The sequence below is a fragment of the Sinosporangium siamense genome (assembly GCF_016863435.1).
Lineage (GTDB): Bacteria > Actinomycetota > Actinomycetes > Streptosporangiales > Streptosporangiaceae > Sinosporangium > Sinosporangium siamense.
The window spans coordinates 1-56,290 of record NZ_BOOW01000019.1 but is presented as its reverse complement, the minus strand read 5'-3'; the positions used below and the strand labels follow the sequence as shown (position 1 = coordinate 56,290).

The 56,290-nt window shown below is 67.0% G+C and carries 55 protein-coding genes and 1 riboswitch (1 of these 56 cut by a window edge); of the genes, 28 read left to right on the top strand and 27 right to left on the bottom strand.

Going from position 1 to position 56,290, the window contains the following annotated elements:
- On the bottom strand, positions 1-1,351 hold the 5' portion of the coding sequence (locus Ssi02_RS15370; protein WP_204026070.1) for a phytoene desaturase family protein. Its footprint begins 278 nt before the window's first position; only the first 1,351 of its 1,629 coding nucleotides appear in the window; the start codon lies at positions 1,349-1,351; its stop codon lies off the left edge, out of view.
- Positions 1,352-2,074: 723 nt separating this feature from the next.
- Here Ssi02_RS15370 and pdxR point away from each other — a divergent pair.
- Positions 2,075-3,475, top strand: coding sequence for a MocR-like pyridoxine biosynthesis transcription factor PdxR (gene pdxR, locus Ssi02_RS15365; RefSeq protein WP_204026067.1), 1,401 nt, complete (start codon positions 2,075-2,077; stop codon positions 3,473-3,475).
- Positions 3,476-3,579: 104 nt separating this feature from the next.
- Here pdxR and Ssi02_RS15360 read toward each other — a convergent pair whose 3' ends face one another.
- The 5 genes from Ssi02_RS15360 to Ssi02_RS15340 are packed head-to-tail and all read right to left on the bottom strand — an operon-like array spanning position 3,580 to position 9,918.
- Positions 3,580-5,211 (bottom strand): flavin-containing monooxygenase, encoded by a 1,632-nt coding sequence (locus tag Ssi02_RS15360; RefSeq protein WP_239128931.1) that lies wholly within the window; start codon positions 5,209-5,211, stop codon positions 3,580-3,582.
- Positions 5,211-6,215 carry an alpha/beta hydrolase gene (locus tag Ssi02_RS15355; RefSeq protein ID WP_204026063.1) on the bottom strand — a complete coding sequence of 335 codons (1,005 nt, stop codon included), beginning with the start codon at positions 6,213-6,215 and terminating at the stop codon, positions 5,211-5,213. The genes Ssi02_RS15360 and Ssi02_RS15355 overlap by 1 nt, the downstream gene beginning before the upstream one ends.
- The gene (locus Ssi02_RS15350; RefSeq protein WP_204026061.1) at positions 6,212-7,396 is read right to left on the bottom strand and encodes an MFS transporter; all 1,185 of its coding nucleotides are present in this window, start codon (positions 7,394-7,396) and stop codon (positions 6,212-6,214) included. Before Ssi02_RS15350 ends, Ssi02_RS15355 begins: the two co-directional genes overlap by 4 nt.
- A gap of 13 nt (positions 7,397-7,409) precedes the next feature.
- A complete protein-coding gene (locus Ssi02_RS15345; RefSeq protein WP_204026059.1) occupies positions 7,410-9,047 on the bottom strand; it encodes an amidohydrolase in 1,638 nt (545 codons plus the stop codon).
- A gap of 37 nt (positions 9,048-9,084) precedes the next feature.
- Complete coding sequence (locus Ssi02_RS15340; RefSeq protein ID WP_204026057.1) at positions 9,085-9,918, bottom strand: SDR family NAD(P)-dependent oxidoreductase; 834 nt, start codon at positions 9,916-9,918, stop codon at positions 9,085-9,087.
- 899 nt (positions 9,919-10,817) lie between these two features.
- On the opposite strand from Ssi02_RS15340, the gene Ssi02_RS15335 reads away from it, so the two are divergent.
- On the top strand, positions 10,818-11,090 hold the full coding sequence (locus Ssi02_RS15335) for a helix-turn-helix domain-containing protein (RefSeq protein ID WP_204026055.1): 273 nt from the start codon (positions 10,818-10,820) through the stop codon (positions 11,088-11,090).
- A gap of 249 nt (positions 11,091-11,339) precedes the next feature.
- Here the strand turns inward: Ssi02_RS15335 and Ssi02_RS15330 are convergent, their stop codons facing one another.
- Positions 11,340-12,143 (bottom strand): ABC transporter permease, encoded by an 804-nt coding sequence (locus tag Ssi02_RS15330; RefSeq protein ID WP_204026053.1) that lies wholly within the window; start codon positions 12,141-12,143, stop codon positions 11,340-11,342.
- 27 nt (positions 12,144-12,170) lie between these two features.
- On the bottom strand, positions 12,171-13,133 hold the full coding sequence (locus Ssi02_RS15325; protein ID WP_204026051.1) for an ATP-binding cassette domain-containing protein: 963 nt from the start codon (positions 13,131-13,133) through the stop codon (positions 12,171-12,173).
- 114 nt (positions 13,134-13,247) lie between these two features.
- Between Ssi02_RS15325 and Ssi02_RS15320 the strand changes: the two genes are divergently transcribed.
- Entirely contained in the window at positions 13,248-13,793 is a 546-nt protein-coding gene (locus Ssi02_RS15320) for a MarR family winged helix-turn-helix transcriptional regulator (RefSeq protein WP_204026049.1), read from the top strand.
- A 152-nt stretch (positions 13,794-13,945) separates the two neighbouring features.
- Here the strand turns inward: Ssi02_RS15320 and Ssi02_RS15315 are convergent, their stop codons facing one another.
- From Ssi02_RS15315 to Ssi02_RS15290, 6 genes are all read right to left on the bottom strand, one after another.
- Complete coding sequence (locus Ssi02_RS15315) at positions 13,946-15,070, bottom strand: helix-turn-helix domain-containing protein (RefSeq protein WP_204026047.1); 1,125 nt, start codon at positions 15,068-15,070, stop codon at positions 13,946-13,948.
- A 741-nt stretch (positions 15,071-15,811) separates the two neighbouring features.
- Complete coding sequence (lat, locus tag Ssi02_RS15310; protein WP_204026045.1) at positions 15,812-17,119, bottom strand: L-lysine 6-transaminase; 1,308 nt, start codon at positions 17,117-17,119, stop codon at positions 15,812-15,814.
- A 123-nt stretch (positions 17,120-17,242) separates the two neighbouring features.
- A complete protein-coding gene (locus Ssi02_RS15305; protein ID WP_204026043.1) occupies positions 17,243-17,827 on the bottom strand; it encodes an HdeD family acid-resistance protein in 585 nt (194 codons plus the stop codon).
- Positions 17,828-17,915: 88 nt separating this feature from the next.
- Positions 17,916-18,293 carry a PPOX class F420-dependent oxidoreductase gene (locus tag Ssi02_RS15300; protein WP_204026041.1) on the bottom strand — a complete coding sequence of 126 codons (378 nt, stop codon included), beginning with the start codon at positions 18,291-18,293 and terminating at the stop codon, positions 17,916-17,918.
- Between the two features lie 10 nt (positions 18,294-18,303).
- On the bottom strand, positions 18,304-18,954 hold the full coding sequence (trhA, locus tag Ssi02_RS15295) for a PAQR family membrane homeostasis protein TrhA (RefSeq protein ID WP_204026038.1): 651 nt from the start codon (positions 18,952-18,954) through the stop codon (positions 18,304-18,306).
- A gap of 71 nt (positions 18,955-19,025) precedes the next feature.
- On the bottom strand, positions 19,026-20,564 hold the full coding sequence (locus tag Ssi02_RS15290; RefSeq protein WP_204026036.1) for a penicillin-binding transpeptidase domain-containing protein: 1,539 nt from the start codon (positions 20,562-20,564) through the stop codon (positions 19,026-19,028).
- Positions 20,565-20,633: 69 nt separating this feature from the next.
- Between Ssi02_RS15290 and Ssi02_RS15285 the strand changes: the two genes are divergently transcribed.
- Complete coding sequence (locus tag Ssi02_RS15285; RefSeq protein ID WP_239128930.1) at positions 20,634-21,488, top strand: spermidine synthase; 855 nt, start codon at positions 20,634-20,636, stop codon at positions 21,486-21,488.
- 588 nt (positions 21,489-22,076) lie between these two features.
- Here Ssi02_RS15285 and Ssi02_RS15280 read toward each other — a convergent pair.
- From Ssi02_RS15280 to ngcE, 6 genes are all read right to left on the bottom strand, one after another.
- Complete coding sequence (locus tag Ssi02_RS15280) at positions 22,077-22,829, bottom strand: SDR family NAD(P)-dependent oxidoreductase (protein ID WP_204026035.1); 753 nt, start codon at positions 22,827-22,829, stop codon at positions 22,077-22,079.
- 71 nt (positions 22,830-22,900) lie between these two features.
- On the bottom strand, positions 22,901-23,488 hold the full coding sequence (locus tag Ssi02_RS15275; protein ID WP_204026033.1) for a superoxide dismutase family protein: 588 nt from the start codon (positions 23,486-23,488) through the stop codon (positions 22,901-22,903).
- Positions 23,489-23,630: 142 nt separating this feature from the next.
- Entirely contained in the window at positions 23,631-23,924 is a 294-nt protein-coding gene (locus tag Ssi02_RS15270; protein ID WP_204026031.1) for a 4a-hydroxytetrahydrobiopterin dehydratase, read from the bottom strand.
- 84 nt (positions 23,925-24,008) lie between these two features.
- A complete protein-coding gene (locus tag Ssi02_RS15265) occupies positions 24,009-24,914 on the bottom strand; it encodes a carbohydrate ABC transporter permease (RefSeq protein WP_204026029.1) in 906 nt (301 codons plus the stop codon).
- A 3-nt stretch (positions 24,915-24,917) separates the two neighbouring features.
- A complete protein-coding gene (locus tag Ssi02_RS15260; RefSeq protein ID WP_204026028.1) occupies positions 24,918-25,835 on the bottom strand; it encodes a carbohydrate ABC transporter permease in 918 nt (305 codons plus the stop codon).
- Positions 25,836-25,839: 4 nt separating this feature from the next.
- Positions 25,840-27,294 carry an N-acetylglucosamine/diacetylchitobiose ABC transporter substrate-binding protein gene (ngcE, locus tag Ssi02_RS15255; RefSeq protein ID WP_204026027.1) on the bottom strand — a complete coding sequence of 485 codons (1,455 nt, stop codon included), beginning with the start codon at positions 27,292-27,294 and terminating at the stop codon, positions 25,840-25,842.
- Positions 27,295-27,750: 456 nt separating this feature from the next.
- Between ngcE and Ssi02_RS15250 the strand changes: the two genes are divergently transcribed.
- Positions 27,751-29,055: a DUF4032 domain-containing protein gene (locus tag Ssi02_RS15250; protein ID WP_239128929.1), complete on the top strand. Its 1,305-nt coding sequence runs from the start codon at positions 27,751-27,753 to the stop codon at positions 29,053-29,055.
- A 268-nt stretch (positions 29,056-29,323) separates the two neighbouring features.
- Positions 29,324-29,566: a hypothetical protein gene (locus Ssi02_RS15245; RefSeq protein WP_204026026.1), complete on the top strand. Its 243-nt coding sequence runs from the start codon at positions 29,324-29,326 to the stop codon at positions 29,564-29,566.
- An 85-nt stretch (positions 29,567-29,651) separates the two neighbouring features.
- Here the strand turns inward: Ssi02_RS15245 and Ssi02_RS15240 are convergent, their stop codons facing one another.
- From Ssi02_RS15240 to Ssi02_RS15220, 5 genes are all read right to left on the bottom strand, one after another.
- A complete protein-coding gene (locus Ssi02_RS15240) occupies positions 29,652-30,536 on the bottom strand; it encodes an alpha/beta fold hydrolase (RefSeq protein WP_204026025.1) in 885 nt (294 codons plus the stop codon).
- 221 nt (positions 30,537-30,757) lie between these two features.
- Complete coding sequence (locus Ssi02_RS38715; RefSeq protein ID WP_239128928.1) at positions 30,758-31,726, bottom strand: hypothetical protein; 969 nt, start codon at positions 31,724-31,726, stop codon at positions 30,758-30,760.
- 304 nt (positions 31,727-32,030) lie between these two features.
- Positions 32,031-32,161: riboswitch (cyclic di-AMP (ydaO/yuaA leader) on the bottom strand.
- Positions 32,162-32,481: 320 nt separating this feature from the next.
- Entirely contained in the window at positions 32,482-33,324 is an 843-nt protein-coding gene (locus tag Ssi02_RS15230; RefSeq protein ID WP_204026024.1) for a DUF4253 domain-containing protein, read from the bottom strand.
- Between the two features lie 253 nt (positions 33,325-33,577).
- Positions 33,578-34,345: a nuclease-related domain-containing protein gene (locus Ssi02_RS15225; protein WP_204026023.1), complete on the bottom strand. Its 768-nt coding sequence runs from the start codon at positions 34,343-34,345 to the stop codon at positions 33,578-33,580.
- A 281-nt stretch (positions 34,346-34,626) separates the two neighbouring features.
- Complete coding sequence (locus Ssi02_RS15220; RefSeq protein WP_204026022.1) at positions 34,627-35,490, bottom strand: DMT family transporter; 864 nt, start codon at positions 35,488-35,490, stop codon at positions 34,627-34,629.
- 195 nt (positions 35,491-35,685) lie between these two features.
- On the opposite strand from Ssi02_RS15220, the gene Ssi02_RS15215 reads away from it, so the two are divergent.
- The 21 genes from Ssi02_RS15215 to Ssi02_RS15115 all read left to right on the top strand — a co-directional run bounded on the left by Ssi02_RS15215 (position 35,686) and on the right by Ssi02_RS15115 (position 51,391).
- Positions 35,686-37,923 (top strand): copper-translocating P-type ATPase, encoded by a 2,238-nt coding sequence (locus Ssi02_RS15215; RefSeq protein WP_204026019.1) that lies wholly within the window; start codon positions 35,686-35,688, stop codon positions 37,921-37,923.
- A gap of 322 nt (positions 37,924-38,245) precedes the next feature.
- Positions 38,246-40,480 carry an accessory Sec system translocase SecA2 gene (gene secA2, locus Ssi02_RS15210; protein ID WP_204026017.1) on the top strand — a complete coding sequence of 745 codons (2,235 nt, stop codon included), beginning with the start codon at positions 38,246-38,248 and terminating at the stop codon, positions 40,478-40,480.
- Positions 40,481-40,825: 345 nt separating this feature from the next.
- Positions 40,826-41,299 carry a hypothetical protein gene (locus Ssi02_RS15205; RefSeq protein WP_204026015.1) on the top strand — a complete coding sequence of 158 codons (474 nt, stop codon included), beginning with the start codon at positions 40,826-40,828 and terminating at the stop codon, positions 41,297-41,299.
- 6 nt (positions 41,300-41,305) lie between these two features.
- Entirely contained in the window at positions 41,306-42,469 is a 1,164-nt protein-coding gene (locus tag Ssi02_RS15200; RefSeq protein WP_204026013.1) for an SRPBCC family protein, read from the top strand.
- Between the two features lie 173 nt (positions 42,470-42,642).
- On the top strand, positions 42,643-43,050 hold the full coding sequence (gene gvpJ / locus Ssi02_RS15195) for a gas vesicle protein GvpJ (RefSeq protein WP_204026011.1): 408 nt from the start codon (positions 42,643-42,645) through the stop codon (positions 43,048-43,050).
- Between the two features lies 1 nt (position 43,051).
- Positions 43,052-43,909 carry a GvpL/GvpF family gas vesicle protein gene (locus Ssi02_RS15190; RefSeq protein ID WP_204026009.1) on the top strand — a complete coding sequence of 286 codons (858 nt, stop codon included), beginning with the start codon at positions 43,052-43,054 and terminating at the stop codon, positions 43,907-43,909.
- The gene (locus tag Ssi02_RS15185) at positions 43,900-44,154 is read left to right on the top strand and encodes a gas vesicle protein GvpG (RefSeq protein WP_204026007.1); all 255 of its coding nucleotides are present in this window, start codon (positions 43,900-43,902) and stop codon (positions 44,152-44,154) included. Before Ssi02_RS15190 ends, Ssi02_RS15185 begins: the two co-directional genes overlap by 10 nt.
- Before the next feature lie 21 nt (positions 44,155-44,175).
- Positions 44,176-44,556, top strand: coding sequence for a gas vesicle protein GvpO (gene gvpO / locus Ssi02_RS15180; RefSeq protein ID WP_204026005.1), 381 nt, complete (start codon positions 44,176-44,178; stop codon positions 44,554-44,556).
- Positions 44,553-45,017, top strand: a complete 465-nt coding sequence (locus Ssi02_RS15175) for a gas vesicle protein (RefSeq protein ID WP_204026004.1) — start codon at positions 44,553-44,555, stop codon at positions 45,015-45,017. The genes gvpO (Ssi02_RS15180) and Ssi02_RS15175 overlap by 4 nt, the downstream gene beginning before the upstream one ends.
- Positions 45,007-45,807 (top strand): GvpL/GvpF family gas vesicle protein, encoded by an 801-nt coding sequence (locus Ssi02_RS15170; RefSeq protein WP_204026003.1) that lies wholly within the window; start codon positions 45,007-45,009, stop codon positions 45,805-45,807. The genes Ssi02_RS15175 and Ssi02_RS15170 overlap by 11 nt, the downstream gene beginning before the upstream one ends.
- Positions 45,794-46,030, top strand: a complete 237-nt coding sequence (locus tag Ssi02_RS15165) for a gas vesicle protein (protein WP_204026002.1) — start codon at positions 45,794-45,796, stop codon at positions 46,028-46,030. The genes Ssi02_RS15170 and Ssi02_RS15165 overlap by 14 nt, the downstream gene beginning before the upstream one ends.
- A 6-nt stretch (positions 46,031-46,036) precedes the next feature.
- Positions 46,037-46,351, top strand: a complete 315-nt coding sequence (locus tag Ssi02_RS15160) for a gas vesicle protein K (RefSeq protein ID WP_204026001.1) — start codon at positions 46,037-46,039, stop codon at positions 46,349-46,351.
- A 486-nt stretch (positions 46,352-46,837) separates the two neighbouring features.
- The gene (locus tag Ssi02_RS15155) at positions 46,838-47,608 is read left to right on the top strand and encodes an SRPBCC family protein (RefSeq protein WP_204026000.1); all 771 of its coding nucleotides are present in this window, start codon (positions 46,838-46,840) and stop codon (positions 47,606-47,608) included.
- Between the two features lie 176 nt (positions 47,609-47,784).
- Positions 47,785-48,192, top strand: a complete 408-nt coding sequence (gene gvpJ / locus Ssi02_RS15150) for a gas vesicle protein GvpJ (protein WP_204025999.1) — start codon at positions 47,785-47,787, stop codon at positions 48,190-48,192.
- Position 48,193: 1 nt separating this feature from the next.
- On the top strand, positions 48,194-49,018 hold the full coding sequence (locus tag Ssi02_RS15145; RefSeq protein WP_204025997.1) for a GvpL/GvpF family gas vesicle protein: 825 nt from the start codon (positions 48,194-48,196) through the stop codon (positions 49,016-49,018).
- The gene (locus Ssi02_RS15140; RefSeq protein ID WP_204025995.1) at positions 49,009-49,281 is read left to right on the top strand and encodes a gas vesicle protein GvpG; all 273 of its coding nucleotides are present in this window, start codon (positions 49,009-49,011) and stop codon (positions 49,279-49,281) included. Before Ssi02_RS15145 ends, Ssi02_RS15140 begins: the two co-directional genes overlap by 10 nt.
- 4 nt (positions 49,282-49,285) lie before the next feature.
- Complete coding sequence (gvpO, locus tag Ssi02_RS15135) at positions 49,286-49,693, top strand: gas vesicle protein GvpO (protein WP_239128927.1); 408 nt, start codon at positions 49,286-49,288, stop codon at positions 49,691-49,693.
- Positions 49,690-50,085, top strand: a complete 396-nt coding sequence (locus Ssi02_RS15130) for a gas vesicle protein (RefSeq protein ID WP_204025993.1) — start codon at positions 49,690-49,692, stop codon at positions 50,083-50,085. The genes gvpO (Ssi02_RS15135) and Ssi02_RS15130 overlap by 4 nt, the downstream gene beginning before the upstream one ends.
- Entirely contained in the window at positions 50,075-50,872 is a 798-nt protein-coding gene (locus Ssi02_RS15125) for a GvpL/GvpF family gas vesicle protein (RefSeq protein ID WP_204025991.1), read from the top strand. The genes Ssi02_RS15130 and Ssi02_RS15125 overlap by 11 nt, the downstream gene beginning before the upstream one ends.
- Positions 50,859-51,101 (top strand): gas vesicle protein, encoded by a 243-nt coding sequence (locus Ssi02_RS15120; RefSeq protein ID WP_204025990.1) that lies wholly within the window; start codon positions 50,859-50,861, stop codon positions 51,099-51,101. The genes Ssi02_RS15125 and Ssi02_RS15120 overlap by 14 nt, the downstream gene beginning before the upstream one ends.
- Positions 51,086-51,391 carry a gas vesicle protein K gene (locus Ssi02_RS15115; RefSeq protein ID WP_239128926.1) on the top strand — a complete coding sequence of 102 codons (306 nt, stop codon included), beginning with the start codon at positions 51,086-51,088 and terminating at the stop codon, positions 51,389-51,391. The genes Ssi02_RS15120 and Ssi02_RS15115 overlap by 16 nt, the downstream gene beginning before the upstream one ends.
- A gap of 144 nt (positions 51,392-51,535) precedes the next feature.
- Here Ssi02_RS15115 and Ssi02_RS15110 read toward each other — a convergent pair whose 3' ends face one another.
- Together Ssi02_RS15110 and Ssi02_RS15105 are read right to left on the bottom strand one after the other, a co-directional pair.
- Positions 51,536-51,916, bottom strand: coding sequence for a hypothetical protein (locus Ssi02_RS15110; protein WP_204025988.1), 381 nt, complete (start codon positions 51,914-51,916; stop codon positions 51,536-51,538).
- 468 nt (positions 51,917-52,384) lie between these two features.
- On the bottom strand, positions 52,385-54,769 hold the full coding sequence (locus Ssi02_RS15105) for a Tex family protein (RefSeq protein ID WP_204025985.1): 2,385 nt from the start codon (positions 54,767-54,769) through the stop codon (positions 52,385-52,387).
- A gap of 297 nt (positions 54,770-55,066) precedes the next feature.
- On the opposite strand from Ssi02_RS15105, the gene Ssi02_RS15100 reads away from it, so the two are divergent.
- The gene (locus Ssi02_RS15100; protein WP_204025983.1) at positions 55,067-56,194 is read left to right on the top strand and encodes a winged helix DNA-binding domain-containing protein; all 1,128 of its coding nucleotides are present in this window, start codon (positions 55,067-55,069) and stop codon (positions 56,192-56,194) included.
- The last annotated feature ends 96 nt before the right edge of the window (positions 56,195-56,290 follow it).

The following is a 56,290-nucleotide window of genomic DNA, read 5'->3' as shown; positions in this document are numbered from 1 at the left end:
CGGTGTCCAGCGGTGAGCCTGCGAAGGCTCCCAGCAGATTCGCTCCGCCAAGGTTGGGTGCGTAACTCCGCCAGAAGTCCAGCACGATCTGAAGCTGGCGATCCTTGTAGGAATCCCAGTTCGAGGCGTCACCCCCAAGCGCGTACGGCGTCTTCTGCCACATGTAGGCCGCGTGGTGCCCCGGTGGCGCTTGGGAGGGGTCGTGCACGGTCGGACAGCCACCGATGAGCATCACCTCATCAGAGACCACGCCTCGGTCGGCATTGTCGTAGAGGCGAAGGACGGCGGCTGGATCCTCAAGCCCCAGGAAGGTCAACCGGGCCTGATTGATGTCTGGATTCGTCTCGGCGGCTGTGTAATCAGGAGCATCCTTGAGCGAGACGTTGACTCCGAAGATCTGACCGACCTTCTGGTACTTGAAATCATTGGTCTTCGTCGTGAGCTCGGCCGTGGAGTCGTCACCGAGGAGCTGCAGGAAGGTCTGGTGGGGGTTCAGGCTGCTGGCCACAAAGCGGCGAGCCCGGATGACGCTTCCATCCTCCAATTCAACTCCCACTGCACGGCCGGCCTCGATGAGGATCCTTCGAGGCGTCGTCTGCTCCATGATGTGGCCCCCGTGGGCGTACACATCGTGCTTCAAGGCTCGGGCCAGGGAGTAGGAACCCCCCACAGCAATCTCACCCGGAAGCTGAGACGCCAGGAATGTCGGGATCACATTCCCCTGATCTTGTACGTTCACGTCAACTTCGCGGATGATGCAGTAGTAGAGCAGCATGGCCTTGACTGCATCGTTCTCGAAGGTGTCGTCGATAAACTGTCGCGGGGACAGCGCCGCGTACTTCAGGTAGCGTCGACCGACATCTGATTTTTTCAGGATCCGGTCACGCTCCTCGAAGGTGACGGCCGGCGACGACATCTCCGGGCCCACGATCTCACGCACAACATCGCGATGCTCGATCGCGATCGTTCGCCATGCCTCCGCATCCCGCTTGGAGAACTGAGCGATTGATTCCGCTGTCTTCTCCACTGACTCGTACCAAACGATGGCTCGACCATCGCGCTGAATGCTCGCGATCGACGGATCGGGCACGACGAACCGTACCCCCCAGTCCGCAAGTCCCAGGTCGTTGAACCACGCGGACGAGGAAACCCCCTTGAGCGAGACCGCATGAGTTCCGTGGAAGAACCCGGCGAGTGAGTTGTCCTCGGGCGTTTGCAGTCCACCACCCGCGTGCTGCCCTCTGTCGATCGAGAGGGTGCTCAAGCCGGCGCGGGCGAGATATGCCTGAGTAATCAGGCCGTTATGTCCGGCACCGATAATGATGCCGTCGTACTCCTGTTTGTACCCCACAGTGTTTCCTCTCCTCGATGATCAGCGAATGCTGTGTACTGAACGGCTTCCTAGGCGCGTCCCAAGAACGCGAAGCGACGGCGGTTTCAGGTGCTGGGGTCGGGGGGTCTCCGCGAGGGCAAACCGATCGGCCGGCTGACCGGTGATCAGAGCGCCGCGATCGTGGTCAGCGAAAGCAAGTGAGGCGGCGGCAGTGATATACATCGCCGGCGCGTCCGAAGTACCACGCGTCCGCTGGAGTCAAGCCGAGTCACCGATACCTACAAGGGGGTCGGCCTCCGTAAATGGCGAGTCAGACCCACAAGCGACCCTGACGCCCGCCCTAATCCACGACTGCAGCGGCGTCGCGGCGTCCGCCGCGGCCGTTCCCCACAGATCCGCGATGCGTGGCGTGATCCAGCTGTGCACCTGTGGCTGAGTCGCCGGCCCCATGCGCCAATCGGATGCAAGTGACCATCGTCGACGTCTGGACTGTCGGCGTGCAGTCCGGCGAGCAGCAAACCGAGGGAGTTGACCGATGCCGAATGGCCCGAACGCCTGGCTTACGTCGGCCCACTCCTTGACCATGGCAGTGCGTCCGTCGTTGCACAACATCGCTGTCGCCCCAGGCTGGGCAGGGTTCGATGTCCGGATGGTTGCCCGAATGAGAATCTGCGCCTGCTGCCGTGAAGCCATGTAAGGAACTCTAGAAAGCAGCACTGGTTCGCAGTAAGGTCCAGTTCCATGTTGGCAAACCAGTCCAGTTATGCCGCCGACCTCGCTCTCCCCGACTTACCTCGGCGCCCCGAGCGGACGCTCACTGGGCGCTTGGCTGGATCGCTCCAAGACGCCATCCGGAGTCGACGGCTTCGCCCTGGAGCGCCGGTGCCGTCCTCACGCGCGTTGGCGAACCAACTCGGCTGCTCTCGCTGGGTCGTGGTACAGGTCTATGAACAGCTCGTTGCCGAGGGCTTTCTCACCGCGACGCCCGGCGGCGCGACGCGGGTCTACGACCTTCCCGGCCAGAGCCGGCCCCAGGCCATCGAGCCTCCAGCCTCTACTCTTCGATACCGGATCGACCTTACGCCGGGCCAACCCGATCTCTCCGCATTCCCCGCCAGCGCATGGTTGCGCTCGACACAGCACGTGCTCGCCAGCATGGAGTGGGACTCACTGAACTATGTGGACCCCTCCGGTCATCCGCACTTCAAGTCCACGATGAGCGAGGTTCTGGGCCGCGGACGCGGAGTCGTGGCCCAAGCTCAGCAGATCCACGCGACGGCCGGCGCCTCCCATGCGATCGGCTTGATCTGCCGCGCGGCCGCCCGCCACGGGCATACCCACATCGCCGTCGAGGAGCCCGGTTGGCCACCGCTCCGCGCATTTTCCGAAGCTGCCGGCTTGAAGCTCGTCCCGATCCCGGTCGACCAGCATGGACTTCGTGTCGATTTGCTGGAACAGAGCCCTCACGTTCGCCTGGCCCTTGTCACGCCCGCACACCAGTTCCCCACCGGCGTGGTGATGTCTCCCGAACGCCGAAACGCCCTACTCCAATGGTCGGTCGCCGTGGACGGTCTGATCATTGAGGACAGTTACGACTCCGAGTTCAGGTATGACAAGCGACCGCTGGGCTGCCTTCAGAGCATGGCGCCAGACCGAGTCGCCTTCGTCGGCTCCACCACCAAGCTGCTGGCGCCCAGCCTGCGCTTGGGTTGGCTGGTTGCCCCGCCTCAGTGGAGCCCGCTTGTCGCAGCCGCGCGGGAAGGCCACGATCTCGGAGTATCAGCCCTCATTCAGCTCACCTTTGCCGATCTCGCCGGTAATGGACAACTCGAGCGCCACCTCAACCGGTCCCGGCGTCTCTACAGGGCAAAGCGCGCATGCATGCTCGATGCACTGTCCACCCACCTTCCCCACCTTCAGGTCGTGGGTATCGCCGCCGGCCTTCACCTGCTTGCACGGCTGCCGGCCGGAAGCGACGAGCGACGGATCACCGCGGTCGCAGCACGACATGGGGTCAAGGTCTTCGGCCTCGAACGGTACGACATGGGTGTCAGCCGTCAACGTGGTTTGGTCCTCGGATATGCGCGCGCAACGATGCCGGCCATCCAGGAAGGAATCAGAATTCTCAGCACCTGCATGTGATATTCAACTGGGCCGCGACCACTTGGGCGCGCTGCAGGCCGCGGCTGCCTGCGGCCTGCCCTCCTCGCCGACAGCGGCTACGACGGCGCCGGAACCGGCATCGCTTAGCTCCTGACCGACAGATCAGAAATCGATTCCGGTGCCCTCAGGCGGATGAACTCCTTGTAGCCCCGGCCGGCGACCTCATCGGACAGCCGACGGAACTCTCCCACTCCGCCTAGATACGGCATGAATACTCGATTTCCCGATCGTCCATATCGCACATACCACGAGTCATGCTGCGCGAACAGGGTCTGAGAGGCCACGGCGTCCACGTGCGCCACCCACTTGGCCTCCTCCTCCTCGCTCACCATGACCGCGGACGCCCCCTCGTCGCGCAGCGATTCAATCATGTCGACAATCCACTCGACATGTTGTTCGATCGAGACCATCATGTTGCTGAAGACGGATGGACTGCCAGGGCCGGTGATCATGAAGAAGTTCGGGAATCCGGAGACCGCTACGCCAAGAAACGTCTTCGGCCCGTCCTCCCACTTTTCTCTGAGCGAGATACGGTCGGCACCGACTATCTGCATTCGGTCCAATGAACCAGTGAACGCCTGGAATCCAGTCGCAAGGACCAGCACGTCGAGATCGATCGAACGACCGGCAAGCTCGACCGACCGAGCACCGAACCCCGAGATCGGCTCTTGACGAAGATCCACCACCTCTACATTAGGGCGATTGAAGGTCTGATAGTAGTTGGTGTCGACGCAGGGCCTCTTCGTTCCGAGAGCATGGTCCCAAGGCGTCAACCTGTCGGCGACAGCGGGATCGTCTACTATTGCGCGGATCTTGTCTCGAATGAACTTGGCGGCGATCTCATTCGCACGCTTGTCGACCAGTACATCGGCGTAGGCCCACACCAGGGCTGAGCCGCCGGATTCCCATCGACGCGTCAGCTCCTTCTGGACATCCTCGGGGCGCTGGTCGACCAGATTCAGCCCCGTCACGTTCGTGTCATAACCCGACGGGTGATGCTTAGCCGACTCGCGAATTCTGGCCGATTCCACACGGAACGCCGCTACTTCGGCAGGCAGCAAAGGCCGATTCCGGGCGGGCATAGAAAAGTTCGGAGTTCTTTGGAGGACCGTTAAGCGCGACGCCGAACGTGCCAGCTCAGGGATCACCTGAATTCCAGAGGACCCTGTACCGACCACAGCCACATTCATGCCGGATACATCCACGCCGTCTTCCGGCCAGTCGCTCGTCCGCACCACCTTGCCGTCAAAGTGCTGCATTCCTGGCCATTCGACCGGACGCGCGGCTGACAAACATCCCGTGGCGGCCACCAGATACTTACTTCGGATGACGCTTCCAGAGGATGTTCTCGTCACCCACTCGGCCTTGTCCGGTTGATAGACAGCGGAAACGACCTCGGTATCCAGGCGAATGTTGTCCCAGAGCCCGTACCTGTCGGCAACTGCACGGGCGTACGAGAGAAGCTCGGCTTGGGCTGGATAACGTTCGCTCCAGTTCCACTCCTCATTAAGCTCTTCGCACCACGAGTAGGTGTAGAACAGGCTTTCGATATCGCATCTAGCCCCCGGATACCGGTTCCAGTACCACGTCCCGCCGACATCAGACCCACGCTCCAGAGTGACGCTGGTGAACCCTTTCTGCCTAAGCATGTGCGTGGCGTACAGTCCGGCGAATCCCGCACCGATGACAACGACATCGTGCCGCTCATCCACCATCACGCGCTCGCCCCCTCTCCACTGATCCCGGAGCTGTCATAGACTCCCTCGCCGACATTTCGTTCATCGTCCGCGATATCTGGATCGACTCCCATGCCACGCCGCAGGGCCTCCACTTTGGTTCGATGCATCCGGCGAGACACCCAGGCGCTCGGCGCGATCAACGACGATCCGTGGAAGGTTCCTGGATAGACAACCAGCTCTGTCGACACACCGGATGCCAGGAGACGACGCGCGTACTCAAGGCCCTCATCGCGCAGAGGATCGATCTCACAGATAGCCACGTATGCTGGAGGTAGATTCCTCAGCGATCTCGCACGAGCCGGGACCGCATACCCCGAATCGTCCGGAGAATGACCGCCGAGATAATGGCGCCAACTCCAAGTCGCGTTGGTTCGAGTCCACCCGGGAGCGAACGCCAACGTTGTCATCGAACCGCTCTGCAGCCGGTCATCAAGCGGTGGAATCCCCAGATACTGGAAGCAGATCGCCGGCCCGCCCTCATCTCGTGCTCGGAGAGTGGCGGCGGCAGCGAGGCACGCCCCCGCGCTCTCCCCGCCGACGGCGATCCTGCTCGGATCGATCTTGAGATCTTCTCTGCGCTCCACCACCCAATCCAGGACGGTCCTGAGGTCGTCCAGTGCCGCGGGGAAGGGGTGTTCCGGCGCCAGCCTGTAGTCGACACTCACGACGACACACCCCACATCTTGGGCGATCTCCCGTGCCGCAGCGTCCTCAGAGTCGAGGCCGCCGAGTACGAACCCACCGCCGTGGAGATAGATCAGACATGGATGAGGTCCATCTCTCTTAGCCCCGTAGTAGAGACGTACCGGGACCTCACTATTTCGACCTGCCTTTGCAATGTCGTCTCGGACCATCATGGTGGCCGAGGGCTCTGCTTCCGTCACCAACCCTGCGAAGGTTTCCCTTGCCGTCCGGACATCGCTGAAATCGAACGTGGGCAGACCATCAGCCAGGGCGTCGAGCTCCGGATCGATCCTCATGCCGCCTCCTCTTGAGCGACGGGCAACGAGCTCTGGCGCGATCGCGACTCCAGCACCAGAGCGCACCCGATCGTGACTATCAAGCCGACTGCTGCTGCGAGAAGCATCGAATCCATGCCCCCCATACGGCTGATCCAGAACCCAGCGAGATACGGACCCGCGGTCGAACCGATGCCCAGCATGAGGTTCGTGGTATTCATCACGTTGTCGCCCCCCGGCAGAGCCGCCAGGCCGGCCAGCATGAATGGGAGTGTGAACGTCCAAGCAAACTTGAACAACACGGCAGCCAGACTGTATCGCCAGGTTTCGGGTGTTCCCACGAATGCCACGACTGATACGACCATGAATACCAACCCAAGGGTCATGTACAGGGTTCTGCGTCGCGTTTCACCGATGGCCGTTGCCAAGGCCGCAGAAGCAATGCCTGCCGCAGTTGCGACAGCTAGGATGGTGCTAGAATTTGTCGCAGAGATTCCTCCCTCCTCGGCAACGACCCCCACAAACGCCCACACACCTCCTAGGCAAACATAGAAGAGCGTGATCGCCGCCAGGCCGGCAACCACTCGGTGCCTCGGTGCCCGCCGGCCTGCAGTTTCCGATTGGCCTGTCTTTATCGGCGTCAGTCGATTGCGGCAGATCGCACGGGTGGTGAGCATGGCCAGAGCCGTGAGACCCGCCAAAGCCAGGTATAACCCGGTGAGACCGAGCTTTCCAAAGACGTACGGATAGACCGCAAGCATGGCTGCTGCCATCACCAACTGCGCGGTGACGAACACTCCAAGGGACTTTCCGCTGTCTGGAGCGCGACGGGAAAGTGCTAGCAGCACCACCGCGATCGAGCCGGCAGCCGCTCCGGTGACGACGCGGGCGACACAGAGGTGGCTGAAGGACGGGGCAAAGGCCGAGTAGACATTCCCGAGAATCATGACGAGACTTAGCGCCACGACGATGCGCCTGGGATCGACTTTGGTCAGCCAGAGGTAGGCCGGCACCGTCGCGAGGCTGAGCCCACCCATCTCGACCGAAGCGAGCAGGCCGAGCGATTCGGCGTTAATGCCGTACTTGTCGATTAGTTGACCGGTGATAGCCGGGAAGATTAAGAGGACTGAATAGATGATCGCTGCATAGGACCCGACTGTGGCGTATATACCCGACCCCAGCCGTTGAGATGACGTGTACATAAGAGCTCCTTGTTTAACGTTCGAAAACCAGGCGTCCGTTGAACCAGGTCTGCATAATTTCGACCTGAGGCAGTTTCTCCACATCGATCATGAAAGGATCGTCCGACATCACGATGAAATCGGCTGAGTAGTCGGTCCCGAGACGCCCGATCAGATCACCTAGGCCCATGGCATCCGCGCTGGCCGTCGTGTACGCCGCCACCGCTTCTGCGCGCGTAATCGCCTGTTCTGCCCACAATTCCCCATCTATGAGCTTCTTTGGATCGCGTCTAGTGATCAATCCGTAGACTGCGTTCCAGACGTTCGGCTCATCGCAGACCGGCCAATCCGACCCGCCGGTCAGCACCGCGCCGCTATCCAGAATGGTCCGGTTGGGAGCCATGAACATCGCCCGATTGTTAGGAAGGACTTCGTTGGTTGCCTCAGAAATGGCCGTGGGATACCAGAGCGGAGGTGAGGCGTCGGCTACAACACGCAACTCCGCGAGTCGCGGAATGTCTTCGTGATCGATCAGTTGCCCATGCGCCAGGTGATAGATCACATCGTGGTGCCCGGCACCACGAACCTTCTCGACTGCGTCGAGAAACATCCTGACCGTCGCGTCCCCCGTGCAGTGAACCTTGGCTGAGATTCCTCGACCGGCCGTAGAGAGGAGCCATGCCTCTAGTTCCGGCCCATCCATCGTCGTCTGGCCGCAGAAGCAGGAACCGTGCACCCTGTCCGGCAGGTAGGGCTCCAGGAATGCAGCCGTTCGTGAAGCTGGAACACCATCAAGGAACAGCTTGATGAAAGTAGGGCGGTGGTGTTCGCTCGCCGTTGCGTGACGTTCCCGGATAATCCCCTCACCGAGTGGCTCGTGGCCGAAAATGAAGTCATTGCAGAGCATGCTGGAGACGACCCATGCGTCCAGCTCACCCGCGTCATCGAGTTCCTTCAGAGCCTGCATCTGAGCGAGCGATGTCGCAGCATCCTGAAAGGCCGTGATCCCGAAGGAGTTGAGGGTTTGGATGGCATGCCTCGATGCCTGCTTGTTGGCATCGTTCGCCTGTGTCCGCAACCGCGTCATGGAACGTTCCACAAGCAGGCCCGCCGACTCTAGCAAAACGCCGTTAGGATCCCCTGTGTCATTTCGTCTGACTACCCCGCCGACAGGGTCCCTCGAATATTGATCGATCCCCGCCAACCGCATCGCACGGGAATTTGCCCAGCGATTATGCAGAGTGTCGTCGCGCAGGAGCACCGGCCTACCACGGCTTGCTTCATCAAGAAGGCGAAGCGAGGCGGTGGAGTCGAGTGAAGGCATGAGGTTGCTCTCCCAGCATCCACCCACGATCCAATCATCCGGCCCAGCGGTCGATGCACGGTCGGCAATCAGGGCAAGGATCTGGTTCAGGGATGAGCCGCGGGGCAAGGTGATCTCGAAGAGTTCGGAAAATCCAGCCAGCCCGTGATGATTGTGAATATCGATCAGACCGGGCATGGCGAAGGATCCGCCTAGGTCAAGTACATTGGATCTGTCAGCAGCTGCAGCCGCCTGCCGGCCGTGACCGACCACCCTTCCGTCTCGGATGGCAAGGGCCTCTACCTGCCCAATCCCGGGGACAAGAGTCTCGATCGTTCCGTTAAGGATGACCAGATCCGGCTTTTTCATAGCCCGCTCCGCGATCTATCGGGTGATCTTTGCGCGTTCAACTCATCCACGCCCCGCCCGTGACGTTGATCGCCTGCCCTGTGATGAAGTCGGCTTCTCTGCTGCAGAGGAATGAGACAACGGATGCAACATCAGCAGGTTGAGCCAACCGGCCGACCGGGATCATTGCCTTGAGCTGCGTGACTTGAACTTCTGGAGCCGGTGCGCCGAGTGCTTGGTGCCCTGCCAGAACATCCGCCATCATGTCGGTCTCCACCATGGTGGGGCAGACGGCGTTGACCGTCACACCACGCGCCGCAACTTCCATCGCAATGGCCTGCGTAAACCCGACAACGCCAAACTTGGCCGCACAATAGTGCGAGACATTGGCGGAGCCCATCTTGCCGGACTGACTGGAGATGTTGACAATCCGCCCGCTCTGTCCTTGCGGCAGTCCTCCCAGCATTCTCTGGGTACAGAGGAAGGTTCCCGTCAGGTTCACGCCAAGAATCCGCGTCCAGTCGGCGAGCTTTATCTGTTCGATCCGCTGGACAGCAATTACGCCGGCCGCATTGACCAAGACGTCCACTGTGCCGTGCTCCGCCGAAACTCGGTCAAAGAACGTGTTCACCGACTCGACGGAGGTTACGTCAAGGGCACGCACAGGCGGCGCCCCGCGCTCGCTTGAAGGATGCTTCTCATCGCCGTCACCCGCCGACAGGTCTCCGACGACCACATCGAATCCCTCGGCCATCAACCGCCGTGCAATCGACTGTCCGATCCCGCCCGCTCCTCCGGTCACGATCGCTACACCCTGATTGCCGCGACGTTGATCGTCCGATTGGATCACCGTCGTATCCGCCTGTTTGGCGCTCGCTTGTGCTGCACCCACGCTCGCTCCCTACCGATGTGGTAATGGATTCCTCACGCTAGGTCGGGCACCACTCGCTCAACCGGTCCGCTCTAAAGCCACTTGGCCAGTCCAGTTGCCTGCCGCGTCTTCCGGCGAACCCTGGCCATCGCGGAAACTCCGTTTTGATCTTCAGCTAATCGGCAGATCGCGCGAGCGCCGAGATGCCTCATCCCCGAATATTCCGACCTCGCCGCCGCCGTTGGTACGACTCATCGCGCGGGGCTCCCGTTCCCCGCACCTACGCCGTGAACCGGCTTCGCGCCAGGGGCCATGCGTCGCTTCGTCAGCCGGTTCCTCGGCCCGGAGTCCCGGACGCGGCGGAGTGGCCCCCGGGAAGCCTCCAGAGCCCGGTAAGGCCACTCCACAAGATCGCCCCCGCTCTCGCCGACCCGCCCCGTATGGCGGCTTCCGGTTCCCGGCCGGCGCGTCCACGCGCGACCCGCTTGTGCGCGGCCCCGTCCCGGCGCGCTCGACCGGCACCCATGCGGTCCGGCGATCCGCCCGAGGAAGTACGCCTTCCGCGATCCTGCATTCGCCGTGCCTTCCCGTACGGCGAAGCACACTCCCATCGCTCATCCCTTGACCCGCATGGGCCCAATCGGCTGATCGATCGGCGCCGAACCGCGGTCGGCGCGTCCACCGTCGCATGCCGGCAGCGCCAAAGGGCCCCGGGAGAGTGTGGTGATCACGTCGGAGTTCCGGTCGCCGAGTAGTGGCGATCTACCAGGGACTTCGTACATGTTCGCCACTCTGCGTCCGTTGATTGGCTGACTTTCCCCCAAAACTGGATATTGCGAGTTATGCTCGCTGTCAACCACAACGACCGATGGATGGGGGGCCACGGTAAAACTGACCCGTGTTCGTGCCACGGAGGCCGGATGAGAGTCGACGACCCCGCATTCGAAGGCGGACAAACCGACGTCCGTATCGCAAGCGGCCTAAGTAAACGCGAGACAGAGGTAATGGATCTGATCGCGATCGGGCACTCGAACGGCGAGATCGCCCAGCGCCTCTTCCTCAGCGAGAAGACTGTCAAGAATCACGTGAACCGCATCTACTCCAAGCTCGGCGTGGACTCCCGGGTGACCGCGATCGGCTTATGGTCGACGCTCTCGCCTCGAGAACAGCAGATCCAGAGCCACGGGGCCTGAAATCCGGCCCAAGGGCAACGGGCCGGCCCCCTGTCGCGGCGACTCGGAGCCGCGACGGCCGCCCGGACCCCGCTCTCGTCTGCGTGTGCGCGAGGCGTGCCGCGGGCGGTGCCGTACGGACCGCTCGGACGGCGTCGCCCGGTTGGACGGACGCGGGTCTCGTGCCGCGGCGCGAAGGCACGGGCCTCGCCGAGCGAGAGCGGTGCCTGATCAGGCGCGGCCTGACCTCGCGCGACCAGGAGCGCTGCCCTATAGCGGGCGCCTGAACCTCGCCGTGGCGGCGGTCGCGCCGGCGAGGGCGAGCACGGCGCAGGCGGCGACCGAGGTGAGCACGATCCCTCCGGCCGGGGCCCCCAGGGCGAGGTCGCGGGTGGCGTCGATCGCATAGGTCAGCGGGTTGGCGTGGGCAATCACCTGAAGCCACGTCGGCAGGTTCGCCACCGGCACGAACATGCTGGAGAAGAACATCAGGGGGAACAACGCCAGGAACCCCACCGCCTGCATGGTCTCGGCGTTGCCCAGCCAGGCGCCTAGGGCGAGGAAGACCCAGATCATCGCCCAGCTCACGAGCAACGCCAGCAGGAAGGCACCGAGCAGGCCCGGCACTCCCCCGGGCGCCCGGAAGCCGAACACCAGGGCGGAGAAGGCGAGCAGCAGGGCGAGCTGCACCGCGTTCTTGATCAGGTCGGAGAGGCTGCGGGCGAACAACACGGAGACCCGGCTGATCGGCATGGAGCGGAACCTCGCCAGGACACCGTTGCGCATCTCGGTGGTGAGGCCGACGCCCGCCTCGGAGGCCGCCGACAAGCCCGAGACCGCCATGAACGCGGGCATCAGGAAGTCGACATATCCCACACCGGCGGGGAAGTTCCGTGTGTCGGCCATGCTGCTGAACACCTGGGTGAACAGCACCACCATGACGAGCGGCTGCACCAGCGCGGCCACCATGAGCTTGGGATTTCGTGTCGTCGCCCGCAGTGAGCGTTCCGTCAGCACGAGCACCTGGGTGGCGAATCCGCTGCCGCGCCAGTTGCGGGGGGCGAGTGTGGTCATCGGATATTTCTCCTCGGGGTTTCCGCACTAGCGGTTTCGGGACCCGGCGTTTCGGGACAAGGTGTTTCGCGACGGGGTGTTTCGCGACAGGGCCAGATAAACGTCGTCCAGGGTGGGCTCGGTCAGCGTCAACTCACCGATGTCGAATTCCTCCAGTGCGCGCACCACGAGTGCCAACTGCCGAGAATCGGGCAATTGAGCACTTATCCCCCCATTCTTCTCGTCGTAGGCGGCGGCCAGCCCCGCTCGCTCCAGCGCCGCCACCGCCTCGGGCGCGTCGGCGAGCGTGATGTGCACCGAGCGCCGACCGACGCCCGCCTTCAACTCGGCGGGGGTGCCGGAGGCGACGACACGCCCGGCGGACAGCACGGCGATCGAGCCGGCCAGCCGATCGGCCTCCTCTAGATATTGCGTGGTGAGCAGGACGGTGGTGCCGTCGTGCACTAGCGCCTCGACGATCTCCCATACCCCGAGCCGGGCGACGGGGTCGAGCCCGGTGGTCGGCTCATCGAGGAAGAGCACGTCCGGCTGCCCGACCAGGCTCGTCGCGAGGTCGAGACGGCGGCGCATGCCGCCCGAGTAGGTGCGGGCGGGGCGGGTCGCCGCCTCCCCGAGCCCGAACAGGTCGATCAGCTCACCCGCCCTCACGTGAGCCGCGCGCCGCCCCGCCCCCAGCAACCGGGCGACGGTCACCAGGTTGTCGAGACCCGTCAGCTGGTCGTCGACGGAGGCGAACTGCCCGGTCAGGCCGATGCGACCACGTACCTTGTGCGCGTCGGCCACCACGTCGAGGCCGGCGACCCGGGCGGTGCCACCGCTCGGCGGCACCATGGTGGTCAAGACGTTGACGAGCGTGGTCTTGCCTGCCCCGTTGTGCCCGAGCAGCCCCGCGACGGTGCCCTCGGAGACGCGTACGGTGACGCCGTCAAGGGCGGTGACCTCGCCGTACACCTTGGTCACCGCCACAGCTTCGATCATCGGATCGGCCATACGCTCCACCTTCCAGAAGTCCATGCGTTTTGCACACGATATGGATGCAACTTGCACGCGTCAATGAGTTGTGTGCAATTTGCACGTCATGTGGGAGGGTGTCATCCTTCGGGGATGGAGCAGAGCCATCGGCAGGCGACCGGCGCACCGTCCGATCCCGCCGGCGACCGGGCCGGCCACGCGAGCCGGGAAGGCCAGGTCGACTCGAAGGGCCATGACGCCGCGCTGGCGCAGGCGGGGCCCGCGCTGTTCAGGATGATCCGCTACTGGGCCCGGCGCTGGCCCCAGCGGGCCGCCGGCGCGGAGACCGAGACCAAGCACGTGTCACGCGTCGTGGTCGTCGACATCGTGGGCACGACCCCGGGACGGCCCAATGTGCGCTCCATCGCCGACGCCCTCGGCGTCGACCCCTCCGTCGCCAGCCGCATGGTCGCGGACACCGTGGCCGCGGGGCTCATCGAGCGCCGCACCATGGAGCGCGACGCCCGTAACGCCGATCTGGCCCTGACCGAGAGCGGCCACGACCTCCTCGCTCACGCCCGTACCTGGCAGGGCGACGTCTTCGCCGCCCTCACCGCCGACTGGCCGGCGGAGGATCGCGAGACCTTCGCCGCCCTCCTGGTCCGCTTCGCCGACCGCGCCACCTCGGCCGGGCTCTGAGGCGGCGTCCGCCCCAACCACAGAGGCGGCTGGAGCGGACGCAGGCGAGGTCCGCAGACCGCGCTCACCCGCCGACCGGCGCCCCCCTGAGCCGAGTCTCCCGACCGTTTCGGCTTGTCATCAGGGACGCCGTCCGGCGCGTCAGAGGTTCCCTAGGGAGGGGTGATGCGCGCCTTCAGCCGATATCCATCCACCACAACGAACAGCGGGTCTCCAGCACGAGCGTTCATATGCCGCAAAACCGGCTGAAGCGACTCGAACATCGGCTGTCGATCGCCCCAAATGAGCATCACCATGTGATACTCCGGCCCCGTGAGCGGCCTGAGGGTGCGAGGCCGCATGCCGAGCTGGGTCGCATACTCCTCGGGCACCGTCACCGGGCTGCCGCTGAGGTGGTCGGGGGTGACGTGGCCGATGAAGCGCCACGGCGGCTCGGCGACCTTGCCGTGGAGAACGCCCCCGCGGTCGAGGCTCGACCAGATCTGGAGATGCCTGATCATCTCATCGCGGCGCTCAAGCTCCTCGTTGAGCCGCTCGATGTGCTTGAGCGCCGTCTTGAGGGCGGACTTCAGCACGGAGACGTCAACCGCGACTCCTTCGCCGTCGACCAGCGGGCGGCGCATGGGCAGCGGCGGCGGCCCGGCCTGCCGTGACCGGGAGGAGGACGACCGGGAGCCGCGCAGGGCGGACACGGCGTTGCGCCGGGAAGAGTGGATCTTGTTCCAGGTCTTCTGCCAGGAGGGAAGCTGATCGGCCGCCCCGCACGCCTTGACGATCTCCTCTACGACCGGCCACCGGGGCAGCGTATTGCGATTCAGAGCGTCGCTAAGGGTGCTTCTGACTAGTTTGCCCCCCGATCGTTCGACCAGCTGGCGGAGCGAGAGCCCGGACTGGTTGCGGAGTTGCCGCAGATGCTCGACGAAGGCCGCGGGGCTGACCGTTCGCGCCAGATCGGGCGCGGGCGGGCGGGGTACGGCGGCGCCCCGGCGAGGTGGCTCCACCTCTTTGATCTCGGCCAGCGATCTGCGCGTGTCCTCCCAGCGCTGCTGCCATTCGGCCCGGTCGCCACCACAGGCGAGCACATAGGCGTGGGTGACGGCCAGCGTCGGCAGCCGATGGCCCGCCGCGGCCTGGGAGAGCACCGACTTCGAGAAGAAGCCCTCTTTGGCGAGCTGGTCGTAAGTGGGGTTGCCCGCAGTCCTGCGGAGTTCCCGGAGGGCCTCGGCGAACTTCGCCAGCGGCCCGTTTCCGGTGATGGGGGATTCACGTCGTGGCACTCGTCGTCACCGGTGAGTTTGCTGGGGATCAACGAATCTCAGCGGCAGGGCCGCGAGGCGAGAACGCTCCAGCGCCCGACATGAGATAGGTCAAGCCCGTGATTGTCCATGCCTCGTCCTTAGTGGAGGGTCAACAAGGTCCTTTGGTCCGGCCCACGCCTGCCGTGGCCTCCCCCGGGTTGCCGCCTCAGGGATCACGATCAGACGCTCAAGACCAATCTTGGCCCTACCGGGGACGCTTCAGGAGGAAGTCTCCATGATCCCAACAATGGCGACGTTTCACCTGTACCAGGCACCTCACCACATGCAGGCGATTATTCTGCGCAAACCGTCCGGAACGTCCGAGTCGATCATCAAACCGGCCGCGCGTACCCCCGCGATCACTACAGGTCACAGCGCTCCCCCGGGGCATATGCCCGGCGTCCGGCCGTACCTTCGTACCGGACAACCGCCGGACACGCTTCGCTTGAGGGAAGCGCGGTCATGAGGCCGCCGTCCATGCGCAGTCTGGTGGTCCGGACGAATGCTGGAGAGTGTCCGAGAGGGCTTCCTGTTGCCGCGGGAAGCCCTCTCCCCAGCTAGTGGACGTTGTTTGTCCGAACTGAAGCGTGCTTGAGTGCGGCGCGGCCGGCCGCCGCCCCGCCCTCGCCGCCTCCCGCGGTCACACCGGGTCGGCTAGCCTCTACTGCTTTGGCCACTCCCCCGGTCGCAAGCGGGCACGATCACCCCGAATTACCACGGTCATACCGAGACCGAAAGTGTGCTGGGGCGCAGCGCCGGTATCGCACGGGCGAAGGCGGCGAGTCCCTGGGCCAGCTCTTCCTGAGTGACGCTGAGCGCGGGCCTGAGCCGTACCGACCGGGGGCCGCAGGGCAGCACGAGCACACCTTCGCGCTCGCGGAGCACCGTGAGCATCTCGTCCCGGGTCGCGGTGTCGGGCAGGTCGAAGGCGCACATCAGGCCGCGACCGCGGACGGAGGAGACGAGGTCTGGGGCGTCGGCCTCGAGCTCGGCCAGCCCGGCGAGCAGCACCTCGCCGAGGAGACCCGCCCGGGGGATCAGGGCATCACGCTCGATGATCTCCAGCATGCGCCGCGACCGGACCATGTCGACGAGCCCGCCGCCCCAGGTGGAGTTGATGCGTCCGCTCACCCGGAACACGTTGTCCTCGATCTCGTTGATCCTGCGGCCTGCCATGACCCCGCCGACCTGGGTCTTCTTGGCGAAGGCCACCAGGTCCGGCTGGAGGCCGAGCTGCTGGTAGGCCCAGGGGGTGCCGGTGATGCCGACGCCGGTCTGCACCTCGTCCACGATGAAGAGAGCGTCGTGTTCGTGGCATAGTCGCTGCATCGCCTGGAGGAACTCGGGGCGCATGTGGTTGTCGCCGCCTTCACCCTGGATGGGCTCGGCGATGAAGCAGGCGATGTCGTGCGGGTGGCGTTCGAAGGCGGCTCTCGCCTGTTCGAGGGCACGGTCCTCGGCGGTCTCGACGTCGCCGAGGTGGATGGCGGGCACGTCGATACGGGGCCAGTCGAACTTCGGGAATCCCGCGGTCTTAACCGGCTCGGTGTTGGTGAGCGACAGGGTGTAGCCGCTTCTCCCGTGGAAGGCCCTGGTCAGGTGGAGCACCTTGGTGCCTAGTTCGGGTGATCGGCCGTGGGCCTCGTTGTGGCGAACTTTCCAGTCGAAGGCGGCCTTCAGCGCGTTCTCCACGGCGAGCGCCCCGCCCTCGACAAAGAACAGGTGGGGAAGCTCGGGGTCGCCCAGCACCCGGGCGAACGTATCGGCGAAATCGGCTAGATGGCTGCTGTAAAGATCGGAGTTCGCGGGCTTGTTGGCGGCGACCCGGCCCAGGAGGGCGAGGAACTCGGGGTCGTCGTCGAAGGGGTTCACGCCCAGGGGGGCGGAGGCGAAGAAGGTGTAGAAGTCCAGATAGCGGCGACCGGTGGGCTCGTCGACGAGCCAGGAGCCCCGGCTGCGTTCGAGGTCGAGCACCAGCCGATAACCATCGACGAGCAGATGGCGGGCGAGACGGTCGTGCACGTCCATGTCCCCTCCACGTTGAGTCGGACACACACGTTAGATATCCCCCGAATTTCCGGTACTTATGTGGAAACTTTCCGTCATCGACACCCATTCTGTGAATCTTCTCCCGAACCCCTACGGTCCAGCTCACATGGGACCCTCGTAGGGATCGGGGGAACCTCGCGGAGGGGCGGCCGGAGGAGTGCGGAGCTTCTTCACCCGGGATGAGAGCACCACCAGGATGACGCCCCAGACGATGGCGAAGATGCCGATCAGCCAGACCAGCGCAAGCGCCCCCGTGGCCGGCCACACGAACATCAGAATTCCGAAGACGATCGAGACGATCCCGGCGAGGATCAGCAGCGGCACCTGCTGGATGGCCTCCCGCAGCCGGATGGCACTGATGATCTCCAGCACTCCGGTGACGATGGCCCACAGGGCGATCAGGAACAGCAGCACCACTGTGGTGATCCCCGGCCAGACGAGCACGGCGATGCCGACCAGGACGCCCACCACGCCCGACAGGGCGAGCCAGGCACGCGAGTCCCCCGAAACCCCACGGATCGCGCCCAATATCGCGAACACCCCGTTCACCAGCACGAACACGCCGAACAGGAACACCAGCGTCAGAATCGTGATGGCGGGCCAAATGAGCGCCAGTACCCCGAAGACGATCGCGGCTATGCCCCGGACCAGGATGGCCCACCACGAACTCGCAAAATGGCGACGCATGCCGTCACCTCCCCTGACCGGATTCGTTTCCGGGGAAAGGAAGGCGGCACACCAAGCGCAGGTCAAATATCAGCGAGAACCGCGAGGCTCAGTCGAGCAAGATCCGCAGTGCCACCGTGCCGTTGCGGCCGCGCCGCAGCCGGCTGCTGAGCACCAGGACACGCGCCGCCATGCCGTACTTTTTGACGATCAACCTGCGCACTCGCTCGGTCTCCGACGCGGGCAGCACCTCGGCGGTGCCGGGCACGCTCTCCCCGAGCACCTTGCCGCGCACATCGCAGGGCGCGATCAGCACCCTCGGGTTGTTGCGGATGCGCTTGACCTTGCCGGACCCTTGGATGGTCCAGGCGACCAGCGCGCCGTCGTCGAACGCGACCCACAGCGGGGTGGGCACGGCGCGGCCGTCACGACGGTAGGTCGTGACGGACACATATTGCTCGGCGCCGAGCACGTCGACGATCGCCATGGAAGGCAGACTACGCGGCGGAATACACCACAAGCGACACGGCGATGTATTGGATCACGTAGGCCGCGACGGTGAAGGAGTGGAACACCTCGTGGTAGCCGAACCAGAGCGGCGAGGGGTCCGGCCTGCGCAAACCGTAGATCACGCCGCCCGCGCTGTAGAGGATGCCGCCGATGATCACCAGTACGACGGCGGCGATGCCGGCTCCGTCGAGGAGCTGGGGGACGACGAAGATCGCGGTCCAGCCGAGGGCGATGTAAAGCGCGGTGTACAACCATCGGGGGGCGCCGATCCACACCACCCGGAAGAACACCCCTGCGATGGCTCCCGTCCAAATGACTATCAGCAGGGTGAGACGCGCCACACCGTCGAGCGCGAGCAGGGCGAAAGGCGTGTAGGTGCCCGCGATGATCAGGTAGATGTTGGCGTGGTCGACGCGGCGGAACGCCTCCGCGAGCCGGGGTGAGAGTGTGCCCCGGTGATAAGTGGCCGACACCCCGAAGAGCAGGCCGGAGGTCACCGCGTAGATCGCCGCCGCGATGCGCGATTGCAGCGTCGGCCCGAGGGCGACCAGGACAAAGCCGGCGACAAGCGCCGCAGGCAGGGTGCCGGCGTGCAACCATCCTCGTAGTCGGGGTTTGTAGAGCCCGAGCGTGGTCATCGAAACCTCCCAAACTTACGGTAGCGTAAGTTACGGAGGCGTAGGTTGTGACCCTCGTTACACAAGTCACCTCAGATACCCGAAAGGAACCTCGCGGCCAGCGGGGCTGCCGACTGCCCGCCCGATCCCCCGCCCAGGACGAGTACGGCGAAGGCCAGCTCATCCCGATATCCGATAAACCAGGCGTTGGGCATGCCCTGCCCCGTCTCCGCCGTGCCGGTCTTGCCCGCCGTGCCCGGGGGAAGGCCCGCCGAGGCCGCCGTCCCCTCGCTCACGACGGCCCGCATCATCGACCTGAGCGCCTCGACCGGCCCCTCGGGCAGCCGCACCGTAGGCTCGTCGCCCTGGGCCGGCGAGGGCGTGTCCAGCAGCAGGGTCGGCGCACGCCACGTGCCGTCGCCCACAGCGGCGGCGACGAGGGCCATGCACAGCGGCGTGGCCGTGACCGAGCCCTGCCCGATCGCGTCCTCCCCCAGCCAGTTGAGATCCGTGGGCGGCCGGATCTGCCCGCATTCGCCGCCGACCCCGCCGAGGGTCACGGAACGCCCGAAGCCCAGCCGCCCGGCGGCCTCCCGGAGCGACTCCATAGGCAGCTTGGTGATCTGCTCGACCATGGTGGTGTTGCACGAGTGCGCGAAGGCGGAGCGCAGGCTGATCGTCCCCCGATCGACCTCGCCGTCGTTGCGGAAGGACCGGTGCTGCGGGATGGTATAGCTCCCCGGGCAGGCGACCTGCGTGTCTGGGCTCAGGCCCGCCGACAGCAGGGCGAAGGTCGTCACGACCTTGAAGGTCGAGCCGGGGGCGAACTTCGAGGCGACCACGTTGCGCTGTTCGCCGAGCCGGTCGGCGATGGCGAGGACCTCACCCTTCTTGAGGTTGACCGCCACGATCGCCGCGGGTTTGTCCATCCCGTCCAGCGCCCGCGCCGCGGCGGCCTGGACCCGGCGGTCGAGCGTGGTCTTCACCTTGTCCGCGGCCGGCGCCTTGAACTCCGCGAGCCTCGTGGTCCGCCCGTCGGCGCCGACCGCGTCGATCACCCATCCCCGCTTGGTCTCGGCGTCCTGCATGTCCGCCAGCATGTGGGTGTAGAAGTCGGCCGCGCTGTCGGTGGGCAGCGGATCGCCCGTCCTGGTGACGACCTCGACGCCCGGGGCGTCGACCGGGGTGAGGGTGACCCTGCCGCCGTTCTTGAGCGCGGGGTGGAGGACCTCCGGCCCCCATCGCACCTTCCACGTCCTGTCCGCGACGACGAGCTGGAGCGTGGACGAGAACATCCACGAGCCGATGTCACGTAAGAGGCGTTCCCCCTCAAAGGGGAGCTCGGCGTTCTCCTCACCGAGGCGTTTGAGCGTGCCCGGCATTAGGGTCAGCTCCGTAACCGCCATTTTCGCGCCGAAGGCGGTGTGCCGGTCGAGAAAGTCTTTGGGGGGGTCAACCACTAAACGCTGCATTTTCGCGAAATCACTGGACTCCCAGGCCAGGAGGTAGGCTCTCGCGGTCTCCTCAGGGCTGCCGTGCACCTGTGTGAAGGTGCTGATCAGCGCCACCGCGCCCGCGCCGATCATGACGAGCACCGTCACGAGGAGCACGTAAAACCCTCGTCTGCGCATACGGTTTCCCCCAGAGGATGATTCCTCCTGGGGTATACCAGAACGAACCACTCGATTGGGGGGCCTAAGTTGGCCGCCAGGCGTGACACCCGCGAACCGATGCCCGGTCGTTACACCGTGACCTTCGGCGAGATCGAATTGCTGCAGGATCTCGACCGGCCGGGCGGTTGGGTGCTCAGCAAGGACGGCGTGCCGCAGTCATACGTCGACCTCGACGACCCCACCTACCTCGACTTCGAATACGTGCGGCTCATGGCGGTCGTGATCGACGCCCTGCCCCCCGGGGCACTCGACGTCGTGCACGTCGGTGGCGGAGCCTGCACCCTGCCGCGCTACCTCGCGGCGACCCGCCCCGGCTCCCGGCACATCGTCGTGGAGCCGGACGAGGGCCTGGTGCGACTCGTCCGCGAACAGCTGCGGCTGAAGTCGGTGCCCCGGCTCAAGGTGCGCGTGCTCGACGGCCGCAGCGCCGTCGGGGGCCTCCACGACGACTCCGCCGACCTGTTCGTCCTCGACGCGTTCAGCGGCGCGGTCATGCCGGTGGAACTCGCCACCGTCGAGTTCATGACCGGCGTGTCGCGGGTGGTGCGCGACGGCGGCACCCTCCTGATCAACGTGGCCGACGGCAAGGGCCTCCCCTTCACCCGGCGGGTCCTCGCGACCGTCCGCCGCGTCTTCCCCCACGCGGTGCTGCTGGCCGAGCCCGGCATCATGCGGGGCCGCCGCTTCGGCAACCTCATCGTCGCGGCCTCCACCCGCGAACTCCCCCTCGAAACCCTCACCCGCCAGGCCGCCGGCGGCCTTAACCAGGCCCGCTGCACCTACGGCGAAGCCCTGACCAACTTCATCGCCGGCGCCGCCCCCATCCACGAAGGCCAGCCCGTCCTGGCCCCCGTCCCCCCATCCACGATCTTCGGCAACTGACCTCCTGGGAAGACCCGCCCGGTACTCCGACGATGCGGGCGGGGATCACCGACCTGGCGCCCATCCTGCAGTGGACACCACTGAGGAGTGGACGGCCGGCGGCGCCACCACCGCCCCGGCCCACTAGGAGCAGGCGGAGGAAGGTGCAACCGAGGCGGCCCTCCAGCCGCGGGTGAGAAGCCGCAGGTCCGGCGGCTGAGGTAGGGCGCACGTCCAGCAGGTGATCGGCCTTCCCCCGATGGGGCCGACCTGCCGCCCCGGCACCTCCGCCCGCTCCAGGGCGATCCGCCCGCCGGGCCGGGGCGGGTCGCCCGTCATGCGGGGCGGTGGTGGCCTTTCCCGTAACCTTCCTGGGCACCGCGGTGCTCACAGAACGGCCCGTGGAGGCGCACCGCGAGCAAGGCCGCCGGCGCCGCCCCCATCCACGAAGGCCAGCCCGTCCTGGCCCCCGTCCCCCCATCCACGATCTTCGGCAACTGAAGAGCCCGGCCGCCGACGGCGCGCCGCAGATGACAATGTGGCGGTCCGGCTGCCGAAGCAGGCCGTCGCCTGCCCGCCGCCTATAGCGCGTACGGCGGAGCCTTGCGGTCAGGCGAGGCCGCCGCCGTCGACCACGAGGGCGCTGCCGGTGATGTAGCTCGCGTCCTCACTGGCGAGGAAGAGCACGGCGCGGGCGATCTCGTCGGGTGAGCCGGCGCGGCCCATGGGGCGGTCGGCGGCGTCGGCGGCGAAGGCGGTCCACTTCTCGGAGAGCTGCCGCGCCTCCTCCCGCAACATGGGTGTGTCGGTGTCGCCGGGGTTGACGGAGTTGACCCGGATGCCGGCCTTGGCATGGTCGATGGCCAGGGCGCGGGTCATGTTGACGACCGCCGCCTTGGAGGCGCAGTAGGACAGGGCGTTGCCCCCGCCCTTGAGGCCCCAGCCGGAGCCCGTGTTGACGATCGCCCCGCCGGAGGTCATGGCGGGAATGGCGTGGCGGCACATCAAGAACACCGACCGCACATTGACCGCCATCACCAGGTCCCACTCGGCCACGGTGATGCCGAGGGCGTCCGCCCGGCGGATGATCCCGGCGTTGTTAAACAACACATGCAAATGGCCGAAGGTGTCCGTCGCGGTCGCGACAATGCGGGCGCAGTCGTCGTCGTCTGACACATCGGCCGTCACGGGAACCGCCCGGCCGCCGGAGGCGACGATCTCCTCGGCGGCCGAGGCCGCCCCCGCGGCGTCGATGTCGGCCACCACGACGGCCGCGCCTTCCCGCGCGAAGAGGATCGCCGTCGCACGCCCGATGCCGGACGCGCCGCCGGTGACGATGGCCACCTTGTCCTTGAGCTTCACCCTTGAGTGCCCTTCAGTAACCTTCGCTTACCAGGCAGACGATAGGTCACCAGGACATCAACGGCAGGACCTCACTGCCTCTTCAGCGTGAGACAGGCGATTCTGGCTCCCGCCGTACCGGCCTCTGGGCCCTGGCTGGTCGTGGCGCGCTCGTGGATGATCAGCGAGCCGGGCAGCCGGTCGGGGGGGAACGACCAGTCCTGGCGGGCCGTGGCGGTGGCCGAGCCGGTGCCGTCGGTGGTGAAGTCGAGCCAGACCTCGTTGCGCGGGTTGGCGAGGTGCTCGGACGGCATGCCGGGCGTGTGCGAGTGGTCGTGCTGGAAGTGCGGCCCGGAGTCGTCGGGCTTCGCCCCGCAGGGCTTGGTGTGCAGGTGTGCGCCGTAGGTGCGCATCGGCTTGAACTTCTTGACGGTGAGTGTCGAGACGGTGGTGGAGTCGACAGACTCTACGGTCACCGTGGCGTTTGATCCCTTGGGCGCGAGTTTGGGGTCGTAGACGACGGCGTCGACGCCCTCGGTGTAGGGCACGAAGACGCCACCGCCGACGAGGCGGATGCTCGTCGGTGCCGGGGTGGGGTCATGGGCTCCTTGTGTGGAGGTCTGCGTTGCTCCGCAGGCGGCAGTCGACATGACCAGCAGCAGCATGGACAGGCGGCGCATTCGATCTCCTCCGTGGGCGTGCGTACGACACGATCACCCCTAGAGTAATCACATTGTCACCCACAGTCACGATCGGGGGCGTGGAAAGCCCCTGGACACGGGCCGGTGCTCCGCGCGTCACCGGCCCGGTCGCGAGTGGTGGTCAGGCGCCGTGGCCGGCGGCGATCCGGTCGATGACCCCGGCGAGGTCGAAGTCCTTGTCGGTGAGGCCGCCCGCGTCGTGGGTCGTGAGGGCGAGGTGGAGTTTGCGCCACCGGATGTCGATGTCCGGGTGGTGGTTGGCCTCCTCGGCGCGCACCGCGATGTCGTCCACGATGCGGATCGCGGCGGGGAAGTCGGGTGCGGTCACCGTGCGGCGGATCTCGTCGCCCTCGCGGCGCCACTCGGGCAGTGCGGTGAGGCGCTCGTTCACCGTGTCGTCGTCTAGCAGCTTCATCGCATTAGGACATCACGGAGCACAAGGGCGACGCCAACCGGGCTCGTGCCGTACGGCGGAAGCCCGGTCGGCGTGCGGCAGCCGCTACTTGACCGCGCCCGAGGTGAGCCCGGACTGGATCTGGCGCTGGAACGCCACGTAGACGATGATCATCGGGATGATCGCCATGCTCAGCGCCGCGAACAGGGACGGCCAGTCGGCCTCGTATCCCGCGATCACGGAGATGTCGGCGATGCCCTGGGTGATCACCCATTTCTCCTTGTTGTCGGCGAGCAGGACCAGAGGCAGGAGGTACTGGTTCCACTGGCCGAGTACGTTGAAGATCGTGATGCTGATCACGCCGGGCCTGGCCATCGGCAGCATGATCTGGAAGAACGTCCGCGTGTGCGACGCCCCGTCGATCATCGCCGCCTCCCCCACGGAGGTGGGAAGGTTCCTGAAGAAGGCCGTCATGAAGAGCACGGTGAACGGCATGGAATAGGCGACATAGACCAGGACGAGTCCCGTGTGGGTGTTGAGCAGCCCAAGGTTGCGCACCACGAAGAACAGCGGCACAAGCGCGAGGAAGACCGGGAAGGCCAGACCCGAGACGAAGATGACGTACACGAGCCGGCTGCCGGGGAAGGTATATCTCGCCAGGACATAGGCGGCCATCGAGCCGAACAGCATCGTAAGGAACGTGCCTGCGCTGACCACGATGACGGTGTTGAGGAGATATTTACCGACCTGAGCGGTCTCCCAGGCTCTCCCCCAGCTCTCCGCACGCCACTCCTGAGGCATCGACCAGGAGTTTCCGAAGATCTCCGTATTGGTCTTGAAGGAGGAGAGGAAGGTCCACAGCAGCGGACCGACCGTGATGATGCCCCAGAGCGCCAGCGCCGCGTGCGCGAGCCCCGTCAGGGGGTTGGGCTTGGCGCGGCGCCGCGGAGCCGCATGTGCGGCGCGCGTGGGCGTCTTGGCGCTTTTCGCGTTCTCAGTTTTGATCGCCATGGGTCAGAACTCGATCTTCTCTCGGCGCGACACACGCAGGGCCAGAACCGCGAAGGTGATCGTCATGAAGAACAGCGCGACACCCATCGCCGAGGCGTAACCGAACTCGGAGTAGTTGAAGGCCGTCTTCCAGATTTCGAGCGGCAGCACCGCGGTCGAGTTGTCCGGTCCGCCGCGGTCGATGGAGAGGACCTGGACGAGGGCGAATCCATCGAAGGCGGCGATGCTGAGGTAGATCCAACCCACCTGCAGCGTGTCCCACAGGAGCGGCAGCGTGATGTTGAAGAACAGCCGGAACCTTCCCGCGCCGTCAAGCGCGGCGGCCTCGAACACGTCCTTCGGGATCGCCGCCATGCCCGCGGAGAAGAGCACGACGTAGAACCCGACGGCCTGCCAGACCATGACCCCGATGATCGACCAGAAGGCGATGGAGGGCTCGGTCAGCCATCCGACCGGTTCGAAGCCGAGGGCGATCAGCGCACCGTTGATGATGCCGCCCTCGTCGGGGCGGTAGGCCGACTGGAAGAGCACGCCAACGATGGCGACGGCCAGCACCTGGGGGAAGAAGAACACCACACGGTAGAACTTCGACCCCCAGACGCCTTGCATCTGGCCCCCCTTGCTTCCCCCGCCCAGGTTGAGGAGGAAGGAGAAGAAGAGCGCGATGGAGAGCACGAGAAGCGGCAGCGCGATCAGGAGTAACCCGTGGTTGCGAACGGCCTGCCAGAACACCTCATCATCGAGTAACCGAACGTAGTTGCCGAAGCCCGCAAAACTCGGGATCTCCGAGACTCCCCGCCAGTCGGTTAACGAGATGTAGAACGCCTGAATGTATGGGCTGATCACAAAACCCACGTAGAGGATCACCGGGACGGCGAGGAAACCGGTGATGAATCCGTACTCGCGCAGTCGCCTCGTCATGGGATCAGACGCTCCGCGACTGCTTAGCGATCTTGCTGTCCTTCTTGGTCTCGTCGGCCTTCTTCTGCATGTTCTCGCAGAACTGCTCCGGCGTGATCCGTCCGGCCATGACGGAGTTGGTCTGGGTCTGGGAGGCATCCCACAGCTTGCGGTACCACCCCTCGAAGCGTGCGGAGGTGATGATGTTCTTGCCCGCGGCCTCCTGCACCTTGGCGGCGCTCCGGATGCCCGGAGGCAACTCGACCCCTTCGGAGGACCCCATCACGACGGTGAGGCTCTTGGTCCTCTCGGTGAAGCCCTTGGCGCCTTCGAGGGACAACATCTGCCGGAGATATTCAAGCCCGCCGGCCTTGTTCTTGCTCTTCTCCGAGACGAAGAAGTTCTCACCGGTGCCCACGAAAAGGGCCTCGGCGGGCATCTTGTCGGCCGCGGTGACGCTCGGGATCGGCATGACGGCGTATTCGAACTTGCCCTCGGGGATCTCCTTGGCCATCTCGTTCTCGAGCCAGGACCCGGTCGGGTAGAACGCGACCTTGTCCTGCAGATGCTTGATCTGGGTCTGCGTGTGGTTGAGGCCGAAGTAGGCCTTGTCGCCATATTTTGTCTGCAGGTCCGCCCACGCCTTCACCGCCTGGAGCACGGCGGGGTTCTGCCAGGCCCCGTCGACCAGGTTGTCGATGTCGATGAGGACCTGGTTGCCACCGATCTTGGCGGCGGTGTAGAGGAGGTTCCAGGTCTGGTAGTAAGGCCCGACCTGGCCGGGGTAGGCGAAGGGCGTGATGCCCGCGCCCTTGAGCTGCTCGCAGAGCGCGAGGAACGCGTCCCAGGTGGTCGGCACCTGGTAGCCCTTCTCGGCGAAGAGCTTCCCGTTGTACCAGAGGCCGCGCTGGGACACCGTGTAATTGAGGATGTGGGGCGTGTTGTTGATCAGCCCCTCCTCGATGGTGCCGGTGACCAGCGTGTCCCTGATCTTCTTGCTCGGGTCGTGCACGGAGGGCGCGTCGAAGAGGACGGTCAGGTCAGCCAGGTGACCCGCCTGCTGCAAGGCTGAGGTGTCGAGGGGCTCGGGTCCGGAGCTGTTGACCACGTCGGGCACGTCGCCGCTGACGAAGCGGGGGCGGAGCTGGCCGCCGATGCGCTGCGTCGGCACGTGCTTGATCGCGGCCTGGGGGAACGCCTTCTTGTAGAGCGGCTGGTGGACCTCGGTCGCATAGGCGTCGCCGTAACCGCCGCTGAAGATGACGACCTCAAGCGGGGTCGAGGCGCCGGCGCCGAAGGGGTTGGCCGCCGAGGTGGCGGCGGCGCTCGGTGCCGCGGAGGGGGGCGCGGAGGTGCCACCGGTCGTGGCGCAAGCGGCCAGCAGGCCGGCCCCGGGGCCGGCCATGAACGCGGTGAGGCCGATGCGGCGGAGCGCTTGCCGCCGGTTGATTTCGTTGGGCGTTCCGGCGGAGTGAGACATGCAGCAGCCCTCCTGAGAACAGGATCAAATAGGAAAGTTTCCTAAACGTTGGCCTGAAAGTACGGATCCCAACTAAGCCCCGTCAAGAGGAACAGTGCGGTCTAGACCGAGCTGTGACCGACCTGGCACTCCCTCCCTCATACAAGCGGAAAGCCCCAGAGTCGGGGACCGAAAGTCGATAATCACCCGCAATCGGACATGCTTTTGTCCTCTCATGAGACTTTTGTCCGCTAAAAAGGCGGCACGTGCTGGTCTAGACCGTTAAAGCTGATGCAGGGATAGACAGGAGTGATGTACGGCATCGCTCCCTTACCCACCCCCGGAGCGCCCCCTCGCGCGCCCCAGCCACGCCAGGCGCGCCCACACCGATACCGTCGTTGACTCCCATGCCACCATTTACGTCGACAGTCACCCCATAGGCCCCAAACCCTGACGAAGCCCAAAGATGGAGTGAAGGTGAGCCATTCTCAGCCGGCCGGCGGAACCGGCGGCGGCGTCCCCCGCCCCCCGGCTCTCACCCCCGGAGCCGCACCGAACGCGGCCTCCCTGCAGATGACCGGCGCCCCCAGCGATCCCGACCTCATCCGCCTCCCCTGGGACATCCCCCTCGAGCAGTGGCCCGACCACCACCTCGTCGCGCTGCCTCGCGGCATCTCCCGGCACGTGGTGAGGTTCGCCCGGCTGAGCGGCAAGGTGTACGCGATCAAGGAGATCAGCGAACGCTACGCCAAGCGGGAATACCGCCTGCTCTGGGACCTGGCCCGGCTGGACGCCCCGTCGGTGGAGCCCGTCGCCGTCATCACCGGCCGCACCGACGCCGCCGGCGAACCCCTCGACTCGGCGTTGATCACCAGGCATCTGCAGTTCTCCCTGCCCTACCGGGCGGTGATGTCGGGCACACTGCGCCCCGACACGCTCACCCGCCTGGTCGACGCCCTGGTCGTCCTCCTGGTCAGGCTGCACCTGAACGGGTTCTACTGGGGTGACTGCTCACTGTCGAACACGTTGTTCCGCCGCGACGCGGGCGCCTTCGCCGCCTATCTCGTCGACGCCGAGACGGGTGAACTCCACCCGATGATCAGCGAGGGGCAGCGGGCCCACGACATCGACGTGGCGCACACGAACATCTTCGGCGAACTCCTCGACCTTGAAGCGGGCGGGCTCCTCGACCCCTCGATCGACCCGATGGAGATCGCCGAGCAGATCTGCGACCGCTACCAGCGGCTGTGGGCGGAGATCACCCAGGACGAGATCATCGAGGAGGTCGACTGGCACCGTGTCGAGCAGCGGGTCCGCCGGCTCAACTCCCTCGGGTTCGACGTGGCCGAGATGATGGTGCGGCGCAAGGTGGGCACCGGCCGGCTCGTCGTGCGCCCGAAGGTGGTCGACGCCGGGCACCACCAGCGCAGACTGCTGCGCCTCACCGGCCTCGACGTCGAGGAGAATCAGGCGAGAAGGCTCCTCAACGACCTTGACTCGTTCAGGGTGGCGAATAACCTGCGGCACGAGGACGAGGCCATCGTCGCGCACCGATGGCTGGCCGAGGTGTTTCACCCCGCGGTGGACAGCGTGCCGGGAGAATTGCGGCGGAAGCTCACTCCGGCCCAGCTTTTCCACGAGCTGCTGGACCACCGCTGGTTTCTGTCGGAGTCGGCGGGGCGCGATGTCGGGCTGGAGCCTTCGGTCAAGTCGTATGTCGCGAACGTGCTGGTCTATAAGCCCGACGAGCAGGCACTCCTCCCCGACAACGAATACGAGTGATCCTCACGTCTAGCCATCTCCACCCCCTAAACCGGACACACTGCCATCAATAGACATAAATATTGAAATTCCTACATACTCCCGCGGAGGGTACCGAGGCGATTCGGCGGTCCGGACCCATGCGGGTGTGGTTCTTTCCACCGAGTAATCGATCCTTTCTTCTCCTGATAACTCCCCCGGAAAGCTGACAGGGCGTCTTTCATCAACGGCACCTACGCTGTCGGGTCGGAAGTGTGAGACGGTCCGTGTCCATGGCGAGGGAGTTTCGGTGCTGAATCACGAACCCGGACTGTCGGCCATGCCCGGAAGACCCCAGAGGGAGCCCACCATGCACGCCGCCATGAAGGACCTGCCCCGACGCACGGAGCAGGCGGGCCCCCGGCATGTCCCCGCTCCCCGCTGCGCCTTCACCTACGCGCCCGAAAGTGCGGACTGGCCCCAGATCAGCGGTGACCCGACCGACATGGCCCTGCTCATCCGGCTGCGGAACGCGCTGCGCTCCCTGAGGTGACCACCCCCGGCCAACCGGAGGGGGATGTACGGCCCGCGCACGGGCGGGGCGCGGGCCGTACATCGTTAACGAGTTCCGGCAAGCCTCAGGCGACCGTCTCGCGCTCGGCCGCGGCGGTCAGCTCGGCGATCGCGCCGGCGATCGCGGGCCAGAGCGCCCGGGGCAGGTCGTGGGCCATCCCTGGAAAGGTCATCAGCCTCGCCCCGGCGATCGCCTCCGCCGTGGCACGCCCCCCGGCGATCTGGATGAGCGGGTCGTCCTCACCATGGATCACCAACGCGGGCACGTCGAGACCGCGCAGGCCCGCCGTACGGTCATCCGAGCAGAGCACCGCCATGAGCTGCCTGGCCCCGCCCTCCGGGTCGTAGCAGCGGTCGTAGGCCAGACCGGTCACCCGCGCGATCCGCTCCCGATCCATCGGATAGCCCTGCGAACCGATCAGCGACCAGGTGCCGAGCGCCCGCTCGATCGCGGCCTCCCGGTTCGGCGAGGGCGGTGACATCAGTGCCCCCATGGCCGCAGGCGTGGGCCAGCCGACCTTCGGATCGGGGGTGGACATGATGGAGGTCAGACTGCGCACCCGCCGGGGAGCGCGGATGGCGAGGGTCTGGGCGATCATGCCCCCCATCGACACGCCCGCGAGGTGCGCACTCGGCAGACCGAGGACGTCCAGCAGGCCCAGGGTGTCGTCCGCCATGTCGTCCAGCAGGTAGGCCGCCTGGCCGTGGCCGGTCACCGCCGAGAGGATGTCCGGTGCGCCCGCGTCGCCGAGGTGGGTCGACTCCCCCGCGTCCCGGTTGTCGAACCGCACCACATAATGCCCGAGATCCACCAGGGCCTCGCAGAAGTCCTCATCCCAGTGGATCATCTGCGAGCCGAGCCCCATGATCAGCAGCAGCGGGCGCCCGTGGGACGGCCCGAACGTCTCATAAACGATCTCAATGCCGTTGACAGGCGCACGCTTGCTCATAGCCCTCCCCTGTCCCATCCCTTCGCCCGGACAGAATCTCATTCGGTTATACGGCAAAGCAAGACCAACCCGCACCAGACACGCAGAAGTGGCACCCCCAAAATCCACTGCCCAGCGGGCACACGGCGGCGGCTTGGGGGCTATAACGAACCGCAGCGGGTCCGCTGCGATTCGCAGCGGACCCGCTGTGTGGTCCCGGTGGGCGTGGAGCCCTCGGCGTGTCAGTTCTCGCTGCCGCCTCGGCGGCCCAGGAGAACCCTCAGGCGCTCGCGCGTGAGGAACAGGGCCACGGCCAGGGCCGTGAAGGCCGCGAGGACGGCGAGGCTCAGGATGCCGTTCGAATGGTCGGCCGGGGTCTTCACAGCCGCCGCCACCGCGTTGCTCAGGTTCACACTGTCCTGGGCGGGGGCCGGGGCGGCCCCTTCGGCGGCAGGAGTCACGGGGGTGGACTCGGCGGCGACCGCCTGCTCCTCGGCCTTCTCGGCCCTCCCGGCCCTCTCGGCCTTCTCGGCCTTCTTGGCGGCGGACTTCTCGACCTCGGCGCTCAGCGGCACGGTGTCGACCTTCGGCGGGGTCGCCGGGTTGCGGTCGAAGCGCTTGTACCAGCCGGTGGAGAAGGCCACGGGGTGGTTCTTCTTGCCGTAGCCCTTGCCCCACTTGGTCACGACGTAGTCGACGTTGATGTGGCCGAGGCCGCCGTTGCCGTTCACCATCAGGGTGCTGGTGTTGAACCGGCCGCCGGTCAGGTCGGCGAAGGTCTTGGCGTCGATGTCGAGCATGACCCCGTTGTTGGAGGGGATGCCGGGACCGCGGTCACCGATGAAGAAGGGGGCCTTCTTGCCCTTGTAGACAACGTAGCCCTCGGTGCCGAGGGGCCAGCTCGGGCTGGCGAACATGCCCTTCTGCATGGGCTTGCCGCTGGCGGGGAGGCCGGTGTCGCCGAAGCGGCCCGAGGCGTCGTCCCAGAAGTAGGAGGCCTTGGTCGAGCCCTGAAGGAGTACCTGGTCGGAGTCGGCGTGGGAGGCGGTGGCGCTGCCCGTGAGCACCGCGCCCGTGAGGGCGATGCCGAGGAAGGAGGACAGCAGGACACGGTTTTTGCGCAGACTGAACACCACGATGGGGGCACTTTCATGAGGGAACAGGACGAGCCAGGACGTCGAGGGGGACGACGCGTGGCCGGGCGCGTTCACGGGGCCGCGTTCACGGGAGCTGCGAACCAAGGACCACCGGGCAAAAGGCACCAAGACAGTGCGAAACACGCCTACGGGGGGCTTGATAACGATTTGGGGGATGTAGATGTAGCGGGGAGCCGCCTCATGCGCCACACCGGCCGGAGTGACCGACTCGGAACTCAGGTGGATCTACCTGGTCAGGCGCAGCCCACCTTGGAGCAATGGGGCTCACGGGGTCCCATCGGGCATGTGGCTCGCGATGGGACTGGGAGGCTTACGAGCCTGACCCTGCCGGTGAGGGTGGAAGTTGACGCATGGGGGTGTCTCCTCTCATCACGCCTACCGGGTTAGCTGACGGGTTCGGGCTGGAGGTTTAGCCCTACCGCTGACGCGGATTCACCCCAAAGGATCTTGGGTCCCCGGCTCCCTTTCGGGACTCGGCGCCGGTCGGCCGCCTTCTCTTGAAGGTCGAGCTCACCGACCGCTTACGTTGGTTATGGACTCTACAGAGAAAACCGGACAAAGCAAACGGAACGCCATGAAAGGGGCAGAAGATCTACCTTCTGCGGGCCGAAGGCAAAAACCTCGGGTAGATCAGGGTCTGGAGGACTTGGCATCACCGCAAAACCCGGAAAAACGCGCCGCCTACCGGACTCCCCCAAGATCGATCGCACGATTCTCAAAGCCCATACCTCTGTGACCAGAGTTACTGGAGATGTTGCCGATACGGCAGTGGTTTGGGCAGAAAAAAAAGAGATTCACGATCATCTCCGCTAATCCCACCAGAATGACCAGACCGTACGGCCGCGGATCACCTCGGCGTAGTCCTCCAGCGTGCCGGGCCCCTGGTAGACGTTGTCCGGACAGAAAGTCCAGTGCTCGGCCGCCACATGCAGAGCATGGCGTGTGGTGACCGGAGGGGCGGCCACGCTCAAGTCCATGGTGTTGAAGCCCAGCCGTACGATGCGGGCGCCGAAGCGCTCCTCCCAACTGCGCACCACGGCGGCCAGCGGAGCCGTCCACTTGTTGTGGTTGAGCGCCCCCTGCCAGCCCATGACGGCCAGGCTGTCGGCGCCGCGCGAGGCGGCCACGAGGCCGAGCGGGGTGCCGCCTCCGTCAAGGGCGCGGGCGCAGGCGTCGGCCAGGGCGTCGGGGTCGTACATGACACGGCCGGGGGCCGCTAACCCGGGGCACAATCCCTCGAAGGGCGAGAGGTCCCCCAGATCGTAATCAGGGCCCGTGCGGAGCGGGTCCAGCATGTCGGACCAGACTTCATACATGAACGCCGAAGCGCTGTAGTTGTCGATCTCAGCGGCGGACTCGGGGGCCACCTGCCCCGCCCACCACGGCTGCGCGGAGTCGTCAAGCAGCAGCGGCCAGAGCCCCGAACGGGGATGGTCGGCTCTCAGACGGCTCCACAGCTCGCCCGTGACCGGCTCGTCGCTGAGCCAGAACGCGGGCCGCGCCGGCACCCGTTCGAGATAGTCGGGATCGGGCCAGACGAGGGAGCCCTGTGGAAGCTCGACCGATAACGTCCGTCCCGGCTGCTCATCGGCGAACAGGTGGCACAGATCACCCGCGGGGTCGGGGCGCTCACCCTCTTCATGATCATCCATTTGGTCGTTCCGGTGCCGGTCAACAGGATCTTGGTGCTCCGGAGATGGTAGTGCCGGGGAATGTGGCCGGGCATGGCCCACCCCCGGCAGGAGAAGGCGAGACCCGGCGACCACTCGTATACCTTGGCTCACGACAGTGCACTTGTGCCACCCCACTGCCGGGATTTGAGCATCGCGAAAGGAGTGGCACCGCACCGGGCGCCTCGCTTCGAACCGGGGTGAGGTCACGGGGCCGGCGTCGTCCGGGCCGGGATCAGCTGAGCTTCTGGAGCTCCCGTGCCGCCGTGCGCGCGAGCAGCTCGACCTGCTCTTCGGTGAGCACCTCGTCTTCGCGGGAGAGGATGTAGCGCGCGAGCAGCCGCGGCTTGAGCAGGGTGAGCCCTTCGGCGCTCACCATGCCGCCGCGCGGCAGCACACCGCCGTGCACGGCGAGCAGCGGCTCGATGGTCACCGGCATCCCCGCCTCGCGCACCAGCACCTCGGAGAACGCCTCGGCCGCGTCGACCAGGCCCTTGGCCTCCTTCGAGCCGTACTTTTCGCCGAGGAACAGCCGCCCGTTGTAGGTCGCGATGTCGATGTCGGGACCCCATGCCTCGTTGTCGACGATCCACACGCCGGCGGGACCGATGACCAGGTGGTCGATCGAGGTCTTGCCGCGGATGGCGCGGCCGTTCAGCACGCGGTAGCCGTGCTTGGTGAGACCGCGGCGCAGGCGCCGCGCACTGATGACCTCGCCCCTGCGCGCGCCGCGCCACACGGCGGTCGCACGGTGGGCGTGCCACACCAGGAACAGGTCGACCGCAGCCGTACCCGCCGCGACGAGAAGCGCGACGATCACCGGCGCCGGGATGGAGAACCTCAGCGCCAGCAGAAATCCGGCGACGGCCCCGAAGCCCGCCTTGACGGCCCTGGACCGCTGGCGCGCCTGGCTGGCCTCGACCCAGAACTTCTCGTACATCTGCGGAGGCGACTGACCGGTGAATTTGTCGTCGCGGGGCACATAGATTGATCCGCCGGGCACAGCGAACCCCCGAGAATAAGGGTCGAATAGGTCACGGATCTGCCACGATGAAGATCCACCGGCAATGAAATACCCACAGGCACCCGCCTCGCATCACCCTCGCGGCAAAGGTGATGGAATTAACACACCTAAGCCAGGTTCTGGGACGCCGCCACGGGTTCCGCCCGCCTCCGCCTGGGCTCCCGCCGTACCGCGGCCGTGCCAGGCAGGGGCGCTTTTCCTGGAAACCGTGTGACACCTGTCGAGCCGCCGGGGCCCGTCGCTCGTGTCGTGGAGTGTGTTTAGCTCACGGAGGCTTTGACCGGTTCGGTCACGGCCACCTTGTGTGAGCGGTCGGGGGTGAGGCGGCCGAGGGTGACCGTGCCGCCGATGAGCAGAGCGGCGGCGAGCATGGCGGGGACCACGTTGCCGACGCCTGACGGGAGGGGCTCGCCGAGGAGGATCGCGCCGGCGAGCACGGAGGTGATCGGGTCGACGACCTGCACACCCGCGTAGGCGATGCCGAAGTAGCCCACGGCGTACGAATGCTGGAGCAGCACCACCGCGACCATCAACATGATCGGGATGACCAGGCTGAACCAGTGGATGAAGTGGCCGAAGTCCCCCTCGAAACCACCGCCGACGACCCGCACGAAGGTCGAGACCGTCGCGGTGACCGCGCCCGCGCCGATGGCGAGGAGCAGGGCCTTGGTGGGGCCTTGCGCCTTGCGGGCGACGAGGTTGCTCAGCACGGCGATGACCAGGATCGTGGCGAGGAACGCGAGCGCGGACCGGTCGGACAGCACAGGCTTGGCGTCGTGCTCGGGCACGAGCAGCATGATGCCGATCAGGCCGACCGTCACGGCGACCGAGCCGAGGATCTCCGCGCGGTGGGGCTTCCTGCCGTGGAGCATCGCCGCCAGCGGCACCGCGAACACCAGGGTCGCGACGCTCACGGGCTGAACCGCGACCAGGGGGGCGAAGCTCAGCGCGACGGCGTGGAGGCAGGCGCCGGTGAAACCGATGATGCCGCCGATCCACCATCTCGGGCGTCTCATAAGCTTGAGCGAGGCTCCGAGCTCAACCGCTTCGTATTGCTGCAATGCCGCGCCGAGCGCATATCCGAGAGCGCCGACGAGGGCGATGGACACCCCCACCCATGTCATGGGCGAGCACCGGATCTGCGCAGGGGGCTATAAGGACAGGTGTCAAGGGTCACCCCCACAGCTTAAGGACTTTGGGTGACCTCGATCGCCATCTCAGGATTGAGCTCAGGGCCCCGGGAATAGTGCTGGTAGGAGTCGTTGTTTGCGAAGATACCCCCTGGGGGTATATCACTGGCAGCGGATTGAGGAGGCAGAATGCGACCCCAGCAGCCGGACGCCCACGAATCCGGCGCCCACCGGGACACCCACCACGCCGGAGAGACAGACGTGACGAACGCCACACCCGGTGGTCGCCATCACCGCGGTGGAGAGGGCGGCCATGGAGCACACGGCGAAGGTCACGGTGACCACGCCGCCCATGCCGCACCCGCCGCCGCCGTGTCCACGGGACGGGAAGGCAGGCACGCCAAGCACGCCGCGCACGATGCCGCCGCGCACGGCACACACGAGCAGGGCGGGCACGGGGGTCACGGCGGACATGGCGCGCACGGAGGGCACGGTGACCACGCCGCGCAGTTCCGGGACCGTCTGTGGATCAGCCTGATCCTGACAGTGCCGATCATCATCTACAGCCACATGATCCAGGAGTGGTTCGGCTTCACCCCGCCGCACTTCCCCGGCTCTGCGTGGCTGGCCCCGGTGCTCGGCACCATCGTGTTCTTCTACGGCGGGCAGCCCTTCCTCACCGGCGGATTCCAGGAGGCGAAGGACCGCCGCCCCGGCATGATGCTGCTGATCAGCCTCGCGATCGCCGTCGCCTTCGCGGCGAGCCTCGCGACCGCGTTCGGCTACTTCCAGCTCGACTTCTGGTGGGAGCTGGCGCTGCTGATCGACATCATGCTGCTCGGCCACTGGCTGGAGATGCGAGCGCTGGGACAGGCGTCGAGCGCACTCGACGCGCTGGCGGCGCTGCTCCCCGACGAGGCCGACCGGGTGACCCCCGACGGCACCGAGAGCGTGCCGGTGTCGGACCTGCGCGAGGGCGACGTGGTGCTCGTGCGTTCGGGCGGCAGGGTGCCGGCGGACGGGCTGATCATCGACGGTGAGGCGGCGTTCGACGAGTCGATGCTGACCGGTGAGTCGCGTCCCGTCACCAAGGGCGTGGGCGACCGGGCCGTGGCGGGCACCGTGGCCACCGACTCCGCGGTGCGGGTGCGCATCGAGGCCGTCGGCGAGGGCACGACACTCGCGGGCATCCGCAGGCTCGTCGAGCAGGCTCAGGCGTCGAGGTCGCGCGCCCAGGCGCTGGCCGACCGGGCGGCGGCGCTCCTCTTCTATGTGGCGGCGGGAGCCGGTGTGCTCACCTTCGTGGTCTGGGCGCTCCTCGGCGAGCTGGGCGAGGCGGTCGAGCGCACCGTCACGGTCCTCGTCATCGCCTGCCCCCACGCCCTCGGGCTGGCCATTCCCCTGGTGATCGCGATCTCGACGGCGATGAGCGCCCGCAGCGGCATCCTCGTCAAGGACCGCCTGGCCCTTGAGCGCATGCGCACGGTCGACGCGGTGCTGTTCGACAAGACCGGCACCCTGACCAAGGGCGAGCCCGAGGTGACCGGCGTCCACGCGGTCGACGGCGACGAGACCTCGCTGCTCAAGCTGGCGGGGGCGGTCGAGGCCGACAGCGAGCACCCGCTCGCGCGGGCGATCGTGGCGGCGGCCAAGGAGACGGGAGCGCTCCCGATCGCCTCGGGCTTCCGCTCGATGACCGGCCGCGGCGTCCAGGCCGAGGTGGACGGCCGCACGGTGGCCATCGGCGGCCCCGCCCTCCTGCGCGAGCTGGGTCTGGCCGAGCTACCCGCGCAGGAGTGGCGGGCGCGCGGCGCCGCCGTGCTCCACGTGGTGGCCGACGGCCGGGTCGTGGGAGCGCTCGCACTGGAGGACGCGATCAGGCCCGAGTCGCGGGAGGCGATCCGCGAGCTGCACGCGCTCGGCAAACGGGTCGTAATGATCACCGGTGACGCCCGTCAGGTGGCCGAGGCGGTGGCGGCCGAGCTCGGCGTGGACGAGACCTTCGCCGAGGTGCTCCCCGAGGACAAGGACGCCAAGGTGGCCGAGCTCAAGCAGCGCGGTCTCACGGTGGCCATGGTCGGCGACGGTGTCAACGACGCCCCCGCGCTGGCCAGGGCCGACGTCGGCATCGCGATCGGCGCCGGCACCGACGTGGCCATCGAGTCGGCGGGTGTGGTGCTCGCGAGCGACGACCCCCGCGGGGTGCTCGGCATCCTCCGCCTGTCGAAGGCGAGCTATCGCAAGATGCTGCAGAACCTCGCCTGGGCCACGGGTTACAACCTGGCCGCCATCCCGCTGGCCGCGGGTGTCCTCGCCGGATGGGGCATCACGCTCGCCCCGGCGGTCGGTGCGGTGCTGATGAGCCTGTCCACGATCGTGGTCGCGCTCAACGCGCAGCTTCTGCGCGGGGTGAGGCTCCACGGCTGACCGGGCGGGAAGGCGGAAAAAAGGGGGATCCGTGCGGATGTCACGGATCCCCCTTCGCCGTGCAGGCGGCCCTGGACCTGGGCCGGCAGGCCTGCCCCCGGCGAAGACCGGTCTTCCCACGCCAAGGCAAGAGCCCCGGCCGGTACGGCGCAAGCCGTACAGAACCGGCCCGCACATCGTGGCCGGGCGGGAAATAAGAACTGAGCGATCATGTACGGCCGGGCCGAGACCTGGGATCCTGGTCCGAGCGCGGCGGCGCCGCCGTCCACCCACGCAACCTGACCAAGGGAACGGCTCGAACAGGCGAGTCGTTGGAGGAACTATGGCCTCGATATCTGATCTGTTCAGGCGATTTCTGGATCGGCCGGGTTCAGTAAATCTCACCCCCTTCCTGAAGGTGGTCGCCGAGGCGGGCAAGCGTGAGGAACGAGTCAAGGCACTCGACGCACTGCCCCCGCCGCCCGCCGACGACCTGGCCGAGTTCTGTGCGATCGCCCGCGAGGCCGCCGACCGCACGCTCGGACTCAGGCCCTACGACGTGCAGCTCACCGGCGCGCTGGCCTTGCTCGCCGGCAACGTCGCGGAGATGGCGACCGGCGAGGGCAAGACCCTCTCTGGCGCGATCGCCGCTGCGGGTTACGCGTTGCAGGGCAGGCGCGTGCACGTGATCTCGGTGAACGACTACCTCGCCCGGCGCGACGCCGAGTGGATGGGTCCGTTCTACGAGTCGCTCGGCGTGAGTGTGGGATGGATCGACCAGAACTCCACGCGTGAGGAGCGCAAGGCGGCTTATGCGAAGGATGTGACATACGGCTCGGTCAGCGAGATCGGGTTCGACGTCCTGCGCGACCGGCTCTGCACCGACGTGGACGCTCTCGTGATGACCGAGCCCGAGGTGGCGCTGGTCGACGAGGCCGACTCGGTGCTGGTGGACGAGGCCAAGGTGCCGCTCGTGATGGCGGGCGCGGCCGACCGCGGCAACGCCGTCCCCGAGACGGCGGCGCTGGTGCGGCGTCTCGTGCGGGGCTACCACTACGAGATCGACGATCAGGCGCGCAACGTCTATCTCACCCCCAAGGGCATCGACGCCGTCGAGCAGGCCCTCGACGTGACCGACCTCTACGAGGACCCGGCGCAGATCACCGACATCAACCTCGCCCTGCACGCGCACGCCCTGCTGACCAAGGACGTCGACTACATCGTGCGCGAGGGCAAGGTCCACCTGATCAACCCCTCGCGGGGGCGGGTCGCGCTGCTCCAGCGGTGGCCGGACGGGCTGCAGGCCGCCGTGGAGGCCAAGGAGGCCCTGCCCCCGAGCGAGACGGGCGAGATCCTCGACTCGATCACCGTGCAGGGCATGCTGACGCGTTATCCGCAGGTGTGCGGCATGACGGGCACGGCGGTGGCGGTGGGTGAGCAACTCCGCGAGTTCTACAACCTGCACGTCGCGGTCATCCCGCCCAACCGGCCGTGTGTGCGGGTCGACGCCGACGACCGGCTTTACGCCACCCTCGCCGACAAGCGCCGCGCCCTGGTGGAGGAGATCTCCACCCATCACGCCACGGGCCGTCCCATTCTGATCGGCACGCTCGACGTAGCCGAGTCCGAGGACCTGGCCGGCCTGCTTCGCGCCGAGGGGCTTGAGTGTGTCGTGCTCAACGCCAAGAACGACGCCGAGGAGGCGACCATCGTGGCCCGCGCCGGCGAGCCCGGCGCGATCACGGTGTCCACGCAGATGGCGGGGCGAGGCACCGACATCCGCCTAGGCGACGGCGTCGCCGAACTCGGCGGCCTTTACGTCATCGGCTCGGGCCGCCACACCAGCAGCCGCCTCGACGACCAGTTGCGCGGCCGCGCCGGCCGCCAGGGCGACCCGGGCGGCTCGGTGTTCTTCGTGGCCCTCGACGACGACCTCATCACGCAATACGCGCCTGAGGAGCGGCCGCCCGCCCCCGACGCCGACGGTGTCGTGCGGCACCGCCGCGCGGCCTATCTCGTCGGCCACGCCCAGCGTGTCGCCGAGGGCGTCAACCTGGAGATCCACCGCAACACCTGGCGCTACACCCGCCTGCTCGAACGGCAGCGCGACCTTGTCCTTGCGCGCAGGGACAAGGTGCTGCGGGAGAACTCCGCGGGCGAGGGGCTCGCCGAGGCCGATCCGGCACGCTGGGCGGAGCTGCGCGAGACGGCGCCGGAGGAGGTGCTGCACGAGGCCGCCCGCATGATCGTGCTCTATCACCTGGACCGCGGGTGGGCCGACCACCTGGCGTTCCTCAACGACCTGCGTGAGGGCATCCACCTGCGCGCGCTCGGCCGGATGAGCCCCATCGACGAGTTCCACCGCGAGGCGGTGCCGGCCTACGCCACGTTCATGGCGGAGGTGGAGAGCAACTCGCTGAAGACCTTCGCCGAGGCCGAGATCAACGCCGAGGGGTTCACGATGCCGGCGGAGATGAAGCGGCCGAGCAGCACGTGGACCTATCTCGTGCAGGACAACCCGTTCGGCTCGGAGTGGGACCGCGTCTTCAAGCGGATCTCGTCCAAGCTGCGCGCTTGACGAAGCCGTTCCCGCCCCCGGCGTCCGCGTGACGGCGCCGGGGGCTTTCGCCGTACGGCCCGGTACGGCGAAGCGAACTCGGCTTGTACGGCGAAGCGCCCCTGCTCTGCCGCGCTCCCCCAGCCCGTCACCAACTAAAACCCATGAAACCTTAAGCATGTCCAGTTTCTCCTGATACGTGTTTCCTCATCCCTTTCTCGGGTAGAGGGGGCGTGTTCGAGAAATGCTGGAGGGTTGCCGCCAGCGGGGGCAACCGAAGGAAGATTCCGGGCACCCGCCACCCTCACCAAAGGCCGCTGGACGACGAAGCGACGGCGACGGCCCGGAAGGTGAGGAGCGCTGAGAATGAGCGGCAAAGCGCGAATGGCACTGGCCGTCGCCGCGGGCTACTACCTCGGCCGACGCCACAAGCTCAAGCTGGCGGCCGGGCTCGCGGTGGCTGGAGCGCTCGGCGGGCTCAGCCGTAAGGGCGGTCTGCTGAAACAAGGCGCCAAGATCCTTGGTTCGTCCCCGGAGCTCGAAAAGATCACCGGCCAACTGCGGTCCGATCTCACCGAGGTCGGCAAGGCGGCCGCCGTGGCCGCGACGGGCAGGCAACTCGATTCGCTGACGTCCAAGCTGCACGACCGGGCCGAGGCGCTTCGACGCCCCGGCGAAGCCGTCGGCAAGGTCCGGAAGGCGGCCGTCCGCGCCGAGGCCGAGGAGGAACCTGTGGGTGAGGAATACGACGAATACACCGAGGAGGACTACGAGGAGGAGCCGCGCCGGGAGAGATCGGGTGCCGGACGCTCGCAGTCCGCGACCAGGTCGGGGAGGTGAGCTCGGATGACCGAGACGCTCAAGAAAGTTATACGGAAGCCGGCCGCGAACCTCCTCAAGCGCGAGATCCAAAGTGTGTCCCAGGCTTTCGTCGAACGCAGCCTGACCTCGCTCAGCGGCAAGATCGAAGATGTGACCGAACGCCTGTCGGACTACGTCGCGGGCGACAGCGAGGGCGGCCTGATCAGCGCGGTCACCGGCTCAAACAAGGCCAATAAGGCGGACAAGACCGACAAGACGGGCAAGGCTCGCGGCAAAGGCATCGGCGGCCTGTTTGGGAAGGTGAAGGATGTAGTGACCGGCCTGGGCCGCAAGGGCGGACGAGGCAAGGGAGAGAAGATCAAGGTCACCAACATCGTCGAGTCGATGGACGTCGGCGCGCCGATCGGCATCGTCTACAACACGTGGACCGAGTTCGAGGACTTCCCGAGCTTCATGAAGAAGGTCGAGAGCGTCGAACAGGAATCCGACGAGAAGCTCAAGTGGCGGGCCCAAGTGTTCTGGTCGCACCGGAACTGGGTGTCGACGATCAAGGAGCAGATCCCCGACGAGCGGATCATCTGGCGCTCCGACGGGCCCAAGGGCCATGTGGACGGCTCGGTGTCCTTCCATGAACTCGCTCCGGATCTCACCAGGATCATCCTGGTGCTGGAATATCACCCGAAGGGCTTCATGGAGCACGTCGGCAACCTCTGGCGTGCGCCCGGCCGACGGGCGCGTCTGGAGTTCAAGCACTTCGGACGGCACGTCATGTCCCACACCATGCTTCGTCCGGACGACGCCCCCGAAGGGTGGCGCGGCGAGATCCACGACGGTCAGGTGACGAAGGAACCCGGCGAAGAGGAAGAGGAGAAGGGCCCGCGCGCCGAGGGCGAGGAGCCCGAGGAAGAAGAAGCGGAGGAGAGAGCCGAGCGGGCTGAAGAGGAACCCGAAGAAGAGGAAGAGACCGGCAAGGGCCGCAGGGGCAGGCGGGAAAAGGCTCCGCGGGCCGAGGAACACGCCGAGGAAGAAGCCGAGGAGGGGGAACCCGAGGAGGAGGAAGCGGAGGAGAGATCCGAGCGGGCCGGAAGGGCACGTCCGCGCCGACGGGAGAAGGAAACCGTGCCCGGTCCCCGCGAGCGTGCGTCACGGCCGGTTCGCCGCCGGACCGCAGGGACGCCCCGAGGATAAACCGCCCGACTCCCCCCTCGTGGCCACTATGGGGGACCGACAGGCCCTCCCCGCACGGCGGCGGAGACAAGCCGGCAAGGCTTCGCCCACCCGTGTAGACAAGGGTGCCGCCGCCCGCGACCTGAGCGTGTGAGCGCCGATCGCTTGCACGCGTCGATGAGGGGCGAAACGACATGACCATACAACCCACGTCGACCGGGGCGGCCGCGCGTCCGTCGTCGAGCAGCCTGGCCGATGTGATCGACTCGATTCTCGACAAGGGCCTCGTGATCGACGCCTTCGTGCGCGTCTCGCTCGTCGGCATCGAGATCCTGACCATCGACGCGCGGATCGTCGTAGCCAGTGTGGACACCTACCTCCGCTTCGCCGAGGCGGTGAACCGCCTGGACCTGACACAGACGGGCAAGCAGCAAGGGCTCCCCGAGCTCATGCAGAACATGACCAAGGACACGGCCTCCGGCAAGGCCAAGGGGGTCGTGCAGGGCGTGCTGGAGGCCGCCGGGGACAAACTGCGCGACGTCGGGTCCGGCTACTCGGAGCGTTCCGAGGAACCCGCACGGCGGCGCAGGGAGAGGGAGTGAGATGGCGAGATCCGCCTCGGGCACCTCAGGCAAGGAGAAGGCCGACACGACCGCGGTTCCACAGCAGCGCGGCCGGGGCACCTATATATACGGCCTCGTTCAGGAGGACGTTGAAGTGTCCCCGGACGCACGTGGCGTCGGCGACCCACCCGCGCGGGTGAACCTCATCAGCCACGGTGAGATCGCGGCGCTGGTGAGCGACGTCAGGCTCGACCGGCCCCTCGGCACACCCGACAGCCTGCTCGCCCACGAGCAACTCCTGGACGACACCGCCGCCGAGGTGCCGGTGATTCCCGTCAGGTTCGGCGCGGTGATGAGCACACGCGAGCAGGTCGTGGAGGAGCTCCTCAAGCCCCACCACGACGCGTTCCGGGACGCCCTCGCGGCGTTGGAGGGGCGTGCGGAGTTCATCGTCAAGGGCCGCTACATCGAGGAGGCAGTTCTCCAGGAGATCTTGGAGGAGAATCCGGACGCGGCGCGCCTGCAAGACGAGATCAGGGACCGGCCGGAGGAGCTCACCCGTGACGTGCGCATCCAGCTCGGGGAACTGGTGGGCCGGGAGGTCGAGGAGAGGCGGGAGGAGGACACCGCCGATCTGAGCGATGAGCTGGAGCCGATATGCGCAGACATGGCCGTCCGTGAGCCGACTCACGAGTGGGACGCCGTCTACCTCGCGTTGCTGGTGGACAACGACCGCGAGGACGAAGTGGCCCGCGTGGTCGACGATTTCGCCAGGCGAAGCGAGGGGCGAATCAGGATGCGCCTGCGCGGACCGCTGGCACCGTACGACTTCGTCGTCGCCCCGCGTCCGGGCGAACAGAGCGACCAGTATGAGCAGGGCGAAGGGGAATGGGACTGATCAGCCTTATCTTCAGCTGGCCCGTCGCCCCGGTGAAGGGCGTGATCAAGCTGGGCGAGCTCATTCAGGAGCAGATCGAGCGTGAGACCGCCGATCCGGCGGCGATCCGGCGCCGCCTGGAGGAGATCGAACGAGACGCGGAGGCCGGCCGGATCTCCGAGGAGGAGGCCCGGGAGGCCACCGAGCGGCTGCTTCAGCGGTTGATCCCGCAGCCGGAACCCACCGATACGCCGATGGAAGAGTAGGGGCCGGGGGGTGACGACACCGTGTCCGACAGACGCGACACTCATGAGGAGGCCGTCGAAAGGCGCAGAGCGAGGGAGGGCCGGGAAGCCGTCCGCGACGAGCGGGAGGCACGTCCGCGGCGGCCCACGCACTCCCTGACGGCAGCAGCGGCGGGCGGAGCCGGGCTCCGCCACATCATCGAACTGACCAACCGGGAGGCCGAAGGCGTCACCCTCGTCAAACCGGCGGAGCACGGGTGGGTGGTGGATGTGGAGGTCGTGGAGGACCGCCGTATTCCCTCTTCCGGTGATGTGCTCGCGATATACGAGGCCGAGTTGGACGAGGAAGGCGAACTCGTCTCTTACCGCAGGTTGCGCCGCTATCGGCGCGGCAGCGGCGATAGCGATGGGTATGGACGATGAGCGACCCCACATACTCGGGGGTTCCGGCCCGGAGGGCCTCCTCCAGTTCTCTCTCCCGTCCGCAGTCGGCCAACCTCGGCGACATCCTGGAGCGGGTCCTCGACCGGGGCATCGTCATCGCGGGCGACATCCGGGTGAACCTCCTGGACATCGAGCTGCTGACCATCAAACTGCGGCTCATCATCGCCTCGGTCGACACGGCGCGGGAGATGGGCATCGACTGGTGGGAGCACGACCCGTGGTTGTCCGGGGACAGGCGCCGCCTCGTCGAGGAGAACCGGAGCCTCAAGAGACGTCTCGCCGTACTCGAAGATCGGCACCCCACTCTCGAAGGGCGTGCGGAACCCGGGGAGCGGATCGAAGTCGACAGATGGAGTGAAGAGGACAGGCATACCGGACGACCGCGGCGGGACGCGGACTTCCACGCCCGGGAGGCCGACGAGGACGACTATGACGAATGAGACGGGCACATATCTGTACGCGGTGGCGGCCGATCTCGGTATCCCCGTCCCCACGGGTTTGACCGGTGTGAACGGCGGAGCCGTGCGCGGTATCGCGCAAGGGGGACTGATCGCGTATGTGAGCACGGTCCCCATGGACAAGTTCGGTGAGGGACCGCTGCGGACGTCGCTGGAGAACCTGGACTGGCTCGGCCGGACGGCGCGGGCCCACCACCATGTGGTCGACGCGGTGGCCGAGACCGGCCCCGCGGCCCCGGTGCGGCTCGTCACCGTCTACAGCGGCGACGAGCAGGTCAAAGACCTCCTGGACCGCCGGGGCGAGGAGTTCCTGGACGTCCTGACCCGGGTCGCCGGGCGGCGTGAGTGGGGCGTCAAGGCTTACGCGGAGGCGCGGAAACCGGTGGAGGAACCGGCCGGCGCCCGGCACGGGGGCGAAAGTCCTGGCACCGCCTACCTGAAACGGCGCCAGGCGAGTCTGCAGGGCCAAGAGCAGGACAGGCGCCGGGCGGCAGCCGTCGCCGAGGAGATCCACGACGCTCTGACGGCCTTCGCCGTAGCCGGCCGCAGGCACCGCACGCAGGACCCGCAACTGTCGGGGCGACGGGAGACGATGCTGCTCAACGGGGCCTACCTCGTCGACGAGGAGCGCGGCGAGGAGTTCGCCCGGGTGGTCGACGGGCTGCGCGGGCCCGGCGTGGAGCTGGAGCTGACCGGCCCCTGGGTGCCCTACTCCTTCACGATGCTGGAGGATCCGGCAGGCGGCGAGGGGACCGCCGATGAGCGTCTCTGAGCCGCGCGGCGCCGCGCTCGCCGCTCAAGGGCACCTCCCCTCGGAGCGGATAGCGCTCGTCGACCTCCTCGACCGGCTCCTCGCCGGCGGCGTGGTCCTCAGCGGCGACCTGGTGCTGTCCATCGCCGACATCGACCTCGTGCAGATCTCGGTGCGTGCGTTGATCATGTCCGTGCGGGAGAAGGAGACCGCGGACGACGGCGAGCCTCTCGTCGGGAGCTGAGCTGCCATGAGCGACCCCCAACCGGTACGGAGAAACCAGACGAACCGCCTGCGCTTCGAAGCCGACCGGGAAGCCGTCGAACGCGACCTGTCGCGGTTGGTCCTCACCCTGGTCGAGCTCATCCGCCAGCTCGTCGAGCGGCAGTCGCTGCGGCGTATGGAGCAGGGGGATCTGAGCGACGAGCAGGTGGAGACCCTCGGCCTGACCTTGATGCGGTTGGACGAGGCGATGAAAGAACTCTGCGAGCGATTCGAGCTGTCACCCTCCGACCTGAACATCGACCTCGGCCCTCTTGGACCGCTCCTTCCCCGCGACCAGTGACGTCATGCATGACCTGCGCAGGCGTAGGCCGCACTCTTTCATCCCGCACCGTGATCACTCTTTCATCCCGCACCGTGATCAAAAATGCCCCCATGTCCGCCTTATCCGCATTTACGTTTCCTTGCTCATCTCCCGGGTAGAGGTGGCCGTGTTCATATGTTGGCCGGTTGCCACCTGAGGGCGACGTGAGTGAATGCTCTGCCCGAGCATCAACCTCGGGGCCCCACCCGGCTCGGGCAGAGCGCGCCCTTCAGGGTGACGCGCCTCAGGGAACAACCGGCCTCAGGGAACAACCGAGTGATTATCCGAAGGGAGCGGCACATTTTCATGGGTGCGAAGGAATCAAAGGACAAGTCCAACGCCAAGGAGGGTGGCGGTTCCCGGAAACCCGGCTTGGTGAGGAAGGCGGCCAGAGCCGGCGGCAGAATCCTCCACGTGGGCCGGCGAAGCAAGAAAAGACGCGGCGGCGGGGACAACGAGAAAGTCATGACCGTGGTCGAGTCGCTCGACATCGGGGCGCCGTTGAGCGCCGTGTACAACCAGTGGACGGAGTTCGAGGATTTTCCGGGCTTCACCAAGAAGGTCCAGCGCGTCGATCAGGAGTCGGACGAACGGCTGCGGTGGCGGGTGCGGGTCCTCTGGTCGCACCGCACCTGGGACTCCAAGATCATCGAACAGGTGCCCGATCGGCGGATCGTCTGGCGCTCGCAGGGCGACAAGGGCTATGTGGACGGCGCCGTCGCCTTCCACGAGCTCACCCCTGAGCTCACGCGGATCGTGCTGGTCCTCGAATATCACCCCAAGGGCCTCGTCGAGCATGTGGGGCGTCTCTGGCGGGCGCAGGAGCGGCGGGTGCGCCTGGAACTCAAACAGTTCAGGCGTCACGTCATGACGCGGACCCTGCTCCGCCCCGACGGGTCTCCCGACGGCGGATGGCGCGGCGAGATCCAGGACGGCCACGTGACCAGCCGTCCCGGAGAGGAAGACACCTCGAAAGAGCCCGCCGAGAAGAACGACGAGCGCGAGGAGAGCGGCTCTCGCCGCAGGACCCAAAAGAAGGAACGCGCGAAGGAGCAGGAGGAGGACACGCCTCAGGCCGAAGAGCGGCAAACAGATACGGATAAGAAGAAGAGCGCGCCGGAACGTGCCGCGAAACCGCGCCCTCGTCGCCGGACGACCAAATCGGAATCGGATTCCGGCGAAGAGCGCGCCGCACGACCGGTTCGCCGCAGGACGGCGAGCAAACAGAGCGCGTAAATCTCGCGTCGTTTCATCTCCATCTCGCGCGGAGAAAAGGCCCCCGATCCCGGACTCCGCAGCAGGGACGTAGCACGGCCATACCTGCCGTCCGATCCCGGATACCGAAGTCAAGTCAGCGGGATGAGAGAGGTTTTCCATGCGCGAATACGCGTGCCTAGGAGGGGCGAAAAGACATGACTGTGCAATCCGCGTCGGGCGGAGTGACCCAGCGTTCGTCGTCGAGCAGCCTGGCCGACGTCATCGACTCGATTCTCGACAAGGGCCTCGTCATCGACGCCTACGTGAGGGTGTCGCTCGTCGGCATCGAGATCCTGACCATCGACGTCCGAATCGTCGTGGCCAGTGTGGACACCTATCTGCGCTTCGCGGAGGCGGTGAACCGCCTGGACCTGACGCAGACGGGCAAGCAGCAGGGACTCCCGGAGATCATGCAGAACATGACCAAGGACACGGCCTCCGGCAAGGCCAAGGGAGCGGTCCAAGGCGTGCTCGACGCCGCGGGGGAAAAGCTGCGCGGCATCGGCGGCGACCGGTCGGAGAAAGAGGAACCCGCGCGGCGACGGGGCAAAGAGGAGGAATGAGATGGCGAAGTCCACGGCGAGAAAGGAGAAGGTCGACTCCATGACCTCCGCATCGAAGAAGCAGAACGGCGCGATCTACATCTACGGCATCGTGCCGGCGGACGTCGAGGTCTCGCCGGACGCGCGAGGGGTGGACGGCACCGATGACGGCATCACCCTCGTGGAGCACGGGGAGATCGCGGCGCTGGTCAGCGAGATCGACGCCGACCTGACGCTTGGAACGCCCGACAGCCTGATGGCTCACGAGGAGTTCCTCGACGCCACCGCCGCCGAGGTGCCCGTGCTTCCCCTGCGTTTCGGCGCGGTGATGACGACACGAGAGGCGGTCGTCGACGAACTGCTCACCCCCTATCACGACCAGTTCCACGCCGCGCTGGAGGAACTGGACGGGCACGCGCAGTTCGTCGTGCGGGGACGCTACGCCGAACAGCCGATGCTGTTTGCGATCTTGGAGGAGAACCCCGAGGTCGCACAACTCGCGGACGAGATCAGAGATCTTCCTGAGGAGACGACCAGGAACGAGCGCATACAGCTCGGGGAGCTCATCAACCAGGCTGTCGCCGCACGACGGGAAGCCGACACCGAGAGTTTCGTCGAGACCCTGGAGCCGCTGTCCGTGCACGTTTCCGTGCGAGAGCCGACCCACGAACGCGACGCCGCGTATGTGGCCCTGCTGGTGGACCTCGACCGGCAATCCGAACTGGAAAAGGCGGTCAAGGACCTCGCCGAACAGAACGCGGATCTGATGGAGGTAACCCTCCGCGGCCCCATGGCCTCCTACGACTTCGTCATGACGGCACGACAGGACACCGAGAGATGGGATTGATCACCTTCATCGCCGGCCTGCCCTTCGCGCCGATCAAAGGCGTCGTCAAGCTGGGAGAGCTGATACAGGAGCAGGTCGAACGCGAGACCAAGGACCCGGCGAGCATCCGGCGCCGCCTGGAGGAGATCGAGGAGGCCAGAGCCGCCGGTCTCATCTCCGAGGAAGAGGAGAAGGAGGCCACCGAACTGGTCCTCCGGGGGATGATCGGCGGCCCCGGATCCGCGCGCGCACCCGATCAGGAACCAGACGATTGGAGGAGGTGACACCGTGCCGGTGAGGCGCACCGCCAAGAGCGAGGAGACCTCGAGGACCCGCCGATCAGGGCGGACTCGTGCGAACTCCGCCGACCCCGTAGAGGAAGACCGTGAACCCGCGGAGGAGGAACAACCGAAAAGGCGTGCGCGGAGCCTGTCGGCCTCCGCGGCCGGAGCCGTGGGGCTCCGGCACATCGCCGACTTGACAGGGCGGGAGACCGAGGGAGTCACTCTCGTCCGGCCGGCGGAGGACGGCTGGGTGGTGAACATCGAGGTCGTCGAGGACCGCCGCATCCCCTCCTCAGGAGACATCCTCGCGGTTTACGAGGCCGAACTCGACGATGAGGGCGACCTGCTCTCCTACCGCCGCCTCCGGCGTTATCGGCGCGGCAGCGGTGACACGAACGGGATGTCACGATGATCGAATCCAAGCGGTCCACCCCGGGCACCGGCAGAGGCGGCTCCGCCTCGTTGTCCGGGGGCGGAGCCAGCAACCTCGGCGACATCCTGGAGCGTGTCCTCGATCGAGGCGTCGTCATCGCGGGCGACATCCGGGTGAACCTGCTGGACATCGAACTCCTCACGATCAAGCTGCGGCTGGTCATCGCCTCGGTCGACACGGCGAAGGAGATGGGCATCGACTGGTGGGAGCACGACCCGTGGCTGAACGGCGGAGGCCGCCATCTCGCCGAGGAGAACAAGCGGCTACGCGAGCGCCTCGCCGTACTCGAGGAGGACCGTCCGACGCTTGAGGCGCGGGACGCGGAATCCGGACGGGAGTCCCAGGCGGAGGTGACGGAACATGGCGAGTGAGGCGGGCACCTATCTCTACGCAGTCGCGACGGACCTGGACAAGCCCGCTCCCACCGATTTGACGGGAGTGAGCGGGGGGGCCGTGCGGGTGATCTCGCATTCCGGCCTCGTGGCCTACGTGAGCACCGTTTCCCTCGACGAGTTCGGCGAGGAGCCGCTGCGCACCTCGATGGAGGACCTCGACTGGCTCAGCCGGACCGCGCGGACACACCATCAGGTTGTCGAGACGGTCGCCGTGTCCGCCCCCACCGCCCCTGTGCGACTGATAACGGTCTATTCCGGTGACGAGCAGGTCGAGGATCTGCTGCGCCGGCGGCGTGAGGACTTCTCCGAAGTCCTGGCGCGGATCGCGGGGCGGTGGGAGTGGGGGGTGAAGGTCTACGCGGAGGCCGTGGGCCCGCCCTCGTCCCCGGAGACGGCGCCAGGCGGGGGTGAGGAGACCAACCCCGGCACCGCCTACCTCAAACGGCGCCAGGCGAGCCTGCGCGACCGTGAGAAGGACCGGCGCCACGCCGTCGCCGCGGCCGACGAGATCCACGAGACGCTCAGCGCCTATGCGGTGGCCGCCAGGCGCCACCGCACCCAGGATCCGCAACTCTCAGGACGCCAAGAGTGGATGGTCCTCAACGGGGCCTATTTGATCGACGGCGACAACGGAGAAGAGTTCACCCGGATCCTCGACGGTCTACGCAAACCGGGGATCCAGGCGGAACTCACCGGCCCCTGGGTGCCGTACTCCTTCACCGTGACCGCCGACGCCGCGGGAGGGCCGGATGGCAGCGGGTGAGCGGGGCGTCGCCGTACGCGAAGATCTGGCGGCGGAGCAGATAGCGCTGGTGGACCTCCTCGACCGGCTCCTCGCGGGAGGCGTCGTCATCAGCGGAGACCTGGTGCTCTCCGTCGCGGACATCGACCTCGTCCGCATCTCGCTGCACGCGCTGATCACCTCCGTACGCGAGGGAACAGCTCTCGAAACCCTTCCGACCGGAGGTGAACAGACGTGGAAAGCACCCTGAAAACCCAACCGAACCGGCTACGACTGGACGCAAACAAGTCCGCGGTCGAACGCGACCTGTCACGCCTCGTCCTCACCCTGGTCGAACTCCTCCGCCAGCTCGTCGAACGACAGTCCCTGCGGCGCATGGAGCAGGGGGAGCTGAGCGACGAACAGATCGAGACCCTGGGCCTGACCTTGATGCGGCTGGACGAGGCGATGAAAGACCTGTGCGAACGCTTCGAGCTGTCACCCTCCGACCTGAACATCGACCTCGGCCCCCTCGGCCCCCTCCTCCCCCGCGACCGCTAACCCCGCTCCTCGGAGTTCGATGAGCCAGACCTCGCCAACCACGTGTTCGGCCGGCCCCTCTGCATCTTGTCCACCCCCGCTCCTCTCCCCGGCGAGCGAACCCGACATCGGCTGACCGCAGAACAGACGCACCGCCGGTCCGCTTCACGCGGGAATGCCTGCCCCCGGCCCCGGCCCCGGGGAGCGTACGGCTCGCGCCTGCGAGGCGGCGCCGTGTTTGATGGCCTGGGCCTCGTTCACACTCTCGCCCCAGGCGACCCCAGACGACGACATGCCCGGTCCGATCGCGCAACAGACGCGCCGCAAGTCCACTTCACACGGGCGGGCCGATGCCGCAGCCCCCGGCGCCGGCGCCGGCCCGGAGGAGCGTACGGCTCGTGCCAGCCAGGTGACGCCGTGTTTGATGGCCTGGGCCTCGTACACACTCTCGCCCCAGGTGACCCCCAGACGACGGTCGCGAGAGACACTTCGGTCGCCCATGGCTGTGCCGTACGCCGTGATGACAAGATCCGCGGCGGCAGACATACGCGGTCTGATCTCGCAACAGACGCGCCGCAGGTCCGCATTGCGTGGGTCGCCCCTTGCCCTCTGGCCTCTGGCCTCTGGCCTCTGGCCTCTGGCCTCTGGCCCCGAAGTAGCGTACTGCTCGCGCTCGTGAGTCGGCGCCTTGCTCGATGTCCGGACCTCGTCGCGCGTGTCCCTGCTCCAGGCGATGGCCGCGAGGGACTCCTGGTCGTGCATGGCTGTGCCGTACACCCGGGTGGTCTGACCGTCGTTGCGCCCGCCCAGACGTGGGGCCGGTGGGTGTCTGGCGCCGCCGGCGGACGGGTTCGCGCCGCCTGGACGCAGGGCGGCGTAGCCGCAGTTCCCGTCGGGAAGCGGGTAGGCATATGAGCGAGTGCGTTTTTACCCACCGAACGCCGCACACACGAACACACGCCCCGGCTCGGAGCAAACGAACCGGGGCGTGTGCCGTACGGAAAATCCGTTTGGCTAGCGGCCTCGGCGGTTCTGGCGGTTTTGGGGCTGGCTGTCCTGGCCGAGGCCGGCGCGGCGGAGGGCGTCGGCCATGGCGCCGCTGGGTGGGGGCGGGGTGGAACCGCCGCGGTTGCCCTGGCCTCCGCCGGGGCGGCCGCCGCGGCGGTTGCCCTGGGCGGAGCGGCGGTCCTCGCGCTCGGGGCGGCCGCCGCCCTGCGGGGCCTCGTCTTCGAGGCGCAGGGTCAGCGAGATGCGCTTGCGCGGGATGTCGACGTCGAGGACCTTGACGCGGACGATGTCGCCGGGCTTGACGACGTCGCGCGGGTCTTTGACGAACGACTTGGACATCGCCGACACGTGCACCAGACCATCCTGGTGCACACCGATATCGACGAAAGCCCCGAAGGCGGCGACATTGGTGACCACGCCCTCAAGCAGCATGCCCTTGTTGAGATCGGACAGCTTGTCGACACCCTCTTTGAAGGTGGCGGTCTTGAACGCGGGCCGGGGGTCGCGGCCGGGCTTGTCGAGCTCCTTCAGGATGTCGGTGACGGTCGGCAGGCCGAAAGTGTCGTCGACGAAGTCGACCGGCTTCAGCTTCCTCAGCACCGCGCCGTTGCCGATGAGCGCGCGCAGGTCGCCGCCGGTGGCGCCGAGGATGCGGCGGACCACGGGATATGCCTCGGGGTGCACGCTGGAGGCGTCGAGCGGGTCGTCGCCGCCCGGGATGCGCAGGAAGCCCGCGCACTGCTCGAACGCCTTCGGCCCGAGGCGCGGGACCTCCTTGAGCGCCTGGCGCGAGCGGAAGGGGCCGTTGGCGTCGCGGTGTTGCACGATGTTCTCGGCGAGACCGGCGCCGATGCCCGACACCCTGGTCAGCAGCGGCGCGGAGGCGGTGTTGACGTCGACGCCGACGCCGTTGACGCAGTCTTCGACCACGGCGTCGAGCGAGCGGGACAACTTGGTCTCCGCCAGGTCGTGCTGATATTGCCCGACGCCGATGGACTTGGGATCGATCTTCACGAGCTCGGCGAGCGGGTCCTGCAGCCTGCGGGCGATGGAGACCGCGCCGCGCAGCGACACGTCGAGGCCGGGCAGCTCCTGGGAGGCGTAGGCCGACGCGGAGTAGACCGACGCGCCCGCCTCCGAGACCACGATCTTGGTGAGCCCGAGCTGCGGATAGAGCTTGATCAGCTCGGCGGCGAGTTTGTCGGTCTCGCGCGAGGCGGTGCCGTTGCCGATCGCGATCAGCTCGACGCCGTGTTTGCCGGCCAGCGCGGCCAGGGTGGCGATCGACTCCTCCCAGCGGCGGCGCGGCTCGTGCGGATAGATCGTCTCGGTGTCGACGACCTTGCCGGTCGCGTCGACGATCGCGACCTTCACCCCCGTGCGGAGCCCCGGGTCCAGCCCCATCGTGGGGCGGCTGCCGGCGGGGGCGGCGAGCAGCAGGTCGCGGAGGTTGGCGGCGAACACCGCCACCGCCTCCTCCTCGGCCGCCTGCCACAGGCGGGAGCGCAGGTCGATGCCGAGATGCACGAGGACACGGGTGCGCCAGGCCCACCGCACGGTGTCGAGCAGCCACTTGTCGGCGGGGCGGCCGCGGTCGCCGATGTCGAACCTCGCGGCGATGCGCCGCTCATAGCCGCTCGGCCCGGCGGGGGCGGCCTCGCCGTTCTCCTCCGGGTCGAGCGTGAGGGTGAGCACGTCCTCCTTCTCACCGCGGAACATCGCGAGGATGCGGTGCGAGGGCAGCTTGGTGAAGGGCTCGTGGAACTCGAAGTAGTCGGAGAACTTCGCCCCCGCCTCCTCCTTGCCCTCCTTCACGGCCGCGACGAGGCGGCCCTTGGTCCACATCTCCTCGCGCAGCCCGCCGATGAGGTCGGCGTCCTCGGCGAAACGCTCGACCAGGATGGCCCGCGCGCCCTCAAGCGCCGCGGCGGCGTCCGCCACACCCTTGTCGCCGTCCACGAACGTGGCCGCCGCCGTCTGCGGGTCGTGGGAGGGATCGCCGAGGAGCAGATCGGCCAGAGGCTCAAGCCCGGCCTCCCTGGCGATCTGGGCTTTGGTGCGGCGCTTCGGCTTGTAGGGGAGGTAGATGTCCTCCAGCCGGGCCTTGGAGTCGGCCGCCATGATCTGCGCCTCAAGCGCGTCGTCCAGCTTGCCCTGGGATCGGATCGACTCGAGCACCGCCGCGCGCCGCTCCTCAAGCTCGCGCAGATAGCGCAGCCGCTCTTCGAGCGTGCGCAGTTGAGCGTCGTCGAGCGTGCCGGTCACCTCCTTGCGGTAACGCGCGATGAACGGCACGGTGGCCCCGCCGTCGAGCAGCTCGACCGCCGCCGCCACCTGCTGCTCCCGCACGCCGAGCTCGCCGGCGATGCGCTCATGAATCGAGGTCGTCACGATGAAAGATCCGCCTTCTCACCAATGGTCCAGGGGGAGCGCCCTGCCGGCTCCCGGGTTCCCCCGCGCCGCTCGGATGGCGCCCCTGGGTCACCGTACCGGCGCCGACGCTTACGTGCGGCACGCTCACGAGGTCGGGGCCCGCCCGCCGGGCGGCGGTGTCGGCAGAGTTCGCCTCCCAGCGTCGCATATCGCTGCATGTACGGCACAGCACGAAAAGGTGGCCGGGCGGAAACTGTCGGTGAGGGTCGGTACGCTGTGCGCCCGATGACGTCTCCTGCGGGGGGAGAAGGCGTGATGATCAAGCTGACCTGGGACAACGTGCTCGCCTGGCGTGCCGGGCGCCAACTGCTCGGCGCCGGGGGCGGCGTCGAGGAGATCGTCCACCGCTTGTGCGGTGTCCAGGCCCAGGTGGCGTCCTCGGCCGCGACCGCGGTGGCGGTCCGGCGAGCCGCCCCCGAGCCCGGCGAGGTCGAGCGGGCGCTCGCCGAGCGCAGGCTGGTCAAGACCTGGGCCATGCGCGGCACACTGCACCTCCTCACGGTCGAGGACGCCGGGGCGTTCCTGTCACTGCTCGCCTCGGGGCGCACGTGGGAGAAGGGGTCCTGGCAGCGCACGTTCGTGACGCTCACGCAGCTTGAGGCGATCGCCGAGGCCGTCGCCCACGCCCTCGACTCCCGCGTCCTCACCCGCGAGGAGCTGGTCGCCGAGGTGCTCGACCGGACCGGCGACCCCGGTCTGGCCGAGCACCTGCGCTCCGGCTGGGGCTCGGTCCTCAAGCCCCTCGCCTTCCAGGGCCTGCTCTGCCACGGCCCGAGCCGCGCCAACGGCGACAGCACCGGCGGGAGGGTCACCTTCACCCGCCCCGACACCTTCCTCCCGGGGTGGAAGGGACTGCCCGCCCCGGAGGAGGCCGCCGCCGTGGCCGTGCCCGCCTACCTCGGGGCTTACGGACCCGCCCCGATCGAAGCGTTCGACCAGTGGCTGCTGCGCGGCACCCTCCGCAAGCCCGCCCTTCGGTCATGGGTGGCCGCCCTGGGCGACACCTTGACGCCGGTCGAGATCGAGGGCCGCCCCGCCCTAGCCCGCACCCAAGACCTCGACGACCTCGCGACCGCCACCCCCTCGGGCTCACTCCGCCTGCTCCCCGCCTTCGACCAGTCCGTCCTCGGCCCCGGCACCGGCGACACCGAACTCATCCCAGCCGACCGCCGATCCGAGATCAGCCGGGCCGCCGGGTGGATCTCCCCTGTGGTCCTAGTCGACGGCCGCGTCTGCGGCACGTGGGAGGCGAAGGACGACACCTTAACCGTCACCTGGTGGCAGGAGCGCGGCCCCCTCCCCCGCGAGTCCCTCGCCCACGAGGCCGACCGCCTCGGCACCATCTTGGGCCGGAGCTTCCAGGTGTCGACCGTGACCACGTGAGCGGCTTCTCGGTGCCGGCTGCGACCCTCAGAGCGGCTTACAGGGTCGGCCACGACAACCTGAGCGCCTTCCCCGTGCCGGCTGTGACCATCTGTA

Excerpts from the sequence above, each read along its gene's own strand:
- pdxR (WP_204026067.1), top strand. The coding sequence starts at position 2,075 with ATGTTGGCAAACCAGTCCAGTTATGCCGCCGACCTCGCTCTCCCCGAC.
- Ssi02_RS15360 (WP_239128931.1), bottom strand. The coding sequence starts at position 5,211 with ATGGTGGATGAGCGGCACGATGTCGTTGTCATCGGTGCGGGATTCGCC.
- Ssi02_RS15355 (WP_204026063.1), bottom strand. The coding sequence starts at position 6,215 with ATGAGGATCGATCCGGAGCTCGACGCCCTGGCTGATGGTCTGCCCACG.
- Ssi02_RS15350 (WP_204026061.1), bottom strand. The coding sequence starts at position 7,396 with ATGTACACGTCATCTCAACGGCTGGGGTCGGGTATATACGCCACAGTC.
- Ssi02_RS15345 (WP_204026059.1), bottom strand. The coding sequence starts at position 9,047 with ATGAAAAAGCCGGATCTGGTCATCCTTAACGGAACGATCGAGACTCTT.
- Ssi02_RS15335 (WP_204026055.1), top strand. The coding sequence starts at position 10,818 with ATGAGAGTCGACGACCCCGCATTCGAAGGCGGACAAACCGACGTCCGT.
- Ssi02_RS15330 (WP_204026053.1), bottom strand. The coding sequence starts at position 12,143 with ATGACCACACTCGCCCCCCGCAACTGGCGCGGCAGCGGATTCGCCACC.
- Ssi02_RS15325 (WP_204026051.1), bottom strand. The coding sequence starts at position 13,133 with ATGGCCGATCCGATGATCGAAGCTGTGGCGGTGACCAAGGTGTACGGC.
- Ssi02_RS15320 (WP_204026049.1), top strand. The coding sequence starts at position 13,248 with ATGGAGCAGAGCCATCGGCAGGCGACCGGCGCACCGTCCGATCCCGCC.
- lat (WP_204026045.1), bottom strand. The coding sequence starts at position 17,119 with ATGGACGTGCACGACCGTCTCGCCCGCCATCTGCTCGTCGATGGTTAT.
- Ssi02_RS15305 (WP_204026043.1), bottom strand. The coding sequence starts at position 17,827 with ATGCGTCGCCATTTTGCGAGTTCGTGGTGGGCCATCCTGGTCCGGGGC.
- Ssi02_RS15300 (WP_204026041.1), bottom strand. The coding sequence starts at position 18,293 with ATGGCGATCGTCGACGTGCTCGGCGCCGAGCAATATGTGTCCGTCACG.
- trhA (WP_204026038.1), bottom strand. The coding sequence starts at position 18,954 with ATGACCACGCTCGGGCTCTACAAACCCCGACTACGAGGATGGTTGCAC.
- Ssi02_RS15290 (WP_204026036.1), bottom strand. The coding sequence starts at position 20,564 with ATGCGCAGACGAGGGTTTTACGTGCTCCTCGTGACGGTGCTCGTCATG.
- Ssi02_RS15275 (WP_204026033.1), bottom strand. The coding sequence starts at position 23,488 with ATGCGCCGCCTGTCCATGCTGCTGCTGGTCATGTCGACTGCCGCCTGC.
- Ssi02_RS15270 (WP_204026031.1), bottom strand. The coding sequence starts at position 23,924 with ATGAAGCTGCTAGACGACGACACGGTGAACGAGCGCCTCACCGCACTG.
- Ssi02_RS15265 (WP_204026029.1), bottom strand. The coding sequence starts at position 24,914 with ATGGCGATCAAAACTGAGAACGCGAAAAGCGCCAAGACGCCCACGCGC.
- Ssi02_RS15260 (WP_204026028.1), bottom strand. The coding sequence starts at position 25,835 with ATGACGAGGCGACTGCGCGAGTACGGATTCATCACCGGTTTCCTCGCC.
- ngcE (WP_204026027.1), bottom strand. The coding sequence starts at position 27,294 with ATGTCTCACTCCGCCGGAACGCCCAACGAAATCAACCGGCGGCAAGCG.
- Ssi02_RS15240 (WP_204026025.1), bottom strand. The coding sequence starts at position 30,536 with ATGAGCAAGCGTGCGCCTGTCAACGGCATTGAGATCGTTTATGAGACG.
- Ssi02_RS15230 (WP_204026024.1), bottom strand. The coding sequence starts at position 33,324 with ATGGATGATCATGAAGAGGGTGAGCGCCCCGACCCCGCGGGTGATCTG.
- Ssi02_RS15220 (WP_204026022.1), bottom strand. The coding sequence starts at position 35,490 with ATGACATGGGTGGGGGTGTCCATCGCCCTCGTCGGCGCTCTCGGATAT.
- Ssi02_RS15215 (WP_204026019.1), top strand. The coding sequence starts at position 35,686 with ATGCGACCCCAGCAGCCGGACGCCCACGAATCCGGCGCCCACCGGGAC.
- secA2 (WP_204026017.1), top strand. The coding sequence starts at position 38,246 with ATGGCCTCGATATCTGATCTGTTCAGGCGATTTCTGGATCGGCCGGGT.
- Ssi02_RS15205 (WP_204026015.1), top strand. The coding sequence starts at position 40,826 with ATGAGCGGCAAAGCGCGAATGGCACTGGCCGTCGCCGCGGGCTACTAC.
- Ssi02_RS15200 (WP_204026013.1), top strand. The coding sequence starts at position 41,306 with ATGACCGAGACGCTCAAGAAAGTTATACGGAAGCCGGCCGCGAACCTC.
- gvpJ (WP_204026011.1), top strand. The coding sequence starts at position 42,643 with ATGACCATACAACCCACGTCGACCGGGGCGGCCGCGCGTCCGTCGTCG.
- Ssi02_RS15190 (WP_204026009.1), top strand. The coding sequence starts at position 43,052 with ATGGCGAGATCCGCCTCGGGCACCTCAGGCAAGGAGAAGGCCGACACG.
- Ssi02_RS15185 (WP_204026007.1), top strand. The coding sequence starts at position 43,900 with ATGGGACTGATCAGCCTTATCTTCAGCTGGCCCGTCGCCCCGGTGAAG.
- Ssi02_RS15175 (WP_204026004.1), top strand. The coding sequence starts at position 44,553 with ATGAGCGACCCCACATACTCGGGGGTTCCGGCCCGGAGGGCCTCCTCC.
- Ssi02_RS15170 (WP_204026003.1), top strand. The coding sequence starts at position 45,007 with ATGACGAATGAGACGGGCACATATCTGTACGCGGTGGCGGCCGATCTC.
- Ssi02_RS15165 (WP_204026002.1), top strand. The coding sequence starts at position 45,794 with ATGAGCGTCTCTGAGCCGCGCGGCGCCGCGCTCGCCGCTCAAGGGCAC.
- Ssi02_RS15160 (WP_204026001.1), top strand. The coding sequence starts at position 46,037 with ATGAGCGACCCCCAACCGGTACGGAGAAACCAGACGAACCGCCTGCGC.
- Ssi02_RS15155 (WP_204026000.1), top strand. The coding sequence starts at position 46,838 with ATGACCGTGGTCGAGTCGCTCGACATCGGGGCGCCGTTGAGCGCCGTG.
- gvpJ (WP_204025999.1), top strand. The coding sequence starts at position 47,785 with ATGACTGTGCAATCCGCGTCGGGCGGAGTGACCCAGCGTTCGTCGTCG.
- Ssi02_RS15145 (WP_204025997.1), top strand. The coding sequence starts at position 48,194 with ATGGCGAAGTCCACGGCGAGAAAGGAGAAGGTCGACTCCATGACCTCC.
- Ssi02_RS15140 (WP_204025995.1), top strand. The coding sequence starts at position 49,009 with ATGGGATTGATCACCTTCATCGCCGGCCTGCCCTTCGCGCCGATCAAA.
- Ssi02_RS15130 (WP_204025993.1), top strand. The coding sequence starts at position 49,690 with ATGATCGAATCCAAGCGGTCCACCCCGGGCACCGGCAGAGGCGGCTCC.
- Ssi02_RS15125 (WP_204025991.1), top strand. The coding sequence starts at position 50,075 with ATGGCGAGTGAGGCGGGCACCTATCTCTACGCAGTCGCGACGGACCTG.
- Ssi02_RS15120 (WP_204025990.1), top strand. The coding sequence starts at position 50,859 with ATGGCAGCGGGTGAGCGGGGCGTCGCCGTACGCGAAGATCTGGCGGCG.
- Ssi02_RS15110 (WP_204025988.1), bottom strand. The coding sequence starts at position 51,916 with ATGTCTGCCGCCGCGGATCTTGTCATCACGGCGTACGGCACAGCCATG.
- Ssi02_RS15100 (WP_204025983.1), top strand. The coding sequence starts at position 55,067 with ATGATCAAGCTGACCTGGGACAACGTGCTCGCCTGGCGTGCCGGGCGC.